The sequence below is a fragment of the Paracoccus sp. (in: a-proteobacteria) genome, from assembly GCF_030538655.1.
GTDB lineage: Bacteria > Pseudomonadota > Alphaproteobacteria > Rhodobacterales > Rhodobacteraceae > Paracoccus.
The window spans coordinates 57,672-112,525 of record NZ_JAUNTO010000011.1; the positions used below are offsets into that span (position 1 = coordinate 57,672).

At 64.3% G+C, this 54,854-nt stretch carries 57 protein-coding genes and 1 CRISPR repeat array (1 of these 58 only partly in view); of the genes, 25 read left to right on the forward strand and 32 right to left on the reverse strand.

The annotated features are described in order from the left end of the window. The 3 genes in view from Q4G22_RS09115 to Q4G22_RS09125 are tightly spaced (each overlapping or abutting the next) and all read right to left on the reverse strand, a layout consistent with a single transcriptional unit that may run on beyond the window. A protein-coding gene (locus Q4G22_RS09115) for a YeeE/YedE family protein (RefSeq protein ID WP_303385594.1) crosses the window boundary here: on the reverse strand, positions 1-19 show its 5' end (the start). Its footprint begins 983 nt before the window's first position; the window shows 19 of its 1,002 coding nt (coding positions 1-19); the start codon lies at positions 17-19; its stop codon lies beyond the left edge, outside the window. Next, the gene (locus Q4G22_RS09120; RefSeq protein ID WP_303385595.1) at positions 16-1,284 is read right to left on the reverse strand and encodes an NAD(P)/FAD-dependent oxidoreductase; all 1,269 of its coding nucleotides are present in this window, start codon (positions 1,282-1,284) and stop codon (positions 16-18) included. Before Q4G22_RS09120 ends, Q4G22_RS09115 begins: the two co-directional genes overlap by 4 nt. Then, positions 1,281-1,589, reverse strand: coding sequence for a c-type cytochrome (locus tag Q4G22_RS09125; protein WP_303385596.1), 309 nt, complete (start codon positions 1,587-1,589; stop codon positions 1,281-1,283). The genes Q4G22_RS09120 and Q4G22_RS09125 overlap by 4 nt, the downstream gene beginning before the upstream one ends. Positions 1,590-1,943: 354 nt before the next feature. Between Q4G22_RS09125 and Q4G22_RS09130 the strand changes: the two genes are divergently transcribed. The 3 genes from Q4G22_RS09130 (at position 1,944) to dctP (ending at position 4,950) form a co-directional block, all read left to right on the forward strand. After that, positions 1,944-2,459 carry a TRAP transporter small permease subunit gene (locus Q4G22_RS09130; RefSeq protein ID WP_303385597.1) on the forward strand — a complete coding sequence of 172 codons (516 nt, stop codon included), beginning with the start codon at positions 1,944-1,946 and terminating at the stop codon, positions 2,457-2,459. A 61-nt stretch (positions 2,460-2,520) separates the two neighbouring features. Continuing rightward, positions 2,521-3,843 carry a TRAP transporter large permease subunit gene (locus Q4G22_RS09135; RefSeq protein ID WP_303385647.1) on the forward strand — a complete coding sequence of 441 codons (1,323 nt, stop codon included), beginning with the start codon at positions 2,521-2,523 and terminating at the stop codon, positions 3,841-3,843. A gap of 75 nt (positions 3,844-3,918) precedes the next feature. Then, positions 3,919-4,950, forward strand: coding sequence for a TRAP transporter substrate-binding protein DctP (gene dctP / locus Q4G22_RS09140; protein WP_303385648.1), 1,032 nt, complete (start codon positions 3,919-3,921; stop codon positions 4,948-4,950). A gap of 49 nt (positions 4,951-4,999) precedes the next feature. Here dctP and Q4G22_RS09145 read toward each other — a convergent pair whose 3' ends face one another. Next, complete coding sequence (locus Q4G22_RS09145; RefSeq protein ID WP_303385598.1) at positions 5,000-5,686, reverse strand: response regulator transcription factor; 687 nt, start codon at positions 5,684-5,686, stop codon at positions 5,000-5,002. Positions 5,687-5,817: 131 nt separating this feature from the next. Here Q4G22_RS09145 and ribA point away from each other — a divergent pair, with 131 nt between their 5' ends. Both ribA and Q4G22_RS09155 read left to right on the forward strand, forming a co-directional pair. Continuing rightward, a complete protein-coding gene (gene ribA, locus Q4G22_RS09150) occupies positions 5,818-6,876 on the forward strand; it encodes a GTP cyclohydrolase II (RefSeq protein ID WP_303385649.1) in 1,059 nt (352 codons plus the stop codon). A 41-nt stretch (positions 6,877-6,917) separates the two neighbouring features. Further along, complete coding sequence (locus tag Q4G22_RS09155; RefSeq protein ID WP_303385650.1) at positions 6,918-7,388, forward strand: L,D-transpeptidase; 471 nt, start codon at positions 6,918-6,920, stop codon at positions 7,386-7,388. On the opposite strand, the gene Q4G22_RS09160 is transcribed toward Q4G22_RS09155, so the two are convergent. Both Q4G22_RS09160 and Q4G22_RS09165 read right to left on the reverse strand, forming a co-directional pair. Next, positions 7,385-8,038, reverse strand: a complete 654-nt coding sequence (locus tag Q4G22_RS09160) for a YggS family pyridoxal phosphate-dependent enzyme (protein ID WP_303385599.1) — start codon at positions 8,036-8,038, stop codon at positions 7,385-7,387. The genes Q4G22_RS09155 and Q4G22_RS09160 overlap by 4 nt on opposite strands. 70 nt (positions 8,039-8,108) lie before the next feature. Next, entirely contained in the window at positions 8,109-9,089 is a 981-nt protein-coding gene (locus Q4G22_RS09165) for a porin (RefSeq protein WP_303385600.1), read from the reverse strand. Positions 9,090-9,410: 321 nt separating this feature from the next. On the opposite strand from Q4G22_RS09165, the gene Q4G22_RS09170 reads away from it, so the two are divergent. The 5 genes from Q4G22_RS09170 to Q4G22_RS09190 all read left to right on the forward strand — a co-directional run bounded on the left by Q4G22_RS09170 (position 9,411) and on the right by Q4G22_RS09190 (position 15,266). Continuing rightward, a complete protein-coding gene (locus Q4G22_RS09170) occupies positions 9,411-9,884 on the forward strand; it encodes a DUF3576 domain-containing protein (protein ID WP_303385601.1) in 474 nt (157 codons plus the stop codon). A gap of 81 nt (positions 9,885-9,965) precedes the next feature. Continuing rightward, positions 9,966-12,497, forward strand: a complete 2,532-nt coding sequence (leuS, locus tag Q4G22_RS09175; protein WP_303385602.1) for a leucine--tRNA ligase — start codon at positions 9,966-9,968, stop codon at positions 12,495-12,497. A 5-nt stretch (positions 12,498-12,502) separates the two neighbouring features. Further along, the gene (gene lptE / locus Q4G22_RS09180) at positions 12,503-13,018 is read left to right on the forward strand and encodes an LPS assembly lipoprotein LptE (RefSeq protein WP_303385603.1); all 516 of its coding nucleotides are present in this window, start codon (positions 12,503-12,505) and stop codon (positions 13,016-13,018) included. Further along, entirely contained in the window at positions 13,015-14,043 is a 1,029-nt protein-coding gene (gene holA, locus Q4G22_RS09185; RefSeq protein ID WP_303385604.1) for a DNA polymerase III subunit delta, read from the forward strand. Before lptE ends, holA begins: the two co-directional genes overlap by 4 nt. After that, positions 14,040-15,266: a TIGR03862 family flavoprotein gene (locus tag Q4G22_RS09190; RefSeq protein ID WP_303385605.1), complete on the forward strand. Its 1,227-nt coding sequence runs from the start codon at positions 14,040-14,042 to the stop codon at positions 15,264-15,266. Before holA ends, Q4G22_RS09190 begins: the two co-directional genes overlap by 4 nt. Here Q4G22_RS09190 and Q4G22_RS09195 read toward each other — a convergent pair. Together Q4G22_RS09195 and Q4G22_RS09200 are read right to left on the reverse strand one after the other, a co-directional pair. Next, on the reverse strand, positions 15,263-15,850 hold the full coding sequence (locus Q4G22_RS09195; RefSeq protein WP_303385606.1) for a glutathione S-transferase family protein: 588 nt from the start codon (positions 15,848-15,850) through the stop codon (positions 15,263-15,265). The genes Q4G22_RS09190 and Q4G22_RS09195 overlap by 4 nt on opposite strands. 4 nt (positions 15,851-15,854) lie before the next feature. After that, a complete protein-coding gene (locus tag Q4G22_RS09200; protein WP_303385607.1) occupies positions 15,855-16,271 on the reverse strand; it encodes a PaaI family thioesterase in 417 nt (138 codons plus the stop codon). 96 nt (positions 16,272-16,367) lie between these two features. Here Q4G22_RS09200 and Q4G22_RS09205 point away from each other — a divergent pair, with 96 nt between their 5' ends. The 6 genes from Q4G22_RS09205 to Q4G22_RS09230 all read left to right on the forward strand — a co-directional run bounded on the left by Q4G22_RS09205 (position 16,368) and on the right by Q4G22_RS09230 (position 20,909). Continuing rightward, positions 16,368-17,690: an ATP-binding protein gene (locus tag Q4G22_RS09205; RefSeq protein WP_303385608.1), complete on the forward strand. Its 1,323-nt coding sequence runs from the start codon at positions 16,368-16,370 to the stop codon at positions 17,688-17,690. Then, a complete protein-coding gene (locus Q4G22_RS09210) occupies positions 17,687-18,295 on the forward strand; it encodes a response regulator transcription factor (RefSeq protein WP_303385609.1) in 609 nt (202 codons plus the stop codon). The genes Q4G22_RS09205 and Q4G22_RS09210 overlap by 4 nt, the downstream gene beginning before the upstream one ends. Further along, positions 18,292-18,804: a DUF2478 domain-containing protein gene (locus tag Q4G22_RS09215; RefSeq protein ID WP_303385610.1), complete on the forward strand. Its 513-nt coding sequence runs from the start codon at positions 18,292-18,294 to the stop codon at positions 18,802-18,804. The genes Q4G22_RS09210 and Q4G22_RS09215 overlap by 4 nt, the downstream gene beginning before the upstream one ends. Further along, a complete protein-coding gene (locus tag Q4G22_RS09220; RefSeq protein ID WP_303385611.1) occupies positions 18,801-19,070 on the forward strand; it encodes a sulfurtransferase TusA family protein in 270 nt (89 codons plus the stop codon). The genes Q4G22_RS09215 and Q4G22_RS09220 overlap by 4 nt, the downstream gene beginning before the upstream one ends. Positions 19,071-19,172: 102 nt before the next feature. Then, entirely contained in the window at positions 19,173-20,102 is a 930-nt protein-coding gene (locus tag Q4G22_RS09225; RefSeq protein WP_303385612.1) for an AEC family transporter, read from the forward strand. A 6-nt stretch (positions 20,103-20,108) separates the two neighbouring features. Continuing rightward, positions 20,109-20,909: a crotonase/enoyl-CoA hydratase family protein gene (locus Q4G22_RS09230; RefSeq protein ID WP_303385613.1), complete on the forward strand. Its 801-nt coding sequence runs from the start codon at positions 20,109-20,111 to the stop codon at positions 20,907-20,909. Positions 20,910-20,956: 47 nt separating this feature from the next. On the opposite strand, the gene Q4G22_RS09235 is transcribed toward Q4G22_RS09230, so the two are convergent. The 4 genes from Q4G22_RS09235 to Q4G22_RS09250 form a co-directional block, all read right to left on the reverse strand. Next, on the reverse strand, positions 20,957-21,292 hold the full coding sequence (locus Q4G22_RS09235; RefSeq protein ID WP_303385614.1) for a DUF2794 domain-containing protein: 336 nt from the start codon (positions 21,290-21,292) through the stop codon (positions 20,957-20,959). 66 nt (positions 21,293-21,358) lie between these two features. After that, entirely contained in the window at positions 21,359-21,643 is a 285-nt protein-coding gene (locus Q4G22_RS09240) for an I78 family peptidase inhibitor (protein ID WP_303385615.1), read from the reverse strand. Further along, positions 21,643-22,017: an I78 family peptidase inhibitor gene (locus Q4G22_RS09245; protein WP_303385616.1), complete on the reverse strand. Its 375-nt coding sequence runs from the start codon at positions 22,015-22,017 to the stop codon at positions 21,643-21,645. The genes Q4G22_RS09240 and Q4G22_RS09245 overlap by 1 nt, the downstream gene beginning before the upstream one ends. A 115-nt stretch (positions 22,018-22,132) precedes the next feature. After that, positions 22,133-22,813, reverse strand: a complete 681-nt coding sequence (locus Q4G22_RS09250; RefSeq protein WP_303385617.1) for a TetR/AcrR family transcriptional regulator — start codon at positions 22,811-22,813, stop codon at positions 22,133-22,135. 372 nt (positions 22,814-23,185) lie between these two features. On the opposite strand from Q4G22_RS09250, the gene Q4G22_RS09255 reads away from it, so the two are divergent. Continuing rightward, positions 23,186-24,613 (forward strand): Glu/Leu/Phe/Val dehydrogenase, encoded by a 1,428-nt coding sequence (locus tag Q4G22_RS09255; protein WP_303385618.1) that lies wholly within the window; start codon positions 23,186-23,188, stop codon positions 24,611-24,613. 78 nt (positions 24,614-24,691) lie between these two features. Here the strand turns inward: Q4G22_RS09255 and Q4G22_RS09260 are convergent, their stop codons facing one another. From Q4G22_RS09260 to fliL, 13 genes are all read right to left on the reverse strand, one after another. Continuing rightward, on the reverse strand, positions 24,692-25,927 hold the full coding sequence (locus Q4G22_RS09260) for an adenosylmethionine--8-amino-7-oxononanoate transaminase (RefSeq protein WP_303385619.1): 1,236 nt from the start codon (positions 25,925-25,927) through the stop codon (positions 24,692-24,694). Next, positions 25,924-26,535 (reverse strand): dethiobiotin synthase, encoded by a 612-nt coding sequence (gene bioD, locus Q4G22_RS09265; protein WP_303385620.1) that lies wholly within the window; start codon positions 26,533-26,535, stop codon positions 25,924-25,926. The genes Q4G22_RS09260 and bioD overlap by 4 nt, the downstream gene beginning before the upstream one ends. Beyond that, the gene (locus tag Q4G22_RS09270) at positions 26,520-27,686 is read right to left on the reverse strand and encodes an 8-amino-7-oxononanoate synthase (RefSeq protein ID WP_303385621.1); all 1,167 of its coding nucleotides are present in this window, start codon (positions 27,684-27,686) and stop codon (positions 26,520-26,522) included. The genes bioD and Q4G22_RS09270 overlap by 16 nt, the downstream gene beginning before the upstream one ends. A 4-nt stretch (positions 27,687-27,690) precedes the next feature. Continuing rightward, positions 27,691-28,758: a biotin synthase BioB gene (gene bioB, locus Q4G22_RS09275; RefSeq protein WP_303385622.1), complete on the reverse strand. Its 1,068-nt coding sequence runs from the start codon at positions 28,756-28,758 to the stop codon at positions 27,691-27,693. Positions 28,759-28,830: 72 nt separating this feature from the next. Continuing rightward, positions 28,831-29,196, reverse strand: coding sequence for a hypothetical protein (locus Q4G22_RS09280; RefSeq protein WP_303385623.1), 366 nt, complete (start codon positions 29,194-29,196; stop codon positions 28,831-28,833). Then, complete coding sequence (flhB, locus tag Q4G22_RS09285) at positions 29,190-30,257, reverse strand: flagellar type III secretion system protein FlhB (protein ID WP_303385624.1); 1,068 nt, start codon at positions 30,255-30,257, stop codon at positions 29,190-29,192. Before flhB ends, Q4G22_RS09280 begins: the two co-directional genes overlap by 7 nt. Beyond that, positions 30,254-31,009 (reverse strand): flagellar biosynthetic protein FliR, encoded by a 756-nt coding sequence (locus tag Q4G22_RS09290; RefSeq protein WP_303385625.1) that lies wholly within the window; start codon positions 31,007-31,009, stop codon positions 30,254-30,256. Before Q4G22_RS09290 ends, flhB begins: the two co-directional genes overlap by 4 nt. Further along, entirely contained in the window at positions 31,009-33,078 is a 2,070-nt protein-coding gene (locus tag Q4G22_RS09295; RefSeq protein WP_303385626.1) for a flagellar biosynthesis protein FlhA, read from the reverse strand. The genes Q4G22_RS09290 and Q4G22_RS09295 overlap by 1 nt, the downstream gene beginning before the upstream one ends. Next, a complete protein-coding gene (locus tag Q4G22_RS09300) occupies positions 33,075-33,353 on the reverse strand; it encodes a hypothetical protein (RefSeq protein WP_303385627.1) in 279 nt (92 codons plus the stop codon). Before Q4G22_RS09300 ends, Q4G22_RS09295 begins: the two co-directional genes overlap by 4 nt. After that, complete coding sequence (gene motA / locus Q4G22_RS09305) at positions 33,353-34,219, reverse strand: flagellar motor stator protein MotA (RefSeq protein ID WP_303385628.1); 867 nt, start codon at positions 34,217-34,219, stop codon at positions 33,353-33,355. Before motA ends, Q4G22_RS09300 begins: the two co-directional genes overlap by 1 nt. 10 nt (positions 34,220-34,229) lie before the next feature. After that, positions 34,230-34,775, reverse strand: coding sequence for a MotE family protein (locus Q4G22_RS09310; protein ID WP_303385629.1), 546 nt, complete (start codon positions 34,773-34,775; stop codon positions 34,230-34,232). Next, positions 34,768-35,118, reverse strand: a complete 351-nt coding sequence (locus Q4G22_RS09315) for a hypothetical protein (RefSeq protein ID WP_303385630.1) — start codon at positions 35,116-35,118, stop codon at positions 34,768-34,770. Before Q4G22_RS09315 ends, Q4G22_RS09310 begins: the two co-directional genes overlap by 8 nt. Beyond that, entirely contained in the window at positions 35,115-35,597 is a 483-nt protein-coding gene (gene fliL, locus Q4G22_RS09320) for a flagellar basal body-associated protein FliL (protein WP_303385631.1), read from the reverse strand. The genes Q4G22_RS09315 and fliL overlap by 4 nt, the downstream gene beginning before the upstream one ends. A gap of 115 nt (positions 35,598-35,712) precedes the next feature. Here fliL and fliF point away from each other — a divergent pair, with 115 nt between their 5' ends. The 5 genes from fliF to Q4G22_RS09345 all read left to right on the forward strand — a co-directional run bounded on the left by fliF (position 35,713) and on the right by Q4G22_RS09345 (position 39,930). Continuing rightward, entirely contained in the window at positions 35,713-37,320 is a 1,608-nt protein-coding gene (gene fliF, locus Q4G22_RS09325; protein WP_303385632.1) for a flagellar basal-body MS-ring/collar protein FliF, read from the forward strand. Continuing rightward, on the forward strand, positions 37,317-37,877 hold the full coding sequence (locus Q4G22_RS09330) for a hypothetical protein (protein ID WP_303385633.1): 561 nt from the start codon (positions 37,317-37,319) through the stop codon (positions 37,875-37,877). Before fliF ends, Q4G22_RS09330 begins: the two co-directional genes overlap by 4 nt. A gap of 3 nt (positions 37,878-37,880) precedes the next feature. Continuing rightward, positions 37,881-38,138 (forward strand): FliM/FliN family flagellar motor C-terminal domain-containing protein, encoded by a 258-nt coding sequence (locus tag Q4G22_RS09335; RefSeq protein ID WP_303364611.1) that lies wholly within the window; start codon positions 37,881-37,883, stop codon positions 38,136-38,138. Further along, positions 38,138-38,860: a flagellar type III secretion system pore protein FliP gene (gene fliP / locus Q4G22_RS09340; protein ID WP_303385634.1), complete on the forward strand. Its 723-nt coding sequence runs from the start codon at positions 38,138-38,140 to the stop codon at positions 38,858-38,860. Before Q4G22_RS09335 ends, fliP begins: the two co-directional genes overlap by 1 nt. A gap of 101 nt (positions 38,861-38,961) precedes the next feature. Beyond that, complete coding sequence (locus Q4G22_RS09345; RefSeq protein ID WP_303385635.1) at positions 38,962-39,930, forward strand: AraC family transcriptional regulator; 969 nt, start codon at positions 38,962-38,964, stop codon at positions 39,928-39,930. Here the strand turns inward: Q4G22_RS09345 and Q4G22_RS09350 are convergent. The 6 genes from Q4G22_RS09350 to peaA are packed head-to-tail and all read right to left on the reverse strand — an operon-like array spanning position 39,825 to position 46,599. Further along, positions 39,825-41,552, reverse strand: coding sequence for an ABC transporter ATP-binding protein (locus Q4G22_RS09350; RefSeq protein ID WP_303385636.1), 1,728 nt, complete (start codon positions 41,550-41,552; stop codon positions 39,825-39,827). The genes Q4G22_RS09345 and Q4G22_RS09350 overlap by 106 nt on opposite strands. Next, positions 41,552-42,208 (reverse strand): S8 family serine peptidase, encoded by a 657-nt coding sequence (locus Q4G22_RS09355; protein ID WP_303385637.1) that lies wholly within the window; start codon positions 42,206-42,208, stop codon positions 41,552-41,554. Before Q4G22_RS09355 ends, Q4G22_RS09350 begins: the two co-directional genes overlap by 1 nt. After that, on the reverse strand, positions 42,205-43,281 hold the full coding sequence (gene peaD / locus Q4G22_RS09360; protein WP_303385638.1) for a quinohemoprotein amine dehydrogenase subunit beta: 1,077 nt from the start codon (positions 43,279-43,281) through the stop codon (positions 42,205-42,207). The genes Q4G22_RS09355 and peaD overlap by 4 nt, the downstream gene beginning before the upstream one ends. Positions 43,282-43,285: 4 nt before the next feature. After that, the gene (gene qhpC / locus Q4G22_RS09365) at positions 43,286-43,609 is read right to left on the reverse strand and encodes a quinohemoprotein amine dehydrogenase subunit gamma (protein WP_303385639.1); all 324 of its coding nucleotides are present in this window, start codon (positions 43,607-43,609) and stop codon (positions 43,286-43,288) included. Next, positions 43,606-45,051 (reverse strand): quinohemoprotein amine dehydrogenase maturation protein, encoded by a 1,446-nt coding sequence (gene peaB, locus Q4G22_RS09370; RefSeq protein WP_303385640.1) that lies wholly within the window; start codon positions 45,049-45,051, stop codon positions 43,606-43,608. The genes qhpC and peaB overlap by 4 nt, the downstream gene beginning before the upstream one ends. Before the next feature lie 9 nt (positions 45,052-45,060). Next, positions 45,061-46,599, reverse strand: a complete 1,539-nt coding sequence (gene peaA, locus Q4G22_RS09375; protein ID WP_303385641.1) for a quinohemoprotein amine dehydrogenase subunit alpha — start codon at positions 46,597-46,599, stop codon at positions 45,061-45,063. Between the two features lie 210 nt (positions 46,600-46,809). Between peaA and Q4G22_RS09380 the strand changes: the two genes are divergently transcribed. Further along, positions 46,810-48,042, forward strand: coding sequence for an NAD(P)/FAD-dependent oxidoreductase (locus Q4G22_RS09380; protein WP_303385642.1), 1,233 nt, complete (start codon positions 46,810-46,812; stop codon positions 48,040-48,042). 60 nt (positions 48,043-48,102) lie between these two features. On the opposite strand, the gene Q4G22_RS09385 is transcribed toward Q4G22_RS09380, so the two are convergent. Then, positions 48,103-49,035: a helix-turn-helix domain-containing protein gene (locus Q4G22_RS09385; RefSeq protein ID WP_303385643.1), complete on the reverse strand. Its 933-nt coding sequence runs from the start codon at positions 49,033-49,035 to the stop codon at positions 48,103-48,105. 179 nt (positions 49,036-49,214) lie between these two features. Here Q4G22_RS09385 and Q4G22_RS09390 point away from each other — a divergent pair, with 179 nt between their 5' ends. Both Q4G22_RS09390 and Q4G22_RS09395 read left to right on the forward strand, forming a co-directional pair. Next, entirely contained in the window at positions 49,215-50,615 is a 1,401-nt protein-coding gene (locus Q4G22_RS09390) for an aldehyde dehydrogenase family protein (protein WP_303385644.1), read from the forward strand. Positions 50,616-50,678: 63 nt separating this feature from the next. After that, positions 50,679-52,766 (forward strand): PQQ-dependent dehydrogenase, methanol/ethanol family, encoded by a 2,088-nt coding sequence (locus tag Q4G22_RS09395; protein ID WP_303385645.1) that lies wholly within the window; start codon positions 50,679-50,681, stop codon positions 52,764-52,766. Between the two features lie 351 nt (positions 52,767-53,117). Next, a CRISPR array of direct repeats spans positions 53,118-54,854; the repeat unit is 29 nt; unit sequence CGGCTCATCCCCGCGCATGCGGGGAACAG.

Here is a 54,854-nt window from a genome sequence, read left to right on the forward strand (position 1 = left end):
CGGCCAGAACCGGCGTCACGCCGCGCCCCAGATGTCGGCGCTGATCGCGTCATACCAGCCCGCGCCATAGACCGCCTCGGCCTTGCGGAAATCGGCGTCCGCGTCGATGGGACTGACGCCGCCCGCACCCTCGATCTCGACCACGCTGTCGCCGTCAGCGGCATAGACCCCGGCGACCGAGATGCCCCAGTCCGGCCCGATCAGACTGTAGCAGGTGTTGGCAAAGCTGGCGGGCGGGGGTTCCTGCCCGGCCAGTTCGGCGCTGATCGCCGCCGCCGCCACCTTGCCCTGCGCATTGGCACAAAAGCCCGATTTCGGCATCGGCGCGGCAATGGTGGCATCGCCCACCACATAGATGCCCGGCACCAGCGCCGATTCAAAGCGGCCCGCCCGCACGGGCACCCAACCCGTCGCATCGGTGACACCCGCCCGATCCGCGATCCAGCCCGCCTTTTGCGGCGGCACCACGTTCAGCACATCAGCCTGATGCACCGCGCCAAACGCTGTTTCAACCTGCCGCGCCGCCGCATCGACGCGCAGCACCTGCCCGTCATCGGACAGGCTGACCCATTCGATCATATCGCCATACAGCGCATCCCACCCCTGCCGGAACAGCCCCTGTTTGGAAAAACTGTCCTTGCTGTCCAGCAGCAGGATTTTCGACGCCGGTTTATTCATCTTCAGGTAATGTGCCACCATGGACGCCCGCTCATACGGGCCGGGCGGGCAGCGGAAAGCGCCGTCGGTGATCGACATGACAAAGGTGCCACCATCGGGCATCGCCTCTAGCTGCGATTTCAGCAGCTGCGTCTGCGGCCCGGCCTTCCACGCATGGGGGGCAAGGTTGGCGGCGGCTTCGTCATAGCCCTCCAGCGCGTTCCAGCGAATGTCGATGCCGGGCGACAGGATCAGCCGGTCATAATTCAGCGTGCCGCCGTCAATCGTCACCGTGCGGGCCGTACTGTCCACATCCTGCGCGGTCGCATGGACAACCTCGATCCCCTGCACACGCAGATCGTCATAGCCGTGGCCGATGCTGTCCCACGTGCGCAGCCCACCCAGATAGAGGTTGGAAAACGGGCAGGTCACAAACCGCTGCGCCGGTTCCACCAGCGTGATGCGCAGATCCGGGTTCAGCCGCCGCAGATACCGCGCCGCCGTCGCCCCGCCAAAACCGCCGCCCACGACAACCACATGGGCCGAAGCCGCCTGCGCCCGCACCATTGCGGGCGCGGCCAGGGCCAGCCCGATCCCGCCCAGAACACTTCGCCGCGAAACTATCATTGCCCGATCTCCGAAAACCATTGCGCCAAGGCGGCGATCTGCGCCTCATCATAGCCTCGCATGTGCCGCCCCATCACCGTCGAAGGCTCCGAACCGGAGCGAAAGGCCAGCATCCGGTCCTGCAACTGTTCGCGGGGCTGGCCAGCGATAGACGGGATCGCCCCCGGCGAATGCCCGTCGGGGCCGTGACAACTGGCGCAAGGCCCGGCCAGCACCTGCACCGCCGCCCGATCCAGATCCTGTGCCGCCGCCCCAGCCGGCAGCAGAACGCACAGCGCCAATATCCCCGTCAGTTTCCGGCGCATCCAGTCATTCCCCTTGCAGCCATATGTCGCCACCATGGTGGCGCAGCGATCAGTCCAAGTAAAGCGATGGAAACAAAAAGGAAAATTCGTCACACAACCCCGCGCCTGACCAGAACGGCGTTCCCGGAAACGCCTGCGGGCCGGAACCGCCGCCCCCTGCACAGGGTCAGCCGCACAAAACCGGCGGGCAACATGCACCGCAGGGACGAAGCACGGCAGCGCGCCCGACCCCGCCATGCGGACCGCCACGCGATTGCCTCTGCCGTCTTGTGCAAAAGATCACGATTGCCGCGATTGACACACCCTGTGCAAACCGGAACAGTGCCTGCGCGTATTCAAAGGGGGGAGGCGTGAATGATCTCGGTCATCGACTGGATCAACGAAACGGTCGGACGTGTGCTGTCACTGATCGCGGGCGTGTTTGCAGCCATAATTATCTATGACGTGTTCATGCGCTATGTGATGGTGCGGCCCACGCCCTGGGGCTTTGACGTCACGAAAATGCTGTATGGCTTTTACTTCGTCATGCTGGGCGGTTACGCGCTGCGCCATCAGGCGCATGTCAAGGTTGATCTGCTGACCGCGACCATGCGCCCTGCCATGCGCCGCTGGACAGAAATCGCCGGTTACATCATCTTTTTCCTGCCCTTCAGCCTGGTGTTCATGCTGTATAGCTGGCAGTTCGGCCTGCGCGCGCTGGCGCAGGGTGAACGCACCTATGGCGCCGTGCAATTGCCGGTCTATCCGCTGAAACTGGCCATGGGCGTCGCCGCGACGCTGCTGTTCATTCAGGGTATTTCCGAACTGCTGAAACTGGTCCTGCATCGCACCGACCATCTGGAACCGATGGAGCCACTGGATGTTCACTGATTTTATCAACAGCGCCATCCCGGTTCTGAACAGCGTCCTTGGCTGGATGGCCGTGCCCGGTATCAGCGGCCAAGGCATCGCCCTTGTCATGGCCGGGCTGCTGGTCATCGGCCTGTTCATGGGGCACCCGCTGGCCTTTGTGCTGGGCGGCACCGCCGTGCTGGGGGCTTTTATCGCCGGCAAGCCGATGGTGCTGGGCATCACCATCAACCGCATTTTTGGCGACGTGCTGGATAATTACACGCTGATCGCCATTCCGCTGTTCGTGCTGATGGCACGGTTCCTGTCTGACAGCGGCGTCACCGACAAGATGTTCGAGGCGCTACGCCACCTGATGGCGGATGTGCGCGGCGGGCTGGGGCTGGCGGTTGTGTTCATCTCGATCCTGCTGGCGGCCACCACCGGCATCATCGGCGCGTCGATCACCGTCATGGGGCTGATGGCGCTGAAACCGATGCTGCAATACGGCTATGACAAGAAACTGACCACCGGGCTGATCGGGGCGTCGGGCTGTCTGGGCATCCTGATCCCGCCCTCGATCATGCTGATCCTGATGGCCTCCTATGCCCCCGGCCTGTCCGTGGGCGAGTTGTTTGCAGGTGCGCTGATCCCCGGTGTGGCACTGGGGCTGATGTATGGGGTCTATGTTTTCCTGCTGGCCATTTTCCGCCCCGACATGGCCCCCCGCCTGTCGGAAAGCGAACAGATCAGCCGGTCCGCCATGTGGCAGATGCTGATCGTCGAGGCCGTGCCGCCGCTGATCCTGATCCTGGGCATTCTGGGGTCGATGCTGATGGGCATCGCCACCGCGACCGAGGCATCGGCCATCGGCGCCGTGCTGGCGCTGCTGATCGTGATCGTTCGCGGGCGTTTCACCTGGGCGAATTTCTACAGCGCCTTTCTGGAAACCGGCCGCACCTCGGCGATGATCCTGTTCATCGTTGTGGGCGCGACCGCCTTTACCGGCGTGTTCAACATCACCGGCGGGCTAAGCGCGACGCAAAGCCTGATCCGCGGGCTGGCCGACGACCCGAACACGCTGCTGATCGTGATGCTGGTGTCGGTGTTCATCCTGGGCATGTTCCTTGACTGGACCGGCATCGTGCTGCTGTGCTTTCCGATCTTTCTGCCGATCGTGACGGAAATGGGCGTCAGCCCGCTGTGGTTCGTGGTGCTGATGGCTGTCGTGCTGCAAACCAGCTTTCTGTCGCCGCCTTTCGGCTATGCGCTGTTCTATATGCGGGCGATTTCGCCGCCCGAAATCACCATGCTGGACATTATCAAGGGCGTGATCCCCTTCATCATCATGATCCTGCTGATGTGCGGGCTGATCGTGCAATTCCCGCAGCTGGTCACATGGCTGCCTGAAACGCTGTATAAATAATCCAACGGAGGAGATAAGATGAAAACCACCATCCTGACCTGCGCCGCGCTGGCCGCACTGACGGCGGCCCCGGCCATGGCCAACAACTGGACGATGACCAGCACCTGGCCATCCTCGCTGGAACTGATCGAGATTGACAAACACTTCGTCAAGCTGGCCAACGACCTGATCGACGATTCTGACCTGACCATCGAGTTCTTTGAGGGCGGCGCACTGGTCCCCGCAGGCGAGGTGTTCGGCGCGGTCGAATCGGGCACCATTCAGGCCGGGGCCGACTGGCCGGGTTACTGGGCCGGGCGCGACCCCGCCTTTTCGCCTCTGGCCACCACCGCCAGCCTGTTCAATGCTGTGGATTACGTCAACTGGATCAAGGCATGGGGCGGGGATGAAATCTATAACGAGGTCTATGGCCGCTTTGGCATGGTCTATCTGCCCTATGGCGTGACCAACAATGAATCCGGTTTCCGCACCGTCAGCAAACCGATCCGCACCACCGACGACCTGCAAGGTCTGCGCCTGCGCGTATCTGGTCTGGAACAGGGGCGGCTGCTGGAAAAGCTGGGCGGCAGTCAGGTCTCGATCGCGGGTGGCGAGATTTACCAGTCGCTGGAACGCGGGGTCATCGACGGGGCCGAATTTTCCACCCCGAACGTCGATCTGTCGGGCGGTTTCCAGCAGGTGACCAAATACTGGTCCACGCCGGGCTGGCACCAGTCGTCATCGGTGTTCGGTGTCATGATTAACAAAGCCGCATGGGACGCCCTGTCCCCCGAAACCCAGGAAAAGCTGAAAATCGCCGCCGATGCCACGCTGCTGTGGTCGCTGGCCAATACCGAAAAGCGCGCGACCGAAGCCTATCAGGCATTCCAGGACGCGGGCACCGAGATTACCCGGTTGGACGATGCAACGCTGGAAAATATCCAGAACATGGCCAACGAAACCATCGTCGAGGTGGCCTGCGCCAATCCGACCTCGGCCAAGGTCTATGCCTCGATGCTGACCTATCTGGGGGATTACGCGAAATGGCGCGACGCCTCGGCCCCGTTCAATCTGGGCCGCACGCCGCAAGGCCCGGATCTGGCCCGTATTCAGGAATGCGCGGGCTGATCGCCCCATATATAACGAAAAGGCCCGCCACGTGGCGGGCCTTTACCGTTCAGGCGACCAGGCGATAGCCACCTGATTCCGTCACCAGCAGACGGGCATTGCCGGGATCAGGCTCGATCTTTTGCCGCAGACGATAGATGTGGGTTTCCAGCGTATGCGTGGTGACGCCCGCGTTATAGCCCCAGACCTCGTGCAGCAGCACATCGCGCGGCACCACCCCATCCTGCGCCCGATACAGGAATTTCAGGATGTTGGTTTCCTTTTCCGTCAGCCGGATCTTGCGATCGCGGGCATCGACCAGAATCTTCATCGAGGGTTTGAACGTATATGGGCCAAGCTGGAAAATCGCGTCCTCGGATTGTTCATGCGTGCGCAGTTGCGCGCGCAGACGCGCCAGCAGAACCGGGAATTTGAACGGCTTGGTGATGTAATCATTCGCACCCGCGTCCAATCCCAGAATAGTATCGGCGTCGGTATCATGGCCTGTCAGCATCACGATGGGGCATTTCACGTTCAGCTTGCGCAGCTTTTTGCACAACTCGCGCCCGTCAGTATCAGGCAGGCCCACATCCAGCACCACCAGATCGAACAGGTTGCCTTTGACGGCCTCGACCGCCTCGGCGCCGCTGCCGGCCTCGGTCACATCGAAATCATCGGTAGCCGTCAGTTGTTCGGCCAAAGCCTCGCGCAGATCGTCTTCGTCATCGACCAGCAGGATCTTTTTCAGTCCGGGCATGGTTGCCTCCTTTGCCTGTTTGACCGATGGATGGGGGCGCGCGAGGCCTGCGTCCAGCAAGGTTGCAGAAATCTCACAGGCTCTTGTCCGCAGGCGCCCTTATGTTTCAGATTGTTACAGAAATGACCCCGATGCCGCTGATCCCGACCCTGCCCGAACGAATCGCCCGCGCCCGCGCCGATCTGCGCATGGGCCTGCCGGTGCAGATCGGCGGCTGGTTGGTGGCGGCGCTGGAAACGCTGACGCCCGATCGGCTGGCGGCGCTGCGCGGCTTTGGCGCGCCGCTGGCCGTGCTGACCGAACGGCGGGCGACCACGTTAAAGGCGCGGGTCTATGACGCCGGGCTGGCGCGGGTGCAGGTGCCGGATGAGGCGGACCTGCGCTGGCTGCGCGCGTTGGCCGACCCCGCCGATGACCTGATGGTGCCGATGAAGGGGCCACTGTTCACGCAGCGCGGCGGCGATACCGCGCCCCATGCCGCCGCCCTTGCGCTGGTGAAATCGGCACAACTGCTGCCTGCCGTGCTGATGGTGGCCGCCCCGCCGCAGCCTGACCTGACCACGCTGGACCCGGCCCCCCTGCGCGAACAGCTGATCCGCGCCGCCGCCATGGCCCCGGTGGCGAACGCGCGCCTGCCGCTGATGGCGGCGGAAAACGCCCGGCTGCATATCTTTCGCCCCGACACCGGGGATGAGCCGCATTACGCCGTCGAAATCGGCGATCCGCCCCGCGATACACCTGTGTTGACGCGGCTGCATTCGGCCTGTTTCACCGGCGATGTGCTGGGCAGCCTGAAATGTGACTGCGGCCCGCAACTGCACGCGGCGCTGAACACCATGGGCGCGGCAGGGGCGGGCGTGCTGCTGTATCTGAATCAGGAAGGCCGCGGCATCGGACTGGCCAACAAGATGCGCGCCTACAGCCTGCAAAATCAGGGCTTTGACACGGTTGAGGCCAACCATCGACTGGGGTTCGAGGATGACGAGCGTGACTTTCGCACCGGCGCGGCCATCCTGCGGCAGTTGGGCTTTGACGCGGTGCGGCTGATGACCAACAACCCGCGCAAGGTGGCGATGCTGGAAAGCCAAGGCATCCGCGTGACGGAACGGGTGCCGCTGATAACCCCGCGCAACCGCCACAACAGCGGCTATCTGGACACCAAGGCCACGAAATCGGGGCATCTGCTGTGACGCTGCGCCTGACCCCGCGCGGCCTGTTGGCCTTTGGCCGGATGATCCCCTGTTCGGTCGGGCGCGGCGGCATCCGCCCCGACAAGGGGGAAGGCGACGGGGCCACGCCCACCGGAAGCCACCGCATCGCGGGGCTGTATTACCGGCCCGACCGCCTGCCTGCCCCCGCGCCCTGGGCGATCCCCATCGGCCCGCGCGATCTGTGGTGCGATGACCCAGGCCATCCGGCCTATAACCGCGCCAGCCGCGCCCCGATGGCCGCCAGCCATGAAAAGCTGCGCCGCGCCGATCCGCTGTATGATGTGATCCTGACCACCGACTGGAACTGGCCGGACGCCATCCCCGGCCACGGCAGCGCCATCTTTCTGCACCAATGGCGACGCCCCGGCTTTCCAACCGAGGGCTGCATCGCCATGGCACGGCAAAACCTGATCTGGCTGGCCGGGCGCGCCGCGCCGGGAACGCGGTTGATGGTTTCCTGCTTGCCTAAATACCTGAAACCAACCGCTTAGCCATAATCGCGCGCGCCGAATATCGCGCTGCCGACCCGCACATGAGTCGCCCCTTCGGCGATGGCGGCCTGAAAATCGGCACTCATGCCCATCGACAGCAACGGCAGGCCCGCATCCGCCGCCAGCGAGCGCAGCAGGCGGAAATGCGGCACCGGGTCCGCGCCTTCGGGCGGGATGCACATCAAGCCGCGCGGCGACAGGCCCAGTTCGGCGCAGGCCGACAGGAAACCGGGCAGTTCATCGGCCAGAACCCCGGCCTTTTGCGGCTCGTCCCCGGTGTTCACCTGCACGAACAGATCCGGCAGCACGGCCCCGTCCGCAGCCAGCCCGGCCAGCTTGCGCGCCAGTGACATGCGGTCCAGCGTGTGGATGGCGTCGAACAGCCCCACCGCCACCCGCGCTTTGTTCGATTGCAGCGGCCCGATCATATGCAGCGACAGGCCCGGATAGGCGGCGCGCCAGCCCGGCCATTTGCCCTGCGCCTCTTGCACGTAATTTTCGCCGAATACGCGCTGCCCCGCGTCCAGAACGGTCAGCACCCGGTCATCGGGCTGCACCTTGCTGACGGCGATCAGTGTCACCGATCCGGGATCGCGGCCCGTCTGTTCACATGCGGCCCGGACGCGGGCCTGAATATCCAAAAGTCCCATGCCGCCACCAAACAAAAAGAAAAGAGCGGGCACAAGGCCCGCTCTTTCCGAAAATCATCCGATCATCAGATCAGAAGTTGAAACGCACGCCCAGGTCGCCGCGGGTTTCTTTTTCATAGCCACGCTCGACAGCGCCGGCCAGATAGGCACCGCCCAGATCGTATTTGAAGCCGATACCAAAGGCGTTATCGGTTTCTTTGGCAGCCCATTCACCGTCGTTGTGGGCGATGTAAGCCGACAGGGTGGTTTGCGGAGCAACAACATAGTCACCATACAGGGTGATGCTCTTGCCCAGGTTGCGCTGCTCTTGGCTGATCCACAGAACGTCGCCGTTGTCGTTCCAGTTCAGACCGATACCATTGTCGGTGCCCGGCATGGTGTAGTAAGCACCGACGAAATACTGGTCGTTGTTGTCATAACCACCACCGTTCTGCACGGCGGCTGCCGACAGCTGGAGGTCGTTCCATTTGTAGTCAACGCTGACGCCCAGTTCTTCCTTGGTGCCTTCCGGCAGGTTGCGCAGGCGCTGGTTCGGCTCGACATAGGACACGCGGGCGGTCAGGTCGCCAACGCTGTAGATCCCGGCCAGACCCATACGGTTGCCTTCGTCTTCGCCCAGAGAGTAGGTGCCATAGCTTTTCGAGCTATAAGCATAATATTCACCCAGCGGGTTACCGAACGAACGGCTCAGCAGGCCGATTTCGGATTCGTAGATCAGGCCAGCTTCGTCGAAGGCGGTGTAAACGTTACCGATCTGGACGGTCGCACCCTGGTAGGTTGCGTAGATCTGACCGGGGTTCACGCCGGTCGAGGTGTCGCCCTGATCCCACTGGATGCGGAAGCGCGCACCGAAATCAACGCCGATGTCCGACGAGGTGGTGGCGTGGATGTTCAAACGAACACGCGACTGCATGTGGGTTTTCGAAACGGTGTCACCGGGATCGCTGTGATAGCTCAGCGCGGTGCGGCCATAGCCCGACAGGGTGATGTCAGCGGCAGCAACGCCAGCCGACAGAACCAGCGCGGTGGAGGCGAAAAGAGCCTTTTTCATGGTGATGTTCCCTCTTGTCTCTCTGTTGCCCAAGCTCGGCCTTGACCGGTCCGGGGATGAGAACGGTTTGAGCCTTTCCGAGCGTTGATGCAACGGAATCACCCCGGTCGATAATTCTTTAGTCAAATCTGTGATGCACAAGCGCCACACCTTGTTGCAGCGCCCCTACAGACGCCATCGCAACCATAAATTGCAGGCTGCGGGCGGATGACGCGGCAACACCCCCGGAATGCCCAAGGCGCTTGTCGCGGCGGGTGGTTCCGCGCTATGGCAGGACATCCGCGACCTGCGGGCCGTCTGACTGCTTTACGGGAATATGCCATGTCCGCCCAAGCCCTGCGACTGACCCTTGCCCTTGGCCTTTGCGCCGGTCTTGCTGCCTGTGGCGGCCTGCGGTTTGGGGGCGGCGGATCTGACACTCAGGCCGCACCGCGCCCCGAACAGCGCGAAACCACCATATGGGAGGCGTTTCGCGGCCGCGAAAACCCCAACAACACGGTGGGCGTGAACAAATACCTGTGGAACGCCAGCCTTGAGGTGCTGAACTTTCTGCCGGTGCAATCGGTCGATCCGTTCACCGGCGTGATCGTCACCGGCTATGGCACACCCCCCGGCGGCGGGCGCAGCTATCGCGCCACCATCAAGATCAGCGATCCGGCGCTGGACGCGCGCAGCCTGAAACTGTCGCTGCAAGGGGCGGGCGGGTCTGCCGTGGCCCCCGATACCGTGCGCGCGGTCGAAGATGCGATCCTGACCCGCGCCCGGCAGCTGCGCATTCAGGACGGGCGGCTGTAATCCACTAGGCGTAAGGCGTCACTGGACCCGAGCGGCGTCTGGGGCTAAACCCGGCGGGCGAAATATGCCCGAGGAAGCCCCATGCCCTATACCCCGTCGAACAGCGAAGCGCACTGGCAACAGGCTTGGGCGGATGCGGGCAGCTTTACGGCTGTGCGCGACGACCGGCCGAAATATTACGTGCTGGAAATGTTCCCCTATCCGTCCGGGCGTATCCACATGGGCCATGTGCGCAACTATACGATGGGCGATGTCGTCGCCCGCTATAAGCGCGCGCAGGGGTTTTCCGTGCTGCACCCGATGGGCTGGGATGCCTTCGGGATGCCGGCCGAAAATGCGGCGATGGAACAGGGCGGCCATCCGCGCGACTGGACCTATGCCAACATCGCCACCATGCGTAAGCAGTTGCAGCCGCTGGGTCTGTCGATCGACTGGGGGCGCGAGTTTGCCACCTGCGACGACGCCTATGTGCATCAGCAGCAGGCGATGTTCCTTGATATGCTGGACGCGGGGCTGATTACGCGCAAATCGGCTCAGGTGAATTGGGACCCGGTCGATATGACGGTGCTGGCGAATGAACAGGTCATCGACGGCAAGGGCTGGCGGTCGGGCGCGCAGGTGGAACGGCGCGAGCTGACGCAGTGGTTTTTCCGCATCAGCGATTATTCCGATGAGCTGCTGTCGGCCTTGGACGGTCTGACCGGCTGGCCGGAAAAGGTCCGCACGATGCAGGCCAACTGGATCGGCAAGTCGCGCGGGCTGCAATTCCGGTTCGAGACGGTCGGGATCGAAGGCTTTCCGCAGATCGAGGTTTACACGACCCGCCCCGACACGCTGATGGGGGCGTCCTTCGTGGCGCTGTCGCCGGATCATCCGCTGGTGAAATCGCTGATGGGCCAGCCCGAAGTGGCCGCCTTCGTCGAGGAATGCCGCAAGATCGGCACCACCGAGGAAGCGATCGAGACCGCGCCCAAGCTGGGCTTTGACACCGGCTTGACCGTGCGCCATCCGCTGGACCCGGCATGGGAACTGCCGATCTGGATCGCCAATTTCGTGCTGATGGATTACGGCACCGGCGCGATCTTCGGCAGCCCCGCGCATGACGAACGCGACCATGAATTTGCGACGAAATACGGGCTGCCGATCCGCGCCACCTTTGGCCAGCCGGGGATGGACCTTGCGGCGGCGGATGATCTGGTTGCCGCCGCACCCTATGTGCCGCTGAAATCCGAAACCGTCACCTATGTGCGCGGCTTTGCGGGCGAGGCCGATCAGACCGGCGAGGCCGCCGTGGCCGCGGCCATCGAGGTGGCCGAGCGTGACGGCTGGGGCGAGGGCGTGACGAAATTCCGCCTGCGCGACTGGGGCATTTCGCGGCAACGTTACTGGGGCTGCCCGATCCCGGTCGTGCATTGCGAGACCTGCGGCACGGTGCCGGAATCGAAAGAAAACCTGCCCGTCCTGTTGCCGCTTGATGTCAGCTTCGACACCCCCGGCAACCCGCTGGACCAGCACCCGACTTGGCGGCAGACCACCTGCCCGAAATGCGGCGGGGCGGCGCTGCGGGAAACCGACACGATGGACACATTTGTCGATTCGTCGTGGTATTATGCGCGGTTCACCTCGCCCAAGGCCGCCACGCCCACCGACCGCGCGGATGCCGATTACTGGATGAATGTCGATCAGTATATCGGCGGGATCGAACATGCGATTCTGCACCTGCTCTATTCGCGCTTTTTCGCCCGTGCGATGGCGAAAACCGGGCATCTGCCCGCATCAGCAAGCGAGCCGTTCGATGCGCTGTTCACGCAAGGCATGGTCACGCATGAGATCTATACCACCCGCGACGCGCAGGGCCGCCCGGTCTATCACCTGCCCGAAGATGTGACGGACGGCAAATTGGCCGACGGCACGGCGGTGACAGTCATCCCCTCGGCCAAAATGTCGAAATCCAAGAAAAACGTCGTCGATCCGGTGAATATCGTCGATAATTTCGGCGCCGATACCGCGCGCTGGTTCATGCTGTCCGACAGCCCGCCCGAACGCGACGTGGAATGGACCGCCGCCGGGGCCGAGGCGGCGCATAAATTCCTCGCCCGCGTTTACCGTCTGGCCGAGGAAACGGTGGACGGCCCCGATGACGCGGACCTGACCCGCGCGGCGCATCGCGCCATCGCCGAGGTGACGAAATCCATCGACGGCTTTGCCTTTAACAAGGCGGTGGCGGCGCTCTACACCCTTGCCAATGCCATTGGCAAATCATCCGCAGGCGGCGAATCGCGCCGCGATGCGCTGCGAATCATGGCGCAGTTGATGGCCCCGATGGTGCCGCATCTGGCCGAAGACATCTGGCAGCAGTCCGGCGGCACCGGCATGGTGGTGGACGCCCCATGGCCCAAGGCCGACCCGGCGCTGCTGGAAGATGACAGCGTGACGCTGCCGATTCAGATCAACGGCAAACGCCGCGCCGAAATCACCGTGCCCAAGGACATGCCCAAGGACCAGATCGAGGCATTGGTGCTGGCCGATGACACCGTGCAACGCTTTCTGGACGGGGCGGCGATCAAGAAACTGATCGTCGTGCCGGGCCGCATCGTTAACGTGGTGGCGTAAAATCCATGCGCCAACCGCTTTCTGTTTGCCCCGATACGCCTGCAACACTGCCACGCCGCACCGCTCTGGCGGCTCTGGCGCTGCTGGCCCTGACAGGCTGCGGGCTGACGCCGGTCTATGGGCCGGGCAGCCCGGCCAAGGCGCTGTTCGGACAGGTGCGCCCGAAAGACGCCGCGACATTCGATGAGTTCACCTTTAACCGCCGCATCAGCGAGCGGCTGGGGCCAGAGGGGACGGATTACGCCCTGTCCTATACGCTGCGGTTTGGTGCGGTGGCGCAGGGCATCACCCCGGACGAGGTGACAACCCGCTATTCTCTTAGTGGCACCGCCGATTTCACCCTGACCGATGCGGCAGGCAGGGTGGTGACGCGTGGGCAGGTCAGCAATTTCACATCCTTTTCCACCACCGGCACTACGGTTGCCTCGCTGATGGCGGATGTGGATGCGCGCGAACGGCTGGCGCGGATGCTGGCCGATCAGGTGGTGACGCGGCTGATCGCCGCCGCCGCAACGCCGTGAACCTGAAAGGCGGCGAGATCGCGCGCTATCTGGCGCGGCCTGATCCGGCCCGGCCCGCGCTGCTGATCTATGGTCCCGACACCATGCGCGTGGCACTGAAACGGGCCGAGGCGGTGGCGTCGCTGACCGGCCCGAACGCCGACCAGGAAATGCGCCTGACCCGCATGGTCGGCAGCGATCTGCGCAAAGATCCGGCGACCCTGATGGATGCGATCAAAGAGGTCGGGTTCTTTCCCGGCCCGCGTGTGGTGCTGGTCGAGGATGCCTCCGATGCCGTGGCCGATACGATTGCGGCGGCGCTGGCCGAATGGCGCGCGGGCGATGCGGTGATGGTGGTGACAGCGGGCAATCTGTCGAAATCATCCGCCCTGCGCAAACTGTTCGAGCCTCACCGCGAGGCCGTGGCCGCCGCCATCTATGACGACCCCCCCGGCGAGGATGAAATTGCCCGCTGGCTGGCTGACGCCGGTCTGCATCAGGTGCCGCGCGATGCGATGCGCGATCTGGCGACGCTCGCCCGCGCGCTGGACCCCGGTGATCTGCGGCAGGTGATCGAAAAGATCGGCCTGTATAAATTCGACGACCCGGCCCCGCTGACCCCGGACGAGGTGGCGCTGATGGCCCCCGCCACGATCGAGGCCGATCTGGACGCCACCATCCACGCCAGTGCCGAGGGGAAAACCGCCGATCTGGGCCTGCTGATGCGCCGGATCGAATCGCAGGGGGTCAGCCCGGTGACGCTGTGCATCGCGGCGCAACGGCATTTCCGCGCGCTCCACGCTGCGGCAACCGATCCGGGTGGGCCGGTGGCCGGGCTGATGCGGCAGCGCCCGCCGGTCTTTGGCCCGCGCCGCGACCGCATGGCCCGGCAGGCGCAAAGCTGGGGCGCGATGAAGCTGGAAGAGGCGCTGCATCACCTGATCGAAACCGATCTGACGCTGCGCTCATCATCGCGCGCGCCACAGATGGCGCTGGTGGAACGGGCGCTGATCCGGCTGTCGCATCTGTCCGGGGGGCGGCGGTGAACCCGCAGGCTCTGGTCATCGGCGCAGGCCCGGCGGGGCTGATGGCGGCCGAGGTTCTGGCAGCGGGCGGGGCACAGGTAATCGTGGCCGAGGCGATGCCGACCCCGGCGCGCAAGTTTCTGATGGCGGGCAAATCGGGGCTGAATCTGACCAAGGATGAGCCGGTGGACGCCTTTGCGACCCGGATCAGCGTTGCGACCGGGGGTTTTCCACCCCCGGACCCCCGAGGATATTTGCAAACGAAAGACATGCTGTCCGGCTTTGGCCCCGATGAGGTTCAGGATTGGGCGCGCGGGCTGGGGGTCGATCTGTTCACCGGCTCGACCGGGCGGGTATTTCCGGTGGGGATGAAGGCATCGCCCCTGTTGCGAGCATGGCTGACGCGGCTGCGCGGGGTCGGGGTAGAATTGCGGACCCGCTGGCACTGGCGCGGGTTCGAGGATGACAGCTTTGCCTTTGACACGCCCGCCGGGCCGCAGGTGATGCGGCCCGCTGTCTGCGTGCTGGCACTGGGCGGGGCAAGCTGGCCACGGCTGGGGTCTGATGCGGCATGGGTGCCGTGGCTGGAGGCGCGCGGCGTGCCGGTGGTGCCGTTCCGGCCTGCGAATATGGGGTTTTGCGTCGATTGGTCGGCCCCGATGTCGCGGCACTTTGGCGCGGCGGTCAAAGGCGTGGCGATCTGCGTGGGCGGGCAGATCAGCCGGGGCGAATGGGTTATCACCCGCCACGGGATCGAAGGCGGCGGCATCTATGCGGTGGCCGCCCCCCTGCGCGACGGGGCAGCCGCCACGGTTGATCTGGCGCCCGATCTGGACAGGGCGGCCTTGGCGGGCCGGTTCGCGCGGCCACGGGGCAAGCTGTCGGTCGGCAACTGGCTGCGCCGGGTTCTGGGCGATCCGGTGCGGGCCGCGCTGTTGCTGGAATGGGGCCAGCCCCTGCCCGGTAATCCCTTGGCACTGGCCATTGCGGCCAAGGCATTGCCATTGCGTCATCGCCGACCGATGGGACTGGCGCGGGCGATTTCCAGCGCCGGAGGCATCGGCTGGGACGGGCTGGACGATGATCTGCAACTGCGCGCCATTCCCGGCTGTTTCGCCGCAGGCGAGATGCTGGACTGGGAGGCCCCGACCGGCGGCTATCTGCTGACCTTTTCCATGGCCAGCGGGCGCGTGGCCGGGCAGGGTGCGCTGGCGCGGCTGCGTGCCCGGCAGATGTCGCCCTAACGTGCCGCCGCGCGCACAAAGGCGGGTCGGGCGCGCATCTGATCCAGATAATCCGACAAGCGGTGTTCGATGATCGGGAATTTCGCCGTCAGCGCCCAGATCAGGCTGTGGGTCAGGATGATGTCGGGCACGGTCATCACCTCGCCCATCAGGAACGGGCCATCAGCCATGCGGTGGACCAGCACCTTTTGGCTGCGCTCGAATTCCCACCGCAGGGTGTTCTTGATCCCGGCCATGCGCATTTCTTCGGGCAGAACAAAGCTGTGGCGCGCAGCCAGCCACAGGGCGGCGTCGAATTCATCCAGCAGGAACTGGGTCAGGCTGTCCTGCCGGGCGCGATCCAGCGTGCCTGCGGGATGGGTCAGCCGTCCGTGACGGTCGGCCAGATAGGTCAAAATCGCGGTGGAATCGGTGATCGGCGTGCCGTCGTCGATCAGCACCGGCACCTTGCCCGCCGGGTTAAAGGGGGCCACGCCGTCGCTTTGCGGCAGGGCGGGGACGTGGGTGTAGGGCAGGCCCAGTTCCTCAAGCGCCCACAGAACCCGCAGGGTGCGCGATTGCGATGTGCCGATAACCGTCAGCATCCTGTCAGCCCTTCCAGTCCAGAATCATCTGCGTTTGGGTGACGATGGCCGCCACCTGCCCGTCGGGGCGCGTCACCGTGGTTTGCCAGACCTGAATCGTGCGGCCCCGATGCAGCGGCTGGCAGGTGGCACGGGCGGTTTCGCCGATGCGGATCGGGCGCAGAAAGTTGGTCTTGCTTTCAATGGTGGTGGTGGACTGACCCTCGGGGATGTTCAGAAAGGTGGCAGTGCCGCCCGCGTTATCGGCCAGCCCCATGATCGCCCCGCCATGCAGCACGCCGTTGCGATTGGCCATCTGCGGCGTCACCTCCATTTCCATCACCACCTGATCGGGCTGTGCGGCAACGACACGGATGCCCAGCAGTTCCGCAAATTCCGGCTGTGCCTGGGCGATGCGCCCCAGACGCGAATCCTGATCCATGCTTTCCCCCTTTTTCGCCATAGGGCCGCAGCCATCGCCAAAGCGCAAGACGCGGACTGATGGACGCCGCGCGCATTCTGCCGCAATCTGACCGGCATGAGCGGACTGAGACTGCAAACACGGATCGTGCTGCTGATCGTGGCAGTGCAGGCGCTGCTGCTGGCGGGGCTGGCGGCGGCGTCGCTGGACAATGCGCGCCGGGCCGTGCGCGACGAAGTGCAGGCCGGCATGGACACGGCGCGGTCGCTGGTGCTGGCGACCGTGGGCACGATGCAGGGTGCGGTGCCGCCCGACCGGCTGATGGCGCTGCTGCCCGAACGGCTGGTCGCGCCGCGCCATGCCCGCATCATGGTGCTGGATGCGCAGACCGGCGCGCTGCACAATCCTTTGGCACCGCAAGCGCAGCCGGTGCAGGCGCCGGGCTGGTTCGCCGCCGCCATCACGCCGTCCGCGCAGGAAACCCGCCTGCCGGTGATGATCGCGGGGCGGTTGCGCGGCTATGTCTTCATCAGCGCCGACCCCACAGCCGAGGTGGCCGAGGTCTGGCGCGATGCCCGCATCATGGCCGGGCTGACGGCGCTGGCCGCGCTGGTGCAGGCGGTGTTGATCTGGCTGGTGTTGCAGCACGGGCTGCGGCCTTTGGGGCAGATCGCCGCGCGGCTGGCCGATCTGACACGCGGCGATCTGGCGGCGCGCATCGGCCCGGTGGCGGTGCCCGATCTGGCCGCACTGGCGGCACAGGCCGACCGGCTGGGCTATACGCTGCAACAGGCGCAGGCCGACCGCACCCGTCTGTCGCGGCAGGTGGTCACGCGCGGCGACGAGGAACGCAAGGCCATCGCCCGCGATCTGCACGACGAATTCGGCCCCTGCCTGTTCGCCCTGCGGGTCGAGGCCGACGCGCTGCGACAAAGCTTTGACGATCCGGCCATCCACACCCATGCCGATACGCTGGACGCCATCGCCGACCAGATCGGCCGGGTGAACCGCGCGCTGCTGGACGGGTTGCGGCCGATGGCGGTGGGGCAATTGCCGCTGGCCACAGTGCTGGCCGATTACGCCGCTGATCTGACGCGGCGGTTCCCCGATATGCGCTTTGATCTGGATTTGCCCCCTGGCCTGCCCGAACCCGACGAGGCCACGGCGCTGACCCTGTTCCGCATCATGCAGGAAGGCACCACCAACGCGCTGCGCCATTCCGGGGCCAGCCAGGTTTCGATCACGCTGCGGCGCGATCCGGCGCAGTGGCAGATCACCATTGCCGATGACGGGCACGGTATCCCCGACGCTGCGCGCCCCGGCACGGGCCTGTCGGGGATGCGCGAAAGGGTAATCCTTCTGGGTGGCGCGCTGAACATCGGACGCGCTAAGATAGGCACTGAAATCCGGGCCAGTCTGCCCGCTCAGGGGATTGCATGAAAACCGCGCTTGTCGTCGATGACCACCCGATCACCCATCTGGGTGCCGCGCGCCTGCTGCGCGATCTGGGATACGAGGCGATCTTGCAGGCAATGGACGCCGAACAGGCGCTGACACAGGCAGCGCAGGGACCGGATGTGATCGTGCTGGATATCAGCCTGCCCGGCACCGACGGGCTGTCGCTGATCGCCCCCTTGGCCGAGGCCGCACCCGACGCCCGGATTCTGGTGTTTTCCATGAACGACCAGACCGGCTTTGCCGCCCGCGCGCTGGAATCGGGGGCGCATGGCTTTTTGTCCAAGAACGCCCCGCCCGCCGATTTCCGCGACGCCATCCGCGCGCTTGAGGCTGGCGATTTCTGGCTATCGCCCCGGCAGGCCGTGGCGCTGGCCACCATGCGCGCAGGCGGGCCGGGCGCGGCGCTGACCGCGCGTGAACGGCAGGTGCTGGATATGATCGGGCGCGGGCTGAACCTGCAAGCCATCGCCGACGATCTGGGCGTCAGCTACAAGACCGTGGCCAACGCCTCGTCCGCGCTCAAGAAAAAACTGGGGGTGGACGGGATGAACGGGCTGATGAAAATCGCACTGGAGGGCAAGGTATGACGATGCAGCTGGGCTTTTTCTGCGATGCGCCGGGCGACCCTTATGACCGGCTGGCTGATCTGGCCGACACGCTGACCCGCGACGGCGCGCGGCTGGCCGGGGCGGTGCAGCGCAATTCGGGCGGCAGTGCCGATTGTGCCTGCGACGTTGACCTGATTTTGCTGGGCGATGCGGGCGCGCCGGTGCGGATCTCGCAGTTGCTGGGGGCCGGGTCCGTGGGCTGCCGTCTGGATGCCGGGGCCTTGGAAACCGCCGTGGCACGGATCGCCACCCGGATCGAGGGGGCCGATCTGGTAATCCTGTCGAAATTCGGCAAGCAAGAGGCCGCAGGCCGCGGCTTTGCCGCGCTGATCGGACAGGCGTTGCAGGCCGGGCGGCCGGTGATCCTGTATGTGGCCCCCGATTACCGCGCCGAATTTGACGCATTTGCCGGGGGGCTGGCGCAGGAACTGCCCGCCGATGCCATCGCCGCATGGTGCCGCGACAGCATGGCCGCAAGCGTCGCATGACCGATACCCCCGCGACCGAGGTCGATGCCCGTAACCTGCTGTGTCCGCTGCCGGTGCTGCGGTTGCGCAAGGTCTTGCTGGGGCTGGCGCCGGGCGGCTTGGTGCGGCTGATCGCAACCGATCCGGCGGCGCAGATCGACGTGCCGCATTTCTGCGAAACCGGCGGGCACCGGCTGTTGTCGCAGACGGCGCTGCCAGACGGAGCGCGAGAATATCTGGTGCAGCGTGGCGCAGACGGCAATCAAGCCCCCCAAGAGGATATTTGAGAACGAAAGACGGGGTGGGTTGCGCCCGGCGGGGACAGATGGTTTTCTGGCCCGGTCAGGGAGGACGCAGATGCAGCACAGACAACCGGCGACCGCTGACTGATGCTGGCGATCTTTCTGAAAACCCTACCGTTTTTTGCGCTGATCGGCTTGGGCTGGCTGGCGGGCCGGACGCGGTTCTTCCCGCCCGAGGCGACGGCCTGGCTGACCAAATTCGTGTTCTATTTCGCGCTGTCGGCGATGCTGTTCCGCTTTGCCTCGGGGCTGGATCTGGCGGCGCTGTGGGACGGGCGCTTTGTCATGGCTTACCTGACCGGATCGCTGCTGGTCTGGGCCATCGGCTTTGCCGCCGCGCGCTGGCGTGGGCTGCCCCTGTCTGATGCCGCGATGGAGGCGCATTGCGCCATGACCGGCAACACCGGTTTTCTGGGCGTGCCAATGCTGGTGGTGCTGCTGGGACCGGCGGCGATCGGGCCGGTGCTGATGGTGCTGACCATCGACATGGTGGTGTTCTCGACCCTGATTACACTGCTGATCCATGCCGCCCGGCATGGCCGCGTGACCGCCGCCATGGTGCTGCCGATGCTGCGCGGGCTGGCGGGCAATCCGATGATCGTGTCGATGCTGGCGGGCCTTGGCTGGGCGGTGCTGGACCTGCCGATGCCCGGCCCGCTGGACGAATTTCTGGCCCTGCTGGGCGGCGCGGCCACGCCCGGCGCGCTGTTTGCCATCGGGGCGGGGCTGGCCGGGCGCGCGGCGCAGCGGTTTGGCCCGGCTCTCTGGCTGGCCGGGGCCAAGCTGATCCTGCATCCACTGGCCGTGGCCATCGCGGCCTTTGGCATCTTTCGGGTCGAGCCTGTCTCTGCCGGGATCATGGTTGCCGCCGCCGCGCTGCCGGTGGCGGGGAATGTCTATATTCTGGCGCAATATTTCAACGTGGCGGCGCAGCGGGTGTCGGCGGCGATCCTGATCTCGACCGCGGCCAGCATCGCCACCGTCCCCCTTGTCATCCACTGGATCACGAAAGGCTGACCCGACATGCGACAGATTTCCGACCTGCGGCTGGAAAACACCCTGCTGAACGTGGACGACAGCGGCATCGCCACCCTGACCCTGAACCGCCCAGCCAAGCGCAACGCACTGGACGCCGCCACCATCGACGAGCTGATCGACGTGTTCACCACCCTGCCCCGCGCAGGCGTGCGGGCCTGTATTCTGCGCGCCAATGGTGATCATTTCAGCGCCGGTCTGGATCTGGTCGAACATCACCGCGAAAACCGCAGCGCCAGCGATTTCATGCATGTCTGCCTGCGCTGGCACGAGGCGTTCAACAAGATGGAATATGGCGGCGTGCCGGTGATCGCAGTGCTGAAAGGCGCGGTCGTCGGCGGCGGGCTGGAACTGGCCTCGGCAGCGCATATCCGGGTGGCCGGGCCGGATACCTATTTCGGCCTGCCCGAAGGTCAGCGCGGGCTGTTCACCGGCGGCGGGGCGACGATCCGGGTGGCTGATCTGATCGGCAAGGCGCGGATGATCGACATGATGTTGTCGGGCCGCTTGTATCGCGGCACCGAGGCGGTGGATGTGGGCCTGTGCCAGTATCTGGTCGATGACCCCGAAACCAAGGCACGAGAGATCGCCGAGGCGGCGGCCCAAAACCCGCCGCTGTCCAATTTCGCCATTTGCAGCGCGATCAGCCATATGCAGAATATGTCGGCGCTGGATGCGGCTTATGCCGAAGCGGTGGTGGCAGGCGTCGTCAACACGCAGGATGCGGCCAGGGAACGGCTGGCTGCCTTTGCACAAGGCACGGCGAACAAGATCAAGCCCGGCGCCTGACCGGCGCTGTCGCGATATTGAGGCACGCAAGAAACGGCGCGGCCCGGTCAGTCGATGGCACGGATCAGTTTCTTGTCGAACACCCGCACCACCGCACGCAGATCATGGCCACGTTTCAGAATGCGGCCATCCATGCCGATGACAGCATAGGCCCCTTGGGCATTGCGCAGCCGCGGGCGCTTTTCGATGCGATAGATCGGGGTTTCGGCGGCGCGGCGAAAGACGCTGAACACCGCCACGTCGCGCAGAAAGGACAGGGCGTAATCGCGCCATTCCCCCGCCGCAACCATGCGGCCATAGACCGACAGGATCACCCCCAGTTCGGTCCGGTCAAAGGCAACCCGGTCGGGATCATGGGTCGGGGGCGGCGTGGCGTTCAGCATCAGGCGATGGTGGCACCGCCGCCCGCGCCGCGCAACGACGAATCACAGCGCGGCCGGCGGGTGCGATCAATAACACGAGACCTTTTCAATCAGCCCGCCGCTGCCATATTCGATGTTCAGTCGCTGGGGCCGATAATCGCTGGTGATGGCGTCGCTGGGGCCGATAGTGCGGGTGCCAATCGGGAAACGCATGGAATCCAGCACCGTGCGCGGCTGGCCGATCAGACCACGATAGCCGGTGGCACCGCATTGATCGGCCTCGGGCGCGGGTTCAGCCGGTGCGGGCGGAACAGGCTGACAAGCCGACAATGCCAGCAGGGCCAAGACGGGAATCAGAAACGAATCACGCATCAGCCGCAATCCACCTTTTGGATATTGCCCGCCGAATCCAACCGGAACACGATCCGGCTGGGATCATAGTTCTGCGCCTCGATCCCGCGGAATTCCACCACGCGATAGGGTCTGGTGATGCCCAGCCCCGGCACCACACTGCCGGGCTGGCCGACATAGCTGGCGTAACTCTTGGCCCCGCACAGGTCGGGCTGGCGTTCCTGCAAGCCCGAACCGCCCGCCACCGGCATCGGTGCCATACCGTCAATGGGCGGGTTATAGGGCAGGTTCGATTCAACCGGCGGAGTCATGGGGGCATAGGCGGGCACCTGCATCACGCAGGCCGAGGTCAGGCCGGCCACAATGGCAAGGCCCAGAAAAGGAACGGGTTTCATCATCGGTCTTTCCGTGATCTGCCTGCTGCCCGGCTCAATACCGGACTGTCAGCCTGTTATAAAACTGCCGCCGCCGGTTGCCCAGCAGCGGCGGCCTTCACAAAGCGGTCAACCGTTATTCTGCGGCAGTGCTGTGGCGCACAGGACGCGCTTCCTGCGACCGCACCTGATCGCGCACTGCCTTGGACCCGTAGGTCAGCAGGAACATGCGCACGGTTCCGGCGCAGCACTGCTTGATTTCCTCGTCCGTCACCGAGGCCGGGCCAAGGAACATGGCCTTGTCGAACACCCGCACGGCACAAAGCTGCAACAACTGATCGGCGGCCAGCGCCAGATCGTCGATTTCCAGCTCGCCCCGGCTGATGCAATATTCAAAATATTCCGACAGCTTGAACTGCACATCGCGCGGGCCAGAGTTGTAATATTCCGCCGCCAGCGCAGGGAACCGCTCGGCCTCGGAGGCGGACAGCCGCCAGACGCGAATACCGAATTCCGACACCAGATGCCCGGTCAGCATCTGCACCACAAAGGGCAAAACTTGATGCACCGGCAGATCAATGTTTACCAATGCCTTGGAATCATGGGTTTCACGGGACAGTTCGGCCCGGAACACCTCGATGAACATCAGGCGTTTGTCGGGGAAATAGCTGTAGAGTGTCGCCTTGGAAACACCAGCCTCGCGCGCGATGTCATCGACGCTGGCCCCCTCAAACCCGTCACGCAGAAAGATCTTCCGCGCCCCATCCAGAACCTGCGCGAACTTTCGTCCGCGGGTGATTGGCGGTGTTTTCTGCATTATGTCCGCTCCATCATGTCGTCTTTACCCACTATCGCACAAGGCAGTTAAGAAAAATCAAACGCTGTCCGCCTGGCACCACGCGCACCAGAGCAATAGTCATCAGACCGCCCAGCCAGATTTTCTTCCCCACACACCCAAAGATTTTGTGATGCGCCACACGTTCAGACTGGCCTTTTGGGCCTATCCATGATCGGCTTGACGCAGCACCTCCTCGGATCACACCATGCAGTTTCGAAAGAACCGCCGGGAAATGGTGCAGGAAACCCACGCATATAAGACTAAAGTCGTATAAAAATCCTTGCTTCTATACTGCACAAGGTTAGGTTTGGTTCGTTTTGGGCTTTCAGACAACACAACAGGAGGTTGAAAATGGCCGTTCCCCACGCTTCGTTCCGCGATTCAGTCGATCAAATGTTCACGCAGGCCGCACGTTTCATGGACTTGCCGCCCGGACTCGAGGAAAAAATCCGGGTCTGCAATTCAACCTATACGGTTCGGTTCGGCGTGCGATTAAGAGGCCAAATTCAGACCTTTACCGGCTATCGGTCGGTCCATTCCGAGCATATGGAGCCGGTCAAAGGCGGGATTCGTTATTCCCTGGACGTGAATCAGGACGAAGTAGAGGCTCTGGCAGCCCTCATGACCTATAAATGTGCGCTGGTCGAGGTGCCCTTTGGCGGGTCCAAGGGCGGGCTGCGCATTGACCCCCGACAATGGGACGAAGACGAACTGGAACGCATAACGCGCCGTTTTACCTATGAACTGTCGCGTCGCAGCCTGATCTCGCCCAGCCAGAACGTGCCCGCCCCGGATATGGGCACTGGCGAACGCGAAATGGCGTGGATGGCCGATGCCTATAAACGCCTGCATCCCGACGACATCAACGCCAAAGCCTGTGTCACCGGCAAGCCGCTGGCGGCGGGCGGCATTCAGGGCCGGGTCGAGGCGACGGGCCGGGGCGTCCAATATGCCCTGCGCGAATTCTTCCGCCATCCCGACGCCATGCAGCGCGCGGGCCTGACCGGCACGCTGGCAGGCAAGCGGATCATCGTGCAGGGGCTGGGGAATGTCGGTTATCACGCGGCGCTGTTTCTTTCGACGCAGGATAACGCGCTGATTACCACCGTCATCGAACGCGACGGCGCGATCACCAATCCCGCGGGCCTGAATATCGACGCCCTGCGCGGCCATATCCAGGCCACCGGCGGAGTGGGGGGCTTTGCCGGCGGCGACTATCGCGAAAACGGTATGGCGGCGCTGGAAGATGAGTGCGACATCCTGCTGCCCGCCGCCGTCGAAAGCGTCATTCACGCCGAAAACGCCCCCCGCCTTCGCTGCAAACTGATTATCGAGGCCGCGAACGGTCCCGTCACCGCCGATGCCGACCAGATCCTGCGCGACCGGGGCGTGGTCATTATCCCCGACATGTATGCCAACGCCGGCGGCGTCACCGTGTCCTATTTCGAATGGGTCAAGAACCTGTCGCAGATCAGCCTCGGCCGCCTGGAGCGCCGCCACGAAGAGGCCCGCGCCCGCCTGATGGTGGACGAACTCGAACGCCTGTCCGCCGACACCGGCCTGAACTGGACGCTCTCCAAGGGCTTCAAGGATGCCTATATGACGGGCGCGAACGAACTTGATCTGGTCCGCTCGGGCCTTGATGACACGATGCGCGTCACCTTCGGCAAGATGAAAGAGGTCTGGATGAACCACCCTGACGTCACCGACCTGCGCACCGCGTCCTATGTGGTGGCGATCCGCCGTATCGCGAATGTCTATCGCTCGCTGGGGCTGTGATCGGGCATCTTCTGTCTGAAAATATCCTCAGGGGGTGAATTGGCCGGCAGGCCAAGAGGGGGCGCGAGCGCCCCCTTGTCACCCGCGCCAGTCCAGAACCGCGTTCCAGACCTGATCCAGTTGATCGCCGTCGATGCAATAGGGGGGCAGCACGTAAACCGTATTCCCCAAGGGCCGCAGCAAGACCCCGCGTTCCAGACAATGCGCGCGCAAACGCGGCCCGGCATCGGCCAGATAGCCTGCATCGGCCACCTTCAGATCGACTGCCGCAATGGTGCCGCATTGGCGGGCGTTTTCAAACCGCGGGTCCGCCGCAACCCGCGCCAGCCGCTCGGCCTGCATAGTAGCCAGCGCATCCAGCCGCGCCTGCATCGGCAACGCCTGCCATAACCGGACCTGAGCCAGCGCGGCGGCGCAGGCAATCGGGTTCGCAGTATAGCTGCTGGAATGATAAAACGTCCGGGCACGGTCGGTCGAATAATGCGCCTGAAACACCGCCTCACTGGCCAACGTCACGGCCAGGGGGATCGCACCACCCGTCAAGCCTTTGGAGCTGCACAAAATATCCGGCGCAATCCCGGCGTGATCGCAGGCCCACAGCCGCCCGGTGCGGCCCCAACCTGTCATCACCTCATCCGCGATCAGCAGAACGCCATGGCGGTCGCAGATGGCCCGCAGCCCGGCCAGCACCTGTGGATCATAGATCCGCATCCCGCCAGCACCCAGAACCAGCGGTTCCAGAATCAGCGCCGCCATATCGCCCTGCGCCGCCAGCACCTCGAAGGCGACCAGCGTCGCCGCGCCATCGCCCTGTGGAAAGGGCAGTGTCTCGACCGAAAACAGCAACGGATCATAGGCCGCGTTGAACACGCCGCGTTCGCCCACGCTCATGGTGCCGATGGTGTCGCCGTGATAACTGCCCTCGATCACCGCGATACGGTGGCGCGGCTGGCCGCTGTGCCGCCAAAAGCCAAGCGCCATCTTCAGCGCCACCTCGACCGAGGTCGAGCCGCTGTCGGAATAAAATACCCGCGACAGCCCGGCGGGGGCCATGGCGATCAGCGCCTCGGCCAGTTCCTCGGCAGGGGCGTGGGTCAGACCGGCAAAGATCACCTGATCCATCCGTGCGGCGGTTTCGGTGATGGCGGCCATGATTTCGGGCGTGCGGTGGCCATGGGTAATGACCCACCAACTGGAAATCGCGTCGATCAGCGGGCCGCGATCGGTGTCGATCACCGCGCCATGGGTCGCCCTCACGCGCGGCGGCGCGGGTTCCAGCGCGTGCTGGGTAAAGGGATGCCAGACGGCGCTCATCCGAAATCCTGCGGGTTAAAGTGACGGGCCATGGCGGCGGTCAGCGCAGGGCGATTCAGCGGGCCCAGATGCGGCAGACGCCCCAGCACCCGCACCGCGCCCATCTGGCCGATGGTGGCGATGTTATCAGGGTTGTCATCACCGACAAAGGCCACCCCGTGCACCGGCACCGCGCGCGTGCGCAACGATTCCAGCGCGGTCAGCGTGTGGCTGATGGTGCCCAGCCCTGTGGCGGCCACCAGCACCACCGGAATCTGCCAACCGGCAAACAGATCGGCAAACAGGATCTGCCGGGTGACCGGCACCAGCGCGCCCCCCGCCCCCTCGATCACCAGCGACGGTGCCTCGGGCGGGGTCAGCGCCGCCGGGTCGATGGCGACACCATCCAGCTCTGCCGCCCGATGCGGCGACAAGGGTTCGCGCAGACGATATGCCTCGGGCCAGATATGTGCGCCGGACAAGGCCGCGACGCAATCGGCGTCCAGCCCATCGGCCAGCCCGGATTGCAGCGGCTTCCAGTAATCGGCACCGATCATGCCGCACAGACCGGCGGCAAAGACCGTCTTGCCGATGCCGGTGCCGGTGCCGGTGATTACGAACCGGGCCATAGCTCCTCCAGCGTGTCGGCAAGGTGGGTGACATCATCTTCGCTGGCATTCAGCGTCAGCGAGACACGCAGCCGCGCTGTTCCCTGCGGCACCGTAGGCGGGCGGATGCCGCGCACGTCAAAGCCACGGTCTTGCACCTGCTGCGCCAACGCCATGGCGGGCGCGTTGCCGCCGACGATCACCGGCACGATCTGGCTGCCGCTGGCCTGCAAACCCATCCGCACCAGCCGCTGCGAAAACAGCGCCACCCGTGCGGCCAGCGCATTACGGCGCCAACCCTCGTCGCGCAGGATCGCCAGCGCGGCACGCCCCGCCGCCGCCATCAACGGTGAGGGCGCGGTGCCAAAAATAAACGGGCGACAGCGGTTGACCATGAAATCCGTCAGCACCCGCGGCCCGCAGACCAGCGCGCCCGACCCACCCAAAGCCTTGCCCAAAGTGTGCAGCGTCAGCACGTTGCCGCGCCCTTCCAGATCATGCGCCAGCCCGCGCCCGTCAGGGCCATAAACACCAGTCGCATGCGCCTCGTCCACGATCAGAAAGCCATGGTCATCGGCCAAGGCCGCCAGATCGGCCAAGGGCGCGCGGTCGCCATCCATGCTGTAAAGGCTTTCCGCCGCGATCCACACCGCGCCGCGCCCGCCGCCGTCGCGCCAGTTGCGGATACGATCCGCCGCATCGCCCGCATCATTGTGGCGAAAACTCTGCACCTCGGCCCGACCGGCGCGCGCACCTTCGTGTGTGCTGGCGTGAGACAACTCGTCCATCAGCAACAGGTCGCCCCGCTGCGGCAGCGTGGTCAGAATGGCGAAATTCGCCACATAACCGCCACCAAACCCCAACGCCGATTCCGCGCCAAAAAAGGCGGCAGCCTCGGCTTCGAACTGTTCCTGTTCGTCGCAATTGCCACGCAGCAGGCGCGAACCGGCAGCCCCCACAGACACGCCGCGATCCAGCGCGTCGCGCACGGCATCGGCCAGCCGCGCCGACCCGGCCAACCCCAGATAGTCGTTCGAGGAAAAATCCACGCCCGCGCGCGGGATCAGCCGCCGCAGCCGCGCGTCGGCGGCAAGCCCGGCCAGTTGTTCGCGATATACCGCCAGCCGATCCACGCTGCCCCCTGTCTTGCCGCCGGTTTGGGCGATGGCCACCGGATTAGCGCAGCACCGGAATGGCCGGATCGGCCTGCCGGGCGGCCTGTCGCCGCGTCTCGGCCTGCAATTCTGCCGGATCGGGCATATGTTCGTGCGCAGCCATCGGCTTCAGCCCCAGTTTGGCGAACAGGCGCGCGTCCTGATCTTCGCCGGGGTTGTCCTTGGTCAACAGCGTATCACCCACGAAAATCGAGTTCGCCCCGGCAAAAAAGCACATCGCCTGCATTTCATCCGACATTTCGGTGCGCCCGGCCGACAGGCGAACATGAGCCTGCGGCATCATGATCCGCGCCACGGCGATGGTCCGCACGAAATCAATCGGATCAACCGGCGCGGCATGTTCCAGCGGCGTGCCCTCGACCGGGATCAGCATGTTGATCGGCACGGAATCGGGCGGCTCAGGCAGGTTAGCCAGCGTCACCAGCATATCCACCCGGTCCTGATTGCCCTCGCCCAGACCCAGAATGCCGCCGGAACAAACCTTGATGCCAGATTTGCGCACGTTTTCCAGCGTTTCCAGCCGGTCCGCAAAGCTGCGAGTGGTGATAACCTTGCCGTAATGCGATTCCGAGGTGTCGATGTTGTGGTTATAGTAATCCAGCCCGGCCTGTTTCAGCCGCTGCGCCTGACCGGCATCCAGCATTCCCAGCGTCATGCAGGTTTCCATGCCCAACGCCTTGACGCCCTCGACCATGGCGACGATCTGCGCCATGTCGCGCTCCTTGGGGCTGCGCCAGGCCGCACCCATGCAATAACGGGTCGCCCCGGCGTCACGCGCGCGCCGCGCCTCGGCGATGACGCGCTGCACCTCCATCAGTTTGGAGGCGGACAGGCCGGAATCATAACGCGCGGACTGGCTGCAATAGGTGCAATCCTCGGGGCAGCCACCGGTCTTGATCGACAAAAGCCGGCTCATCTGCACGCGGTTCGGGTCGAAGTGCTGGCGATGCACGGTCTGAGCCTGAAACATCAGATCCATGAATGGCAAATCGAACAGCGCCCGCGCCTCGTCGCCGGACCAGACCTTGCGACCCGAAGTGTCAGAGGCGGAAAGATCGGTGTGCAGCATGGCGGTTGTCCGTGACTGTGAATGCGCCCAAAGCCTTAACAGCTTGCCACGCCGCTGTCCAATGGCGGCGGCTTATGACCCCGGCTTTTGCCGCATCGCGGCGGCGGCCAGATTATACAGCGCCTCGGCCCGCCCGAACTCGCGCGAGGCGGTGGCGCGCGCGACCTCGAACCGGGGCATCATGCGATCCAGATCGGCATTGGCCTTGCGGATTTCACGCGCCGCGCGGCCCGCCTGCGCATTGGCCATCCGCGCCTCGGCCACGCCCAGGGGCGCGGTGGCGTGATAGGATTGCTGCAAGGCGGCCTCGAGGCTGGCGATGTTCTGCCGCGCGGCCGTGACATGAGCGTTGAAGGCGGCGAATTTGCGCAACTCCAGATCAGCCTTGATCCGGGCGACCTGTTCCAGCTGCTGCAACTGCTTGATTTTCTTTACCATCCCGCACGGCTCCGGGCACGCATCTTTTCAGCAAAGCGAATGGCCGCCGCGACCGGACCAAAGTGATCGCGATGGATTTCCTCGCCCACCTTGACGGTGGCGTGAATGGCGCGGGCACAGGGCGGATCTGACCAAATAGGGACGTTGTTTTCCTTGGCTTTTTCGCGAATTTTGGCGGCGATTTCATCGACCCCCTTGGCGACGCAGACAGGGGCCAGCCCGCTGCCGCGTTTCCATTCCAGTGCGACGGCGTAATGCGTGGGGTTGACAATCACCACATCGGCCTTGGCCACATCGGCGATCATCTGCGACATGACAATATCGACAGCCTTTTGCCGCCGTGCACCCTTCATATGCGGATCGCCCTCGGAATCCTTGTGTTCGTCCTGCATTTCCTTGCGGCTCATCCGCAGCTTTTGCAAATGTTCGTGGCGTTTCCACAGGTAATCGATAATGGCAAACACCGCCGAAATCGCCAGCGCCATCAGCAGCACGCGCCCGATCAGCATCCCCAGCCCGGCCACCCAGCGCCCTTCACCCATGAAGGGCGTGTTCAGCACCAAATTAATCAGAGAGGTAAAAAGATACCATCCGCCCACGCACACCACCCCCACCTTGGCCAATGAGATTGCGAATTGCACCAGACCGGATTTGCCGAATTTCTGCTTGGCATTGGCGAAGGGGTTGATCTTTTTGATGTCGGGCATGATCTTTTTGCCCGCAAAGACGATGCTGCGCTGCGCCGCCAGACCGGCAATGATCGTGACACCCGGCACCAGCACCAGCGCCAGAACCGCCATGGCCGCGAACTGCCACAAACTGTCGGCCAGTGCGTAAACCGACCCTTGCGGCCAGCCATCCGCACCCATCGCGCGGGCGCCCATCGCCAGCCACGTCCTGACCGCATATCCGGCCAGCAGCGCAAAGGCGACCCAGGCGCCCAGATACATCAGCGCCGCGTTCACCTCGGTCGAGCGGACAATATCGCCCTTTTCCCGCGCCTTGCGGATCTTCTGTTCCGAGGCGTCGAATTGCTTGTCGTCCTTGTCTTCCTCGCTCATGGCACCCCCGGCAAGGAAATGGACAGCACCGCATCGGCCCAAACCCCGACCAGCAGCGGTGCAATCACCACCAGCGCGGTCAACGCCAGCAGGATCGAGCCGGGTGCGCCGATGAACAGCACCGGCAGTTGCGGCATCACCTTGTTGATAACCCCCGACAGCGCCTGATACAGAAACCCGCCCAGAATGAACGGCGCGGCCAGCATCATCGCCAACCCGAAACTGCGGGCGACATAAGACAGGATTTCGGGCAGGATAGCGGTGATGTCAGGCACGCCGCCCAACGGCCACAGCACAAAGCTGTCAGCCATCAGTTGCACCATCATCACCGGCAGCCCCAGCGTGAACAGGATAGCAAGCCCGCCCAGATGCAGCATATTGCCGACCGGATGCGGCGAAGCCTCATTCGCGCCGCCCACGATCTGCGCCAGCGACGTGCTGGCGGCAATGGCGCTGGTGCCGATGTCGATGGCAAAGGCCATGATCCGCACCAGTGTCCCGGCAGCCAGCCCAACCGCCATTTCCGTGATCGCCGGCAACAGCAGCCCGGCGGCATCCGCCGTGTCAGGGCCGACACCGCTGACCTGTGACAGCAGCGGGGCCAGTGACATGGCGATGGCCACCTTGACCCGTCCCGGCACCATGCGTTCGCCGATACCGGGCAGCATCAGCAAAAACGCCTGCAACCGGAGATAGGTCAGCACCAGCCCCATATCCAGGCCTGGAACCGCCGCGACCAGCCCGTTCAGCATCAGGCGGCCTCGATCGTGCCGACCAGCCGCAACTCGGCGGCCGGGTCGATTTCCTCCAGCCCGATGACCGGCACCGCCAGCCCGTTCGAGGCCAGCAGCGATTTCACCATCCGCCGCCGATGATCCGGTGCGGCGATCACCGGCGAACCGGCCGGTTCCGATACCGCCATCGCCTTGCGCGTCTGATCCAGCAGCTTGCGTGACAGCGCAGGTGTAATCGCCCCGCCGCCGCTGCGGCCCGTTTCGTTGTCGGATCGCACGAACTCGGCCTCCCACGCGGGGTGAAGCTGGATCACGCTGATCCGGCCTTCGGGGTCGGCCAGTTGCTGGGTAATCTGCCCACGCAGGCGCTTGCGCACCAGTTCATAAACTGTTTCCACCGAATCAATGCTCCGGAATTCGGAAATTGCATCGACGATCAGTGGCAGATTACGGATCGAGACCCGTTCTTCCAGCAGACCGCGCAGCACCGCCAGCAGCATTTCGGGCGTTACCTTGTCGGGAATCATGCTGTCGAAATACTTGCGATAGCGTTCCGCACGGGCCGGATCAGACAGGTTCTTCAGCTCATCCAGCTGCCGCTGCATGGCTGATTGCGTCAGCAGCGCGGGCAGATGCGCCTTGACCACCTCCATCAGATGGGTGGACAGGATTTCCATCGGGGTGACAACGGTCGCGCCCAGCATCACCGCTTCGTCCTGCGCGTCACGGCTGATCCAGCGGGCCGGGCTGCCATAGACCGGCTCTTTGACCGCGACACCGCCCAAAGATTTCACCGCATCCTCGGGGCCAAGCGCCAGCACCTCGGTCGGGCGCAGCACACCGCGCCCGCGAACCACACCCTGAATGCGGATCTGATATTCGGTCGGCGGCAGGTCGTCGGTATCGGTGATACGCACATCGGGCAGGATCAGACCAAAGCCACGCGCGATATGGACCCGCAGGTTATTGATGCGTGTGCCCAGCCCACGCGCCTGATCCAGCGCGATGACGATCAGATCCGTGCCGATCTCGACGCTGATTTCATCGGTATCCAGCACATCGCCGATACGGCTGACCGGGGTTGGTTCGGGCGTGTCGTCGATCTCGGGCAGATCGGCCACCGGCTTGCGCCGGGATACGCGCCAGGCGACCGTGCCCATGACGGCAGCAATGCCCAGAAACAGCAGCGTCGGCATCCCCGGCACCATGGACATGACCACCATCGTGCCCGCAACCACCGCCGGTCCCTGCCAGCCTTGCAGCAACTGTTTCGACAAAAGCTGGCTGGTGGTATCGGTGGCCCCCCCGCGCGACAGCAACAGCGCCGCCGCCATCGAGGTAATCAGCGCCGGCACCTGCGTGACCAGGCCGTCGCCGATGGTCAGCCGCGAATAGGTCGCCACGGCATCACCAACCGGCATACCGTGAATCAGAATACCGACCGTCAGCCCGATCAGCAGGTTAATCATGGTGATGACCAACCCGGCGACGGCATCGCCCTTGACGAATTTCGACGCCCCGTCCAACGAGCCGAAAAAGCTGATCTCGCGCTGTTCCCGTTCACGGCGGCGCTTTGCCTCGGCATGGTCGATCGCGCCCGAGGACAGGTCACCGTCGATGGCCAACTGCTTGCCGGGTAAGGAATCCAGTGCAAACCGGGCCGACACCTCGGCCATACGGCCCGAGCCTTTGGTGATGACCATAAAGTTCACCACCGTAATCACGCCGAACACCGTGATCCCGACCAGAATGGACCCGCCCGCTACAAACTGCGCGAATCCGGCGATTACCTGCCCTGCGGCCTGCTCGCCCGTATGCCCTTGCGTCAGGATCAGTCGGGTCGAGGACACATTCAGAGACAGCCGGATCACCAGCGTCACCAACAGCATCACCGGAAACGCCTGAAAATCCGTCGGTTTATCGACCAGCGAGGCCATCACCAGCAACAGCGTAGCCGTGGCGATGGAAATCGCGATACCGAAATCCAGCACGCCCGCCGGCAGCGGAATCACCAGCGAGATCACGATCAGCACCAGCCCGCCCGTGACCAGCAGACCGCTGTTTCCCTTGAAGGCAGCGGCGTTCATTCCCCGGCCTCCTCACGGCTGATGGCCGGGCGCAGCAGATCTTCGACCGGCCAGACGGCACCGGTCATCAGCCCGGCGCGGCGCAGAAAGATGATCGCCTGCAACCGATCCTCGGGCCGCATCCGCAGCAGGCGCAGCCGCGTATCAGACGGCAGCGGTTTCGCCTGCAAAAGCCAGGTCTCCGCATCGGCGATGAACAGGCCCAGCGGCGTTTCGGGAGCAGCCGCCGGGGACTGAGCCAGACCCGCCGCCAGCACAAGGGCATGAGTCAGCATCAGGCGGCCTTTTTCAGTTCGCGCAGGGCTTCTTCCAGCGTGTTAAAGCTGGGGCGAACATGTTCCGGCACCGCCTGACGGCCCACCTCGACGCACAGATTCGTGGCGTGCTGGTGCAATCCGGCGATCAGAACCGATTTGATGACATCATAGAAGGTCTGGTCCTGTTTGGTCACAGAGGCCAGCCGCTGCGCCAGCGGCGCGACAAAGCCATAGGCCAGAAACACGCCCAGAAACGTGCCCACCAGCGCACCGCCGATCATCTTGCCCAGCACGGCGGGCGGCTGGTCGATGGCGCCCATGGTCTTGATGACACCCAGCACCGCCGCGACGATCCCCAGCGCAGGCAGCGCGTCCGCCGTGCTTTGCAGCGCGTGCGAGACATGCAGCTCTTCATCACACAGGCTGCCGATGCGGCGCGACAACATTTCCTCGACCTGATAGGGGTCGTCATAGTTCAGGCTGATCGAACGCAGCGTGTCGGTAATCAGCCCGATCACGTGATGATCGGCCAGCAGGCGCGGATAGGTGGTAAAGATCGACGAGGACTCGGGGTTCTCGATATGCTCCTCCAGCGCGACGGGGTTTTCGCGGGCGATGCGCAGCAGCTGATACAGCAGGCACAGCACATCCTGATTGTCCTGTTCGGTCCATTTCGGGCCTTTGAAGGCCTTCACGATCCCGCCCACCGTATGTTTCAGCACCGAAGTGTCGTTCGACAGGATATAGGCGCCAACCGCGGCACCGCCGATCATCATCATTTCGAAGGGCAGCGAATACAGGATCACACCCATATGGCCACCGGCCAGCAGATAGCCGCCAAAGACCATGGCAAAGGTCAGAACGATGCCGATGATACCAAACATATGCGGTTCCTTATGGTTTGCGGGCGCTGCGAGCGCCCATATGGGTGGTCAGGATCGCCGCCTGCCCCGGCTCGACCGCAGCGATGATGCGAGCGCCGTTTTCAGGGGTCAGGCGCATCAGGATCTCGGCGGCGAAATCGGGTGGCAGGCTGGTCAGCACCTGTGCGGCATCGGTCGGTTTCATCACGTCATAGACCGCGACCAGACGGTTGATGTCGTCCTGAACCGCCGCCGAAGCCTGACTGCGCCGACTATGGCTGCTGGTCTGCACCGCGCGCAGTTCGGACAGCCGCGTGCGCAGGGTCTGTTCGGCCAGCGCCAGCTCTGCCTTTTTTGCCTCAAGCGCCTCGGTGTAGGTCTGGATGCGCAGTGCGCGGTCGCGCAGCTCTCCGGCCATCGCGACGGCCTCGGGCACGTCCAGACAGCCCTCCATCAAGGTCGAGGGCGCGGCGGCAAAGGCAAACAGGCTGCGCGGCAGATCAACGTGACGCGCGGCAACCACCGCCACAGGCAGCAACAAAGTCAGGCCAAGGACGGGCAGGATACGCTTATGCATCGGCAGACTCCGCACGTTTGCGCAACCGGCGGGCACCGACTGTGGGGCTGGCAGGGGCAGCGGCATCGATGATCTTGCGGCGCAGATCCCAATGCGCGCGTTCATTGCGCGACCGGGCCACTTCGGCGGCCAGGGCTTCACTGGCGGATTTGGCCTCGTCGCGGGCGGCGATGATGGCCTTTTCCAGCCGGTCCACCTCGGCTGCCATAACCGCGATGGCGCCGCCCAGCCCGGTTTCCAGATCGTTCAGACGCCGCAGACGCCGTGCCAGAACGACACAAAACACCGCCAGCCCGACCGAGGCCACGGCCAGCGTGACCTGAAGAATGGTTTCGATCATCATTGCAGCATGAACTCCGTAATCAGCAGATCCTTGACCACCGCATCGCCCAGCACATAGCGGGCGCGCGTCACCAACTCGGCCCGGACGATTTCCAGAACACCGCGCCTGCCAAACGCCTTGGGGTCAATGTCCGCCAGAAAGCTGTTGAAGGCATCCGACACGCGCGGCATCAGATGTTCGACCTGCGCGCGATCCGCCGTGCCGGTTTCGATTTTTGCAGTCAGAATCAATGTGCGCGGCGGATCATTGGGGATCGACAGCCTGATGCGCGGCACGTCGATGAAATCGAGCCCCGGTGCACCCTCAGCCCTGGCGGCGGGCTTTTCCTCGCCCGGTGCCAGCAGGGCGGAAGGCGACCAGACCCCCAGAAATGTCGAGGCAAAGCCGCCCCCGCCCAGCGCGGCCACCAACAGGATTGGCAGCAGCATTCCCTTTTTCTTTGCCGGCGTTTCAGACGCTTCGGCGGTTGCGTCGGTCATGGTGATTCTCCGTCCGTTCCAGATGGATTTATCACCCCGGCACTAACCAATTCTTAACGCCAGCCGTGCCATGAAGATCTGGTCAAATTTATCGCCGATTCGAAAGGACCGGGTTTTGCAAAAATTGCAGGACTATTGGAGCGACAGAAGCTCGCAGCAGAAAATCACCCTGGTGGCCGCGTTCGTGGGCACGTTCCTGGCGATTGCCGCCTTTGCCGTGATGGCCAACCGGCCCAGCATGGCGCTGCTTTACGCCGGGCTTGATCCGCAGCAGGCGGGCGAGGTGGTGACGGGCGTCGAACGATCCGGCGTCCCTTACGAGGTGCGCGGCGATTCGATTTATGTCGATTCACGGCAGCGCGACAAATTGCGCATGGATCTGGCCGGACAGGGCCTGCCTGCCGCGGGCAGCGCGGGTTACGAGATTCTGGACGGCATGTCAGGGTTCGGCACCACCTCGCAGATGTTCGACGCCGCTTATTGGCGCGCGAAAGAGGGCGAGCTGGCCCGCACCATTCTGGCCCTGCCCAATATCAAGACCGCGCGCGTGCATCTGGCCGTGGCCAACCAACGCGGGCTGCGTCGCGAATCGGCGGCCTCGGCCTCGGTGACGCTGACCACCAATGGCGCGGCGGTGACGCGGCAACAGGCTTCGGCGCTGAAATATCTGGTCTCATCCGGCGTGCCGGGGATGGACCCGGAAAAGGTCGCCGTAATCGACAGCGAACGCGGCATGGTCGCCACCGCCGAAGATCTGGGGGGCGCAGATCGTGCCGCCGACATGAAACGCAACGTGGAACGGATTCTGGAACCGCATGTCGGCTTTGGCAATGCCATCGTCGAGTTGAATCTGGATCTGGTCACGGAACGCGAACAAATGACCGAACAGCGGTTCGATCCGACCCAGCGGGCAATGATTTCGCAAGTGACCGAGGAAACCTCGGATCAAAGTAATTCGCAAGGATCGGGCGCGGTCACAGCGGCATCGAACCTGCCCGAAGGCCAGCAAGGCGCCGGTGATTCGACGCAATCGAACCGTTCGGAAAACCGCCAGCAGGCCAATTTCGAAGTCAGCAGCGTCACCCGCGAAGTGCTGCGTCAGCCGGGATCGGTGCGTCGCATGACGGTTGCCGTGCTGGTGAACGGTGTGGCGCAGGACGGCGGTCAGGTCGTGCCCCGCCCCGAAGCCGAGCTTGAGGCCATCCGCGAACTGGTGGCTTCGGCTGTCGGCTTTGATGCGGAACGTGGTGATCAGATCACGGTGAAATCGCTGCCCTTTGCCGCGCTCGGTCAGGATGGAACGCTGGCCTCGCCCGCGGGGCTGATGGATCGCCTGGACCCGAACGGTCTGGCGCGGCTGGCCATCATCGGGCTGTTTGCGCTGGCGGTTGCCTTTGTGGTGCTGCGGCCGATGCTGCGCGGGCGCAATACCGCCACCACTGCGCTGAACGCGCCCGGCACGGCCTTGCTGGACGACAGCCGCCCCACAGGCGGCATGGCCCCGGTGGCACCGCAGCAGACATCCCCTGGCATCATTGAACCGCCGCAATCTCTGGCCGGGCTTGATGCCGCCGTGATTGGGCAAACTCCGGCAGCGGCGCAGCAATTGTCGCTGCCGCCCGCCGACCCGGTGGCCCGACTGCGGAACATGATGAAAGACCGGCAGGATGAAAGCATGAAAATCCTGTCCAACTGGATCGACAAGAAAGAAGGCACCGCATGAGCCTGTCCGTCCTCAAGCTGGAATCGTTCACACCCGTTGGCAGCATGTCGCGCGTGGCCGCCGCAGCCGCCCGTGCCGCGCTGGACGAGGCTTATCAGCGCGGTGTCGTTGATGGGCGCAGCGCGCAGCACAACAGCGAAACCGCAGCCCTGACCGCTGCCTTGCAGGAAATGGCGCAGCAGATCGCCGCCGACGAAACCCGCCGCACAGAATTGCGGCGTGAAGCGGTGGCTGCGCTGGCCCCGATCCTGAGCGCTATGCTGGACGCGATTGTCCCCATCGGAACGGCCCGCCGGCTGGAACAGGATCTGGTCGGCGAACTGACTCGTCTGGCGCGGCAGACGCCCCCTGTTGTCTGTCAGGTTGCCTGCTCGTCCGAAATGCGGCCGATGGTGGAGCGCTGCGCCGCCGACGCCGGAATGACCGCAATCGACATCATTGAACAACCGCTGGGGCAAAGCCTGCATCTTAACCTGTCCGGCGGGCATATCGAATTTTCACAGGATCAGGTCGTGCAATCCGTGCGCCGCCTGATCGCCGAAATCCAGGAGGATTGACCTATGGACGACCTGCACCGCCTTATCCAGACCGACGATATTCAGGTTGAAGTCACCATCCGTCTGGGCCGCACACGCCAGACGGTGGCGCAACTGTCCTCGCTGCGCCCCGATGATGTGCTGACGCTGGATCAGGCTATTTCCGACGGGGTGGAAATCTGCGTCGGCGACAAGGTGATCGCGCGGGGCGAACTGACCGGCGACGGCTCGCCCGAAGACCGGCTGTGCGTGCGCATCATCGGTGCGGCGGAAACGGCGTGATGCGCCGCCTCTCCGTCAGGCTGGCCGCCTCCGGCCTGCCCGTCATCCTGCCTGCGGCCGCGCTGGCGCAGGATTTCGCCCTGCCCGGCGCGATGGCGGACGGGCTTGGCCAGAACGCGGTTCTGATCGTGCTGGCGATGACGGCGCTGTCGCTGGCACCGGGCATCGCCATCATGGTGACGTGTTTTCCCTTTATCGTCACCGTGCTGTCGATCCTTCGCCAGTCTATCGGCCTGCAACAATCGCCGCCGAACATGCTGATCGTCAGCCTGTCGATCTTTCTGACATGGTTCGTCATGGACCCGGTTCTGCGCGAGGCATGGCAAGTGGCAGGCGCGCCGTTACGCGATGGCACGATCACATTGGGCCAGGCATTCGAACGGGGGATCGTGCCGTTTTCTGGCTTTATGCAGGCCCGCACCAACCCTGATACGATGGCCGCACTGGCCGAAATCGCCCCCGCAGGCCCCGGCGGCGACGACCGTCTGGCGGTGCTGATCCCGTCCTTCATGCTGTCAGAAATCCAGCGCGCCTTTGAAATCGGCTTTCTGATCGCCCTGCCGTTTCTGATTATCGACCTTGTGGTATCAGCGGTGCTGATGTCGATGGGGATGATGATGGTGCCGCCGGTTGTCGTCTCATTGCCTTTCAAACTGGCATTTTTCGTGGTGGTTGACGGTTGGACACTGATCGCACAGGCCCTGGTGCGCAGTTATTCCTGACGCGGCGGGCCAAATGCTTGAAGCGCCCCTGATCGCCTATGCTAGACTGCCCGGAAAGCCAACGGGGCGGGTGGAATCGCCCACCCGACGGGAGACCGGGGATGCAGACAAGCTGGATACGCACCGCGATTGCGGTGCCGATTTTGGGTTTGCCGCTGGAAGCGGCAGGCGCCATCCACATGCCCTTGTCCAGCTTTACCCGGTTGATGGAAAACGAACGCCGCCATCGGCCCACCGCCGATGTCTGGCGCAGCGGCGAGGCGATGCAACTGAAATCGCTGTCGCGATTGGGGGAAGCCATCGGCAACAGCCGCAATCTGGGCGAGGCCCTGAAAACCTTTGCGCATGGTTTTCCGCTGCTGCAATCGAATACCAGCGTCGAGCTGAGCATCATGGATCACGAGGCGCATGTCTCTTATCGTGTGCTGGACCCGCATATCTGGCCGCGCCGGGCCGATGCGGAACTGTCGCTGGGGCTGATCCGTGGCATCTGCGCCCGCTTTGGCATCAGCCGCGACGCTGTTCTGGGCGTCAGTTTTGAACACGAGCCGGATGGCGCGACCCGTGATCTGGCCCAGCATCTTGTGGTCGCGCCTGCTTTTGGCGGCGATGAAAACCGTCTGCGTCTGGCGGTTTCGGCCCTGTCGAACCGGCCCGTTGTGGCACGCTATGATGATTATACCGAAAGCTGGCGGCAGCTTGAGCAGGCCCTGCGGCGGCAGCGCAGCGACACGGATTTGTCGGCACGGGTTTACACTCATGTCCTGCAACGTATCGGCCATGGCCCGGCCTCGCAGGCCGATACCGCCAACGCCCTCGGCATATCCGAACGCAGCCTGCGCCGTGGTCTGGCCGCGCAAGGCAGCAGTTTCAGCGAAATCATGGAAAACTGCCGCCGGATGCAGGGCTATGCGCTGCTGACCCGTTCAGACCGACCTTTGTCGGAAATCGCGCTGTTGCTGGGCTATTCCGACCAGACCGCCTTTTCACGGGCATTCACCCGCTGGTATGGGGTGCCCCCACGGGAATTGCGCCGCTCGGGCGCGCTGGAAGAAAGCGTGATCCGCTGATCGAACGGCCCTTCGCGCACCGGGCCGGCATGGGCAACGAAAATCCGCGTGCGATCCGCCAGCGCCACATCAAGGGCGGCCAGAATGCGGCGGCAGCCCGGTTCGTCCAGTTCGGAAAAACTTTCGTCAAAGATCATGATGCCGGCCGGGCGCAGCACCGCGCGGGCCAGCGCAATCTTTTGCCGCATCCCGCCCGACAGATTGGCGCCGGTTTCAGCCACAAACGTGTCCAGCCCCTCTGCCGTCAGCGCCCAATCCGCAAGATCGGCCAGCTTCAGCGCGCGCCACAGGGTGGCGTCATCGGCATCCGGCGCGGCAAGGCGCAAGTTGTCGCCGATACTGCCGCGCAGAACGGTCGGTCGCTGACCCAGATGGGTGATATGGGCTGCCAGCGCATCGGGACGCAAGGTTTCGACATCCGCACCGTTCAATGTGACACGACCTTCTGCACAGGGCGCATCCCGGCTGGCCAGCGCCAGCAGCCGCGATTTCCCGATCCCCGATGGCCCGTCGATCAGAACACGGCTGCCCGGCAGGATCGTTACAGTCACGGGCGCGTGCAAGGCCCCCACCGCCCGCGCAGCTTGAAACACCAGACGACCCGGCGACGGATCATCGCCATGGCCCGGCCGGGCCGCAGACATGACGGCATCCAGCCGTCCGATCGCCACCCGTGCCATCGCCTGAGCGTGGTATAGCCCCAACAGGTTGCGCAGCGGACCGGACAGCATCCCCGCATAGGCCAGAAAGGCGACCAGCGTGCCGATCTGCCAGTCACCGCGCACAACCAGCCAGCCCCCGATCAGCAACACCGCCGCGCGGGTCAGCGCGGCAAGGATCTGACTGACCGCGCCGACGGTTTCACCCCACAGCCTCTGCCGCAGCAACTGGTCGATCTGCACCCCCTGCACCCGCGCCAGATCGGCCTGGCGCAGACCGACCGCGCCCATCGCGCGCAGCATGGGCGCAGCGGACAGGTTTTCCGCCAGCAGCGACGACAGATCGCCGCGCAGGCTGCGGGTCTGTTCGGCCAAAGCCTGTGTCCGCCGCCGCGCCCGCGACAGAAACGCCAGTTCCAGCGGCGCAAAAACCGCAGGCAGCAGCGCCATCCGCCAATCCAGCGCCAGCATCAGGCCAAGCCCTCCGACCAGACGGAACAGCGCCCCCACCGCCACCAGCACGCTGTCAAAGGCAAAGCTCTGGATCGTGGCGCAGTCGCCATCCAGCCGGGTCATGGACTCGCCCAGCGGCGGGTCGGGCAGGGCCGGATCGCGCGCCATCGCCGCATCGGCAACGGTCAGCCGCAGATCAGCCAGCATCCGCGCCGAAGCCCGCAAATGCAACAGCGAATTCACCATCCCTAGCGCGACGGTCAGCAGCCCCAGCACAAAGGCCAAGGCCGACCACCGCACCAGCGCAGGCATATCGCGCGCCATGATCCCCTGATCTATGACCTGTTTTGTCAGCAGCGGCAGCACCAGCCCCACAGCCGCCGCGATCAGCGAACTGGCCAGCACCACAGCCACACCGGGCAGCGTGCGCGCGACGACCGGCGGCATCCAGCCGCCCGCAACGCCCTGAAACAGCCTGCGCGTCAGCCAGCGGGACAGTCGTGCGCGCATCAGCCGCGCCGTTCCGCGCCGTGAAAGCTGGCCCGTTCGCTCAGCAGCCGGGTGGCGGCCGCAACATCGTCCAACGCCGCGCCTGCCGCCAGCATCGCGGCCAGATGCCCGGTCAGCCGCGCCGCGCCCAGACTGGCGCCGCCGATGCCGCCGGGACGGTGTTCGGGGGAATCGCACCATGCGCCAAACAGCGCCGGTCCCAGAACCGAAATCTGATCCCACCCGCAGCGCGCATCCCCGGTCGCGGCGATGACACCGGGATATGCCGCCGGAAAACAGGGCGCGCCCTGTGCCGGATGGGCCGCGACCAGCAGCAGGCCAGGGCGCAGGATCGACTGAACGGCGGCGCGCAGGACGGCACGGTCTTCACGCAGGCCAAGGCTGAGGCAGATCAGCCGGGGCGGGTCGGCCAGCCCTGCCAGCCAGCGCAGCGCAGCCGCCACCCGCACCGCGCTGGTCAACGGGCGGTCGTGAAACACCTGCGCGTGGATGATATGGGCCGCAGGACAGGCACGGGAGATGATCCCCGCAACCGTCGTGCCGTGCCCCAGAACATCGGGCGTCTGTGGCGCGGTCGAGCCGTCAGCCAGAAACGCCCGGCCCTCGCCGGTCGCCACCTCTGGCCCGCCGCTGTCAACCACGCCGACGCGGATCATCCGTCTTCCCGCTGAAACATCCGCACACTGGACAGCGACATCGAGGCCCCGCCGGGCAAATCGACCTGTCCCTTTCTTTCCAGCGTCTCGGCATCATAGGCCGCCAGATCCGACAACGCCCCGCCCAGCCAGACAGTGCTGCCATCATGCGAGACATTCACCGAATAATAGCTGTGCGGCAAGGATACCCGCCGGATCGGCTCGCCCTTCACCGCATCAAAGGATTCCAGCACGTTATAGGCGCCGTAAATCCGCGTGCGGCCGGGGTTCGATGCGGTCGAGAAATAGAACACGTCCATCGCCCGCACGTCGCGCATATCCAGCTGCCCGCTGTCCAGATCCAGCGTCAGCAGGCCGGTGCGAAAGGTGTCGGGGTCATCGGCGGCACCGTCCTTGCGCGCCATATAAAACGGCGTCACCAGCCGGTTGCTGGTTTCATACTGGCTCCAGACCGCCAGCACGTCGGGCAGAGTGTATTCATCGGCCTTCCAGCTGTGAACCGGCTGCACCCCGGTCTGCTCGCCGGTGGCCGGGTCAAAGCTGTAAACGTCGCGCCCCAGTCCAAAGATGCGGCTGCCATCGGTGGACCACGCCATCAGGGTAATCTGACGTGGCGCGGGAAAGGTGCTGCGCAGCGTCATCGTGGCGGTGTCATACAGGGCAATGCGCGTCGGCTGGACCTGAAATTCCGACGGCAGCATCCGCACCGGCGACTGATAGACCGCCAGCGTCGCGCCATCGGGCGACAGCGCGATCCCGAACAGGCTTTTGACCCGCTCATCATCGCTGGACATATCGGCGCGGGCCAGAGTCTCGCCGGTCATCAGATCGACTTTGAGCAGGCTTTCGGTGCGGTTCACATTGACATAGGCGGTGCGGCCATCGGACGAGACCACCGGCACCGCCGCCATCGGGCCGGACCCGGCAGGCAGTTCGATCACCTTGTCCACCGCCATCTTTTCGGCATCAACCACGATCAGCTTGTCAGGCCGGATCGAGGCCAGCAGATATTCGCCCGACATGGCCGGACCGGCCAGCATCACACCCGCGATCAGGGGAAACAGCATTCGCATCGGGTCAGCCTTTCTGCGGGAAAACGGATTGCAGGTTGCGCCAGTTGGTGACGGGATCGGCGGCATCTGCGCCCCAGTCGGGATAGGTGTTCAGCGTGTCGGCCACCTGTGCGGGCCACCAGCAGGGATCGGCGCAGCCATACAGGTCGGCCTCCATCGGCTGGCACAGGTTGGACAGGGCGCCAAAGGCGTCCACCTCCCACCCCGGATCAAAGGATGTGGTGCAGCCGACAAGGCTGTTCATCGCCACGACTTCATCAGCGCGGCCTTCGGCCTGTGCCTCGGCCAGAGCTTTGGCCTTGGCGTTGGCGGGGGTCAGGTGCTTCATTGGATAACCTCCTGTGCGGGGCGGATGCGCGGTTCCAGCTGGGTGCGGAAAAAGGACGGGTTGGCCTGCATGATGCGGACATAGGACTGGATGCCGAAATCCACCCAGTCGCGCATCAGATCGCAATAATGATAGACCGGGGCGAACGGGTCGCCCTGTCGCGCATAGGATTCGTGATAACAGCCGCCCGCACAGATCGCGCGGATGCGGCAGGTGGTGCAGCCCATGCCGCTGCGATCCTGCGCCTTTTCGATAAAGGCGCCCAGCCGGGGCAGGTCGATGCCGGTGTCAACATTGCCATAGGTCGGCTGATCCGAGCCGACAAATCGGTGACACAGGTGCAGATCCCCCGCGCGGTCCACCGCCAGCATCCCCAGCCCGGCCCCGCAGGGCACCGCCTTTTTCGTGCCTTGCGCAATATCGGTCAGCAACTGGTGCATGTTGGAAAAGCCGATGTTTTCGCCGCGGCAGGCGGCCTCGGTATAGCGGCGGCCAAGGGTTTTCATATCCTCGAACGCCTGTTTCAGCGCGGTTGCATCAAGGTTGAACACCGAAATCGGGCCGGATGTGGCCGGGCCAAAGCCGACCTCGGCAAAGCCCAGATCACCCCGCAGATGGTCGTGAATGGCGATCACATCGGTGACGCCGCGCGTCAGCGTGACCCGCGCCCCCACCGGACGCGAACGGTAACGCGACAGCAGCATCCGCACATTGCGCGCCACCAGATCATAGGTGCCCTTGCCGCCCACCGTCTTGCGGTTGGTATCGTGCAGCGCCTTTGGCCCGTCCATACTGACTGTCAGGGCAAAGCGATGCGCGTCGAACCAATCGGCCAGTTCCGGCGTCAGCAGCGTGGCATTGGTGGTCAGCGAGAAATCCGCCACCTTGCCCAGTTCCGCCGCGCGCGGCCCGGCCCATTCGACCACCTGCCGGATCAGCGGCATGTTCGACAGGGGTTCACCGCCAAAAAAGACGATATTCACCCGATCCCGCCCGGCAGCCTGTTTCAGCAGCAATTCAACGCTGGCCCGCGCGGTGTCAAAGGACATCTTTTCGCCCTTGGACGGGACGGCCAGATCCTCTTTATAGCAATAAGTGCAGGCCAGATTGCAGCCGGTATTCACATTCAGAATGATCGTGGACAACGGAATATCCTCGACCCGAACGATGGTGCGCGGGGTGTTTGCATCGGCGGCATCGCGCAGAATATCCAGCGCCATGAATGACTTGACGCAATCTGCCAAGGCATCCGGGCCGTGATGGCCCAGTGCCGCGCGCAGGCTGTCGGCGTCAAAGGCATCCACGCCGCGCGACAGATCGTAAAGATCACGCGCCACAGGGTCGAGTTCGAACAGCGAGGTGGTGGGCACATGCATCAGCATGGCGTGGCCGTCCACATCCACCCGATGCGCATTTTCCCGGATCAGTTTCAGCATCCCCATAGCGGCACCTCAGCGGATCGGAGCATCGACGAACCGCTGCACCGTCGCATAAAGATGCGCCTCGGCGGTCAGCGGCGGATCTTGTTCGACGGTGGCGATCACCCGCAAATCACCGATGTTATTGGTCATCATCGGCCGTTCCGGGTTCGGCCCGGCATCCGCAGGGGTGAACAGGCCGGTCTGGTCAATCGAACCGGCATATTTTTCATCCTGCATCCGGGCGGCTTCCTCGCTCCAGGGGGCAATTGACCAGGTGGCGGGCATAATGCCCACGGCCACATCGTCATCGGTGCCGGGCTGGCCGTCAGGGCCGTTCAGCCAGCCCATCGCCTGAAACTGCGCCGGAGTTTTCGGAATAGCGCCGCCCCCGCCGCCGATACGCGAGATGGCAACATCCGGGATGATCGAGATGCGGTCCAGCCGCTCATAGGCGACCAGATCCACCGGCTGGCCCGCAACCTCCAGCGTGACCGGGCCGGGCTGTGCCGCCGTCAGCGTCAGCATGACACCGCCCACGTCCCGCGTGACCGCTTCAACCGTCACGCCATCGGGTGCCGTGACCTGATCCGACAGGCCGGTGCCGGTGATCTGGATCATGGTGGGTTGGCCGATCCGCAGCATGGCGGGCTGCGCCGCCAGCACGACCGGCGGGTGATCGGCACGCACCGCGCTGATCCGGCCGCCGGTCACATCCTGCGCCGCCAGAAACCAGCGTCCGTCCAGACGCCCATCAAGGCCAACCGCCAGAACCTGATGAATGTCGCCATCCCCACCGCCCAGCGTGCCGCGCCATTCCCCCGCCCCAAGGATATGCGCGCGGCCTGTGTATTCGGCCTGCGCACCATCGCTGTAGGTCAGCGCCATTTTGACATCCATCGCCGCGCGCGGGCCGGTGACGGTCATCGTGCCACGATAATCGCCGCGACCGGGCTGATGGCCGGCGACGATATAATCACCCGCCGGATCACCCGCATAGGCCGCGGGCGCCTGACCCAGCGGATAATGCTCGGCCAGCCAGGGAATGATCTCGGATTGCGCAATGCCCCACCAGTCGCGATCCCGCGCCAGCGCCTGATATTCCAGCGTCGGAAATTGCCCCAGATGGAAATGCACCAGCTTGGCCCAATCTTCGGGCGTGCGACGCTGCAATTCCACCCGCGCATAGGAATGGCAGCGGCCGCATGTTTCCGTCATCTGCTGGTTTGGACCTTCATCAATGGCCACCGGCTCGCGCTCAAGGATATAACGGCGGCCCTGTGTTTCCGCGACGCTCAGCCCTCGCGTGTCGGACAGATAGGCGATGACATCGGCAAGCTCGTCATCCGAAACGCCCGCGATGTTGAAGTTGCGGATCATGCGCCGCACCGTCATATCCCAACCCTCGGGCGTTTTGCGCACGCTGTCGATCCGGTCCCAGCCGGTCGCCGTCTTTTCATGACAGGCACCGCACAGAGTGCTGACGGTTTCTTCGCCGCTGGCGGCATGGGCCGGGTGGGTCAGGACAGAACAGACGGCGACCACAGCAAGGGTCGTCAAACGGGTGTGCATAGCGGGCCTTCCCTTGGCTGGCGGTGCCCGGCGTTCAGAAACCGGGCCATGTCAGCCCAAGGCAAGCGGAAGAAACCGCCACATTCTTGTCATTTCCGGCCAAAGTTGCGACCTTCTGTCGCAGACGCCGATGCTGGCCGAAAATGCCAAGTCATTCCTGCGATGCGGCGGGCAGGGTGCCAAAATCCACGCCATTCTGCGAAAGGCGGTATGAACCTGCGACACGACATGGTGATTCTGGGCGGCGGACCGGCAGGCGCGGTTTCGGCCTGGCTGGCCGCGCGTGACGGTCTGTCGGTCGCGCTGATCGACCCCGACCGCACGCCCGCACGGATCGAAGGGCTAAGCCCGCGCCTGCATCGCTGGCTGGCCGGGCAAAGGCTGTTATCGGGCTTTGACGGGGTGATCGGCCCCCTGCCCCGGCAGGTGGACTGGGGCGGGATCGCAGGGGGCAATACGGAATATGTTGTCGAACGCACCGCGCTGGACCGGCACCTGCGCGCCATGGCCGAACAGGCAGGGGCGCGACTGATCCGGGCGGCAGGGCGGGCCGATGGCGGCGGCGTGATGTTGGACGATGGCCGGATGTTGAGCTGCGGCTGGCTGCTGGACGCGCGCGGTCGGGCCGGGGCACCCCGCGCGCCCGGCCGCGCACCTGCGACCATGGCGCTGTCAGGCTGGCTGCGCGAAACCTCAGATACCCCCGGCGGGCAGGTTTCCACCCTGCCCGATGGCTGGCTGTGGCGTGCCGCCCTGCCCGATGGCCGGGTCTGGGCGCAGTTCGTCACCGATGCCGCCGGTCACGGCACCCCGGCTGAGCGGCTGAGCGCCGCCGCCGGGCCATTGTCAGCCGCCCCCATGGTGCGCGAGGCCGCGCCCCGGCTTGCGGTTGCGCAACAGGATCTGCGCCATCTGCGCATCGGCGATGCCGCCGCAGCCATGGACCCGCTGTCAGGTCACGGGCAGTTCTGGGCGGTGTCATCAGCACTGGCGGCGGCAGCCGTGCGCCGCACCCTGACCGACGATCCGCAGATGACAGCGATCTGCCACCGCTTTCTGACTGCCCGTGCGCAAAACGGCGCCACCCGGCAAGCCCGTATCGGGCGCGATTTCATCCGCGCGGAAACCCGCTTTGCCGATGCGCCCTTCTGGGCCACGCGCCGCGACTTTCCCGACGATCTGCCGACCCACCAGACCCGCAGCGATTTCGCGGTCAGCACCGGCCCGGCCATCGTCAATGGCCGTATCGCCGAAACCGAACTGCTGCTGACGCCGCACTCCCCCGATGGCGTGGCATGGTTCGGCACGATCAGCGCCGCCGAGGTGTGGCGCAGCTTTCAGGCAGGCGGAGCCAAGGCGATTGCCCGGCGATGGGGCAACATGGCCCCGGCCCTGACCGCCGCACTCTCCGCCGAAGCCATGGCCCGGAATCAGCAGGTCTGATCCTGATGCCAGCCCTGTCCGCTGCGCATATGGTCCGGCAAGCGGCCAAACATCAGCCCGTCATCTGTCCCGTGGGGCGGGCAGTGAATGTGACGCGGCCTCAACGAACCGGCGCGGCGTTTGGCCATATTCAGACCGGAAAGCACGGTTAAAGTTGGAAATGTCCCGAAACCCCGAGGCCAGCGCAATATCGGTGATCTGTGGTCTTTGCCTGCGCCGGCTGGCAATCCGCACCAATTCGGCAAACAGTTTCAGCCGCTGGCGGCGCAGCGCGCGCACAAAGCTGGTGTCATGGGCACTGAAATCACGTTCAAGCTGACGCGGCGATATGTCCAGACGCGCGGCCAGCCATGGCAGCGACAGATCCGGGTGGGTCACATGGGTTTCAATGGCGCGCATCGCCAGCGAAAAGCGGGTGGCACCGCGCAGCCCCGCCAAAGGCTGGCCACCGCCGCCGGGCTGAAACGCCAGCCGGACCAGATCAAACGTCTGATCCGGGTCGCCGGCCCGCGCACAGGGCTTGCCGCCGATCAGCCCGGTGATCTGCCGCCGCAACAGCCGTGCCGCCTGATTGCCGGTATCAATCGCTGCGCCCACACGCAGCGCCGGAACAGCCCCCGACAGCACCGCCGCGCGCGGCAGATGCACCGACAGCGCATGAGACACAGCCCCGTCATAGGCGATGGTCAGCGGTCGCGTGGAATCCAGCAGATACAGCATCCCCGGCGCCACAACGCTGCGTGTGCCCTCGGTTTCGATCAGGCTGCGCCCTTCGATCTGGACCAGCAGGAACAGATGTTCATGGTCATCAGAGCGGATGTCACGCAGACTGCGCCGGATCTGGCGGATGTCGCATCTGAAATCGGCCACATCCAGCGCGTTCAGCCGATGCGTGACGAAATGGCCGTTCACCGCCTTTTGCCGTGTGGCAGGAACCGGGTCGAAATAACCACAGGTCGCCCTCAGCGCGTCGCCCCAAGCGTCAAACTGCATATCCGTCCCTTGCCTCCCCGGCGGACCATAAGGGATGATGGCACCGCACCGGATCAGACTATCGCAACCCCATCAAAAGAGAAGCCCGCCAGAATCATCATTTTGGCGGAAAAGTCCAAGTTTGCGACGGCAAATACCCCTAGCCTGCCTTGATGCCATGCAGCTTAAGGGAGGAATGCATGACTGACTTTAGCCTTTTGATCGGCGGCAAGCTGGTTCCCGGCGACGCGACGATGGAGGTCATCAACCCCGCAACCGAAACCGTGCTGACCACCTGCCCGCGTGGATCGGCGGCGCAGATGGATCAGGCGGTGGCGGCGGCCAAGGCGGCCTATCCGGCATGGGCCGCCCGCCCGATCACCGAACGGCGCGAAATGCTGATGAAACTGGCCGATGCACTGGAATCGCAACAGGACGAATTTGCCCGCCTGCTGACGCAGGAACAGGGTAAGCCGCTGGCCGAGGCAACGGCAGAGATCATCTACTCCACCGTTTTTATCCGACAGCTGGCCGCGCAGGATTTACCGGTCAAGGTGATCGAGGACAGCGCCACCACGCGCATCGAACAGCACCGGATGCCTCTGGGCGTGGTGGGGGCGATCATCCCGTGGAATTTTCCGGTGCTGATTATCTGCTTCAAGATTCCCTGCGCCTTGCTGGCCGGGAATACGGTCGTCATCAAACCTGCCCCCACGACGCCACTGACCGCGCTGAAACTGGGCGAACTGGCCGCCGGGATTTTCCCCGCCGGGGTGGTGAATATCGTCACCGATATGAACGATCTGGGCGGGCAACTGACCACGCATCCCGATGTGGCCAAGGTGTCGTTCACCGGCTCGACCGAGACGGGGCGCAAGGTCATGGCCTCGGCCGCGAATACGCTGAAACGGCTGACGCTGGAGCTGGGTGGCAATGACGCGGCCATCGTGCTGCCCGGCGCTGACCCGGAAACCGTCGCGCCGGGCATCTTTGGCGGGGCGTTTATGAATGCCGGGCAGGTCTGCCTGGCGATCAAGCGCGCCTATGTCCATGATTCCATCTATGATGATGTGGTCGAGCGTCTGGCAAAGCTGGCGAATGACGCGGTGGTCGGCGACGGCTTGCAGCAAGGCACCACCATCGGTCCGCTGCAAAACAAGATGCAATATGAAAAGGTCAAGGGCTTTCTGGACGACGCCCGCAAGGATGGCCGCATCGTCGCGGGCGGGCAGCCGGTGGACGGCGCGGGCTATTTCATCACGCCGACCATCGTGGCCGACATCGACGACAACTCGCGCCTGGTGGCCGAGGAACAGTTCGGCCCGATCCTGCCTGTCGTGCGCTATACCGACCCCGAGGATGCGCTGACGCGCGCCAATGCCTCACCCTGGGGGCTGGGCGGGTCGGTCTGGGGCGACCGCGACACCGCGCGCGGCATCGCACTGCGCATGGAAAGCGGCACCGCCTGGGTGAACAAGCATCTGGACTTTGGTCCTCATGCCCCCTTCGGCGGGGCCAAGCAATCCGGCATCGGCGTCGAATTCGCCGAGGAAGGGCTGCACGAATTCACCCAAATCCATGTGGTGAACGAAGCCGTCTGACAACCATCGAGGCCGCGCCCATCTGCGCGGCCCACCCCTCAGATTGTGTTTTGGGAGGAGCACATGACCAAACAACCCCTGATGCTGGCCGTTTCCGTCGCCGCACTGACCGCAAGCATCGCAACCGCACAGGAAACCCGCAACCCCGTGGCCGGTCTGGACGAGGCGGCCATCATCGCCAATGCGTCCGACACGAAAGACTGGCCCAGTTACGGGCTGGATTATCAGGAAACCCGCTTTTCCAAGCTGGATCAGATCACATCGGAAAATGTCGCGGGCCTTGGGCTGGCGTGGTCCACCAGTCTGGATTCGCGCCGCGGGGTCGAGGCCACGCCCTTGATCGTGGACGGGGTGATGTATGTGTCATCATCATGGAGCATCGTTCACGCCATCGACGCCGTGACCGGGCGCGAATTGTGGCGCTATGACCCCGAAGTGCCCCATGAATACGCATCAAAGGGCTGCTGCGACGTGGTGAACCGGGGTGTCGCCGTTTACGATGGCAAGGTCTATGTCGGTGCCTTTGACGGCTGGCTGCACGCCATCGACGCTGCCACCGGACAGCAGTTGTGGAAGGTCGATACCATCGAAGACCGCGACAAAAGCTATACCATTACCGGCGCGCCACGGGTTTACAAAGGCAAGGTGATGATCGGCAATGGCGGCGCGGAAATGGGCGTGCGCGGCTATATCACCGCCTATGACGCGGACAGCGGCGATCAGGTCTGGCGCTTTTACACGGTGCCGGGCGACCCCTCGCAGCCCTTTGAAAGCAAGGCGATGGAGGATGCCGCCGCGACCTGGGACCCGGCAGGCGAATGGTGGAAGCTTGGCGGCGGCGGCACGGTCTGGGATTCGATGGCCTATGACCCCGATCTGGATCTGATGTACATCGGCGTCGGCAATGGCAGCCCGTGGAACGCCGCGCTGCGCAGCCCGGCGGGGGGCGACAACCTTTATCTTGGCTCGGTCGTGGCGCTGCGGCCCGATACCGGGGAATATGTCTGCCACTATCAGGAAACCCCGGCGGAAAACTGGGATTACACCTCGACGCAGCACATCATCCTGTCTGACATCGAATGGCAGGGCGAAACGCGCAAAGTGTTTATGCATGCGCCCAAGAACGGCTTTTTCTTCGTGGTGGATCGCACGAATTGCCAGTTCCTGTCGGCGGAACCCTTTGTCAAGGTGACATGGGCCAGCGGCTATGACGACAATGGCCGCCCGATCGAGAACCCGCAGGCGCGTTCGCCCGATGGCGAGGTGTGGGAAACCATCCCCTCGGCCTTTGGCGCGCATAACTGGCACCCGATGTCCTATAATCCGCAGACCGGGCTGGTCTATATCCCCGCGCAAGGCGTGCCGGGCGTGCAGCAGCCCGACCCCGACTGGCAGCCCGACACGCTGGCCCCCGACGCGCCGATGTCGGCGAATGGCTGGAATCTGGGTAAGCTCTTGTCCACCGGCATACCCAAGGCCACGCCCTATGGGCAATTGCTGGCATGGGACCCGGTGCGGCAGGCACCAGCGTGGCGGGTCGATTATGTCTCGCCCTGGAATGGCGGCACGCTGACCACGGCAGGCAATCTGGTCTTTCAGGGCACCGCAGATGGCCGCTTTGTCGCCTATGATGCGACGACGGGCGACATGCTGTGGCAATCGCCGGTCGGAACCGGCGTGGTCGCGGCCCCGGCGACCTGGGAAAAGGACGGGGTGCAATATGTGTCCATCGCGGTCGGTTGGGGTGGCGTTTACGGGCTGATGAACCGCGCCACCGAAGTTGCGGGGCCGGGGCGGGTCTATACGTTCCGCCTTGGCGGCACCGCGCCGATGCCGGAACTGAAGATGCGGCCCAAAGCGCAGATTGTTGAAGGTGTCCCCTATAATCCCGCGGATGTCGAGGCCGGGGCCAAGCTCTATGTCGCCTCTTGCCTGTTCTGTCATGGCGTGCCTGCCGTCGATAACGGCGGTGTCCTGCCCAACCTTGGTTATTCGACACGCGAAACAATCGAAGCGCTGCCAGAACTTGTCCTCAGCGACAGTTTTGTCTCTCTGGGAATGCCAAGTTTCCGCGACAAGCTGACCGAAGACGACCTTCAAAAAATTACCGCCTTCATCCAGAATACAGCCGAGGCCGTGAAAAATAACTGAGATATTTGAGGGAATGGGGGTTGGGGTTTATGCGCTTCCTATCAGGATGCTCTATTCCGCCTGTGGGAGTTAAATTCCAACACCCCCTATCCGCACCAACAGAAAGGAAATATATACAAAGCAAACCACCTCTGAAAACAGACATTGCCTTTCTACGCCATCACCATCAACGACGCGAAGCACCCCTGCCGCTGCAATTACATATCACACCCATAAGAACCAGGATTCGGTTGCGGTAAGCATAAATATTGTAAAATAAATAATATTATTAAGTTAAGTACTTTTCGCATTAAATTTCTAGTTTACTTGCGCGAATGCGAGGGAAAGATAGTAATATCATCCGGTCAATCCCGGCTCATCCCCGCGCATGCGGGGAACAGTTCTGACACAGGTCGCAATAGCGACAAGCAACCGGCTCATCCCCGCGCATGCGGGGAACAGCTCGCCCTGCACCACGCCAAGCCCCACTCCGTCGGCTCATCCCCGCGCATGCGGGGAACAGGACACACCGCGAGCATATGCTTCATTCTGCGCCGGCTCATCCCCGCGCATGCGGGGAACAGATCCTCCAAATATATATCTGCGGTTTGATCGTCGGCTCATCCCCGCGCATGCGGGGAACAGGGCACACCAAACGCGCCGTGGTTTTCGCCGCCAGGCTCATCCCCGCGCATGCGGGGAACAGGCCGTATCCAACGGATGATCGCGCTGTCCGAGCGGCTCATCCCCGCGCATGCGGGGAACAGGCGGTTGATTTTGGGGCGACAAAACCGAACGTCGGCTCATCCCCGCGCATGCGGGGAACAGCGTCGCGGCGTTATCCTCGAACATGCGCGACCCGGCTCATCCCCGCGCATGCGGGGAACAGCTTTTCATCAGCTAAAAAGGCGTCGCGATCAGCGGCTCATCCCCGCGCATGCGGGGAACAGGCTCTACGTCCATGCGTTTTAGATCGACGAGCCGGCTCATCCCCGCGCATGCGGGGAACAGGGTGGCATCGGCAAAATCAGTGCCGGTGGCTGCGGCTCATCCCCGCGCATGCGGGGAACAGACAGCTATGGCGCGCGCTGGTTCGATATGGCGTGGCTCATCCCCGCGCATGCGGGGAACAGCGCGCATAAAACGCATCGCGGTCGCCAAGGCCCGGCTCATCCCCGCGCATGCGGGGAACAGGCCGCGATTTCGTCGGGGGTCAGGCACTCGGTCGGCTCATCCCCGCGCATGCGGGGAACAGCAAAGCGGATCGCGCACCGACCGACCCGCCGTCGGCTCATCCCCGCGCATGCGGGGAACAGGGCGCGGGTAATGCCAACGGTTTCGGCTTTGCCGGCTCATCCCCGCGCATGCGGGGAACAGCGCACAGGCCGTCAGATCGGCACAATTACCCCCGGCTCATCCCCGCGCATGCGGGGAACAGTCTGATCACAACTACCAATCACCGATCACAGTCGGCTCATCCCCGCGCATGCGGGGAACAGCGCCCGGTCCGCAATGGATCACCTGCCCCCCGCGGCTCATCCCCGCGCATGCGGGGAACAGCAACGCTGGATGCGTTCCTGGGCAACGCCGCGCGGCTCATCCCCGCGCATGCGGGGAACAGTGAGCCTAAAAAAAAACTGACCCCGCCCGACGCGGCTCATCCCCGCGCATGCGGGGAACAGGTGATGCAACTGACTACCGCAGAAGAGGCCCGCGGCTCATCCCCGCGCATGCGGGGAACAGGGGTCGAGGTAGTCCCGCATGAAATTGGGCAGCGGCTCATCCCCGCGCATGCGGGGAACAGACCCCTCAGCACCAACCCCAGTAAAACCGGCGCGGCTCATCCCCGCGCATGCGGGGAACAGACACATTATTCTGGAATGACATCCTATTTCCCCGGCTCATCCCCGCGCATGCGGGGAACAGGGCGGCTGGATGTGATCCGCCCCGCCGTTGCGCGGCTCATCCCCGCGCATGCGGGGAACAGGCCCCACGGCCACGGCTCCCCGAGGACTCCCGTGGCTCATCCCCGCGCATGCGGGGAACAGCCCAACCAAACCCCGAAAGGAACCAAAATGACCGGCTCATCCCCGCGCATGCGGGGAACAG

Excerpts from the sequence above, each read along its gene's own strand:
- Q4G22_RS09120 (WP_303385595.1), bottom strand. The coding sequence starts at position 1,284 with ATGATAGTTTCGCGGCGAAGTGTTCTGGGCGGGATCGGGCTGGCCCTG.
- Q4G22_RS09125 (WP_303385596.1), bottom strand. The coding sequence starts at position 1,589 with ATGCGCCGGAAACTGACGGGGATATTGGCGCTGTGCGTTCTGCTGCCG.
- Q4G22_RS09130 (WP_303385597.1), top strand. The coding sequence starts at position 1,944 with ATGATCTCGGTCATCGACTGGATCAACGAAACGGTCGGACGTGTGCTG.
- dctP (WP_303385648.1), top strand. The coding sequence starts at position 3,919 with ATGGCCAACAACTGGACGATGACCAGCACCTGGCCATCCTCGCTGGAA.
- Q4G22_RS09145 (WP_303385598.1), bottom strand. The coding sequence starts at position 5,686 with ATGCCCGGACTGAAAAAGATCCTGCTGGTCGATGACGAAGACGATCTG.
- ribA (WP_303385649.1), top strand. The coding sequence starts at position 5,818 with ATGCCGCTGATCCCGACCCTGCCCGAACGAATCGCCCGCGCCCGCGCC.
- Q4G22_RS09155 (WP_303385650.1), top strand. The coding sequence starts at position 6,918 with ATGATCCCCTGTTCGGTCGGGCGCGGCGGCATCCGCCCCGACAAGGGG.
- Q4G22_RS09160 (WP_303385599.1), bottom strand. The coding sequence starts at position 8,038 with ATGGGACTTTTGGATATTCAGGCCCGCGTCCGGGCCGCATGTGAACAG.
- Q4G22_RS09165 (WP_303385600.1), bottom strand. The coding sequence starts at position 9,089 with ATGAAAAAGGCTCTTTTCGCCTCCACCGCGCTGGTTCTGTCGGCTGGC.
- Q4G22_RS09170 (WP_303385601.1), top strand. The coding sequence starts at position 9,411 with ATGTCCGCCCAAGCCCTGCGACTGACCCTTGCCCTTGGCCTTTGCGCC.
- leuS (WP_303385602.1), top strand. The coding sequence starts at position 9,966 with ATGCCCTATACCCCGTCGAACAGCGAAGCGCACTGGCAACAGGCTTGG.
- lptE (WP_303385603.1), top strand. The coding sequence starts at position 12,503 with ATGCGCCAACCGCTTTCTGTTTGCCCCGATACGCCTGCAACACTGCCA.
- Q4G22_RS09195 (WP_303385606.1), bottom strand. The coding sequence starts at position 15,850 with ATGCTGACGGTTATCGGCACATCGCAATCGCGCACCCTGCGGGTTCTG.
- Q4G22_RS09200 (WP_303385607.1), bottom strand. The coding sequence starts at position 16,271 with ATGGATCAGGATTCGCGTCTGGGGCGCATCGCCCAGGCACAGCCGGAA.
- Q4G22_RS09205 (WP_303385608.1), top strand. The coding sequence starts at position 16,368 with ATGAGCGGACTGAGACTGCAAACACGGATCGTGCTGCTGATCGTGGCA.
- Q4G22_RS09210 (WP_303385609.1), top strand. The coding sequence starts at position 17,687 with ATGAAAACCGCGCTTGTCGTCGATGACCACCCGATCACCCATCTGGGT.
- Q4G22_RS09215 (WP_303385610.1), top strand. The coding sequence starts at position 18,292 with ATGACGATGCAGCTGGGCTTTTTCTGCGATGCGCCGGGCGACCCTTAT.
- Q4G22_RS09220 (WP_303385611.1), top strand. The coding sequence starts at position 18,801 with ATGACCGATACCCCCGCGACCGAGGTCGATGCCCGTAACCTGCTGTGT.
- Q4G22_RS09225 (WP_303385612.1), top strand. The coding sequence starts at position 19,173 with ATGCTGGCGATCTTTCTGAAAACCCTACCGTTTTTTGCGCTGATCGGC.
- Q4G22_RS09230 (WP_303385613.1), top strand. The coding sequence starts at position 20,109 with ATGCGACAGATTTCCGACCTGCGGCTGGAAAACACCCTGCTGAACGTG.
- Q4G22_RS09235 (WP_303385614.1), bottom strand. The coding sequence starts at position 21,292 with ATGCTGAACGCCACGCCGCCCCCGACCCATGATCCCGACCGGGTTGCC.
- Q4G22_RS09240 (WP_303385615.1), bottom strand. The coding sequence starts at position 21,643 with ATGCGTGATTCGTTTCTGATTCCCGTCTTGGCCCTGCTGGCATTGTCG.
- Q4G22_RS09245 (WP_303385616.1), bottom strand. The coding sequence starts at position 22,017 with ATGAAACCCGTTCCTTTTCTGGGCCTTGCCATTGTGGCCGGCCTGACC.
- Q4G22_RS09250 (WP_303385617.1), bottom strand. The coding sequence starts at position 22,813 with ATGCAGAAAACACCGCCAATCACCCGCGGACGAAAGTTCGCGCAGGTT.
- Q4G22_RS09255 (WP_303385618.1), top strand. The coding sequence starts at position 23,186 with ATGGCCGTTCCCCACGCTTCGTTCCGCGATTCAGTCGATCAAATGTTC.
- Q4G22_RS09260 (WP_303385619.1), bottom strand. The coding sequence starts at position 25,927 with ATGAGCGCCGTCTGGCATCCCTTTACCCAGCACGCGCTGGAACCCGCG.
- bioD (WP_303385620.1), bottom strand. The coding sequence starts at position 26,535 with ATGGCCCGGTTCGTAATCACCGGCACCGGCACCGGCATCGGCAAGACG.
- bioB (WP_303385622.1), bottom strand. The coding sequence starts at position 28,758 with ATGCTGCACACCGATCTTTCCGCCTCTGACACTTCGGGTCGCAAGGTC.
- Q4G22_RS09280 (WP_303385623.1), bottom strand. The coding sequence starts at position 29,196 with ATGGTAAAGAAAATCAAGCAGTTGCAGCAGCTGGAACAGGTCGCCCGG.
- flhB (WP_303385624.1), bottom strand. The coding sequence starts at position 30,257 with ATGAGCGAGGAAGACAAGGACGACAAGCAATTCGACGCCTCGGAACAG.
- Q4G22_RS09290 (WP_303385625.1), bottom strand. The coding sequence starts at position 31,009 with ATGCTGAACGGGCTGGTCGCGGCGGTTCCAGGCCTGGATATGGGGCTG.
- Q4G22_RS09295 (WP_303385626.1), bottom strand. The coding sequence starts at position 33,078 with ATGAACGCCGCTGCCTTCAAGGGAAACAGCGGTCTGCTGGTCACGGGC.
- Q4G22_RS09300 (WP_303385627.1), bottom strand. The coding sequence starts at position 33,353 with ATGCTGACTCATGCCCTTGTGCTGGCGGCGGGTCTGGCTCAGTCCCCG.
- motA (WP_303385628.1), bottom strand. The coding sequence starts at position 34,219 with ATGTTTGGTATCATCGGCATCGTTCTGACCTTTGCCATGGTCTTTGGC.
- Q4G22_RS09310 (WP_303385629.1), bottom strand. The coding sequence starts at position 34,775 with ATGCATAAGCGTATCCTGCCCGTCCTTGGCCTGACTTTGTTGCTGCCT.
- Q4G22_RS09315 (WP_303385630.1), bottom strand. The coding sequence starts at position 35,118 with ATGATGATCGAAACCATTCTTCAGGTCACGCTGGCCGTGGCCTCGGTC.
- fliL (WP_303385631.1), bottom strand. The coding sequence starts at position 35,597 with ATGACCGACGCAACCGCCGAAGCGTCTGAAACGCCGGCAAAGAAAAAG.
- Q4G22_RS09330 (WP_303385633.1), top strand. The coding sequence starts at position 37,317 with ATGAGCCTGTCCGTCCTCAAGCTGGAATCGTTCACACCCGTTGGCAGC.
- Q4G22_RS09335 (WP_303364611.1), top strand. The coding sequence starts at position 37,881 with ATGGACGACCTGCACCGCCTTATCCAGACCGACGATATTCAGGTTGAA.
- fliP (WP_303385634.1), top strand. The coding sequence starts at position 38,138 with ATGCGCCGCCTCTCCGTCAGGCTGGCCGCCTCCGGCCTGCCCGTCATC.
- Q4G22_RS09345 (WP_303385635.1), top strand. The coding sequence starts at position 38,962 with ATGCAGACAAGCTGGATACGCACCGCGATTGCGGTGCCGATTTTGGGT.
- Q4G22_RS09350 (WP_303385636.1), bottom strand. The coding sequence starts at position 41,552 with ATGCGCGCACGACTGTCCCGCTGGCTGACGCGCAGGCTGTTTCAGGGC.
- Q4G22_RS09355 (WP_303385637.1), bottom strand. The coding sequence starts at position 42,208 with ATGATCCGCGTCGGCGTGGTTGACAGCGGCGGGCCAGAGGTGGCGACC.
- peaD (WP_303385638.1), bottom strand. The coding sequence starts at position 43,281 with ATGCGAATGCTGTTTCCCCTGATCGCGGGTGTGATGCTGGCCGGTCCG.
- qhpC (WP_303385639.1), bottom strand. The coding sequence starts at position 43,609 with ATGAAGCACCTGACCCCCGCCAACGCCAAGGCCAAAGCTCTGGCCGAG.
- peaB (WP_303385640.1), bottom strand. The coding sequence starts at position 45,051 with ATGGGGATGCTGAAACTGATCCGGGAAAATGCGCATCGGGTGGATGTG.
- peaA (WP_303385641.1), bottom strand. The coding sequence starts at position 46,599 with ATGCACACCCGTTTGACGACCCTTGCTGTGGTCGCCGTCTGTTCTGTC.
- Q4G22_RS09380 (WP_303385642.1), top strand. The coding sequence starts at position 46,810 with ATGAACCTGCGACACGACATGGTGATTCTGGGCGGCGGACCGGCAGGC.
- Q4G22_RS09385 (WP_303385643.1), bottom strand. The coding sequence starts at position 49,035 with ATGCAGTTTGACGCTTGGGGCGACGCGCTGAGGGCGACCTGTGGTTAT.
- Q4G22_RS09390 (WP_303385644.1), top strand. The coding sequence starts at position 49,215 with ATGACTGACTTTAGCCTTTTGATCGGCGGCAAGCTGGTTCCCGGCGAC.
- Q4G22_RS09395 (WP_303385645.1), top strand. The coding sequence starts at position 50,679 with ATGACCAAACAACCCCTGATGCTGGCCGTTTCCGTCGCCGCACTGACC.